This is a genomic window from Streptomyces sp. NPDC029122, from assembly GCF_055569445.1.
In genome coordinates, this window is the sequence record NZ_JBVHWK010000006.1 from 202,967 (window position 1) to 259,558 (window position 56,592).

At 71.8% G+C, this 56,592-nt stretch carries 52 protein-coding genes and 1 riboswitch (1 of these 53 running past the window's edge); of the genes, 36 read left to right on the top strand and 16 right to left on the bottom strand.

What is annotated here, in order from left to right; genetic code table 11:
* Positions 1-114 precede the first annotated feature (114 nt).
* From ACZ4WZ_RS10500 to gcvT, 6 genes are all read right to left on the bottom strand, one after another.
* Positions 115-627, bottom strand: coding sequence for an AMIN-like domain-containing (lipo)protein (locus ACZ4WZ_RS10500; protein ID WP_467887813.1), 513 nt, complete (start codon positions 625-627; stop codon positions 115-117).
* A gap of 85 nt (positions 628-712) precedes the next feature.
* Positions 713-1,123 carry an SsgA family sporulation/cell division regulator gene (locus ACZ4WZ_RS10505; protein ID WP_467887816.1) on the bottom strand — a complete coding sequence of 137 codons (411 nt, stop codon included), beginning with the start codon at positions 1,121-1,123 and terminating at the stop codon, positions 713-715.
* 162 nt (positions 1,124-1,285) lie between these two features.
* Complete coding sequence (locus ACZ4WZ_RS10510; protein WP_388939873.1) at positions 1,286-2,668, bottom strand: L-serine ammonia-lyase; 1,383 nt, start codon at positions 2,666-2,668, stop codon at positions 1,286-1,288.
* Between the two features lie 400 nt (positions 2,669-3,068).
* Complete coding sequence (glyA, locus tag ACZ4WZ_RS10515) at positions 3,069-4,325, bottom strand: serine hydroxymethyltransferase (RefSeq protein ID WP_467887819.1); 1,257 nt, start codon at positions 4,323-4,325, stop codon at positions 3,069-3,071.
* A 17-nt stretch (positions 4,326-4,342) separates the two neighbouring features.
* Complete coding sequence (gene gcvH, locus ACZ4WZ_RS10520) at positions 4,343-4,726, bottom strand: glycine cleavage system protein GcvH (RefSeq protein ID WP_467887822.1); 384 nt, start codon at positions 4,724-4,726, stop codon at positions 4,343-4,345.
* A 79-nt stretch (positions 4,727-4,805) separates the two neighbouring features.
* Positions 4,806-5,921 carry a glycine cleavage system aminomethyltransferase GcvT gene (gene gcvT, locus ACZ4WZ_RS10525; protein ID WP_467887825.1) on the bottom strand — a complete coding sequence of 372 codons (1,116 nt, stop codon included), beginning with the start codon at positions 5,919-5,921 and terminating at the stop codon, positions 4,806-4,808.
* 178 nt (positions 5,922-6,099) lie between these two features.
* A riboswitch (glycine riboswitch) is annotated at positions 6,100-6,203 on the bottom strand.
* 260 nt (positions 6,204-6,463) lie between these two features.
* Here gcvT and ACZ4WZ_RS10530 point away from each other — a divergent pair.
* From ACZ4WZ_RS10530 to ACZ4WZ_RS10590, 13 genes are all read left to right on the top strand, one after another.
* Entirely contained in the window at positions 6,464-7,099 is a 636-nt protein-coding gene (locus ACZ4WZ_RS10530) for an AAA family ATPase (protein WP_467887828.1), read from the top strand.
* 98 nt (positions 7,100-7,197) lie between these two features.
* Positions 7,198-7,932 (top strand): enhanced serine sensitivity protein SseB, encoded by a 735-nt coding sequence (locus tag ACZ4WZ_RS10535; protein ID WP_467887831.1) that lies wholly within the window; start codon positions 7,198-7,200, stop codon positions 7,930-7,932.
* A gap of 62 nt (positions 7,933-7,994) precedes the next feature.
* Complete coding sequence (locus tag ACZ4WZ_RS10540) at positions 7,995-8,735, top strand: enhanced serine sensitivity protein SseB C-terminal domain-containing protein (RefSeq protein ID WP_388939883.1); 741 nt, start codon at positions 7,995-7,997, stop codon at positions 8,733-8,735.
* A 620-nt stretch (positions 8,736-9,355) separates the two neighbouring features.
* Positions 9,356-10,348, top strand: a complete 993-nt coding sequence (locus ACZ4WZ_RS10545; RefSeq protein ID WP_388939884.1) for an ABC transporter permease — start codon at positions 9,356-9,358, stop codon at positions 10,346-10,348.
* A 94-nt stretch (positions 10,349-10,442) separates the two neighbouring features.
* On the top strand, positions 10,443-12,158 hold the full coding sequence (locus tag ACZ4WZ_RS10550; RefSeq protein WP_467888049.1) for an ABC transporter substrate-binding protein: 1,716 nt from the start codon (positions 10,443-10,445) through the stop codon (positions 12,156-12,158).
* 205 nt (positions 12,159-12,363) lie between these two features.
* Positions 12,364-13,365 carry an ABC transporter permease gene (locus ACZ4WZ_RS10555; protein WP_467887835.1) on the top strand — a complete coding sequence of 334 codons (1,002 nt, stop codon included), beginning with the start codon at positions 12,364-12,366 and terminating at the stop codon, positions 13,363-13,365.
* A 29-nt stretch (positions 13,366-13,394) separates the two neighbouring features.
* Positions 13,395-14,456: an ABC transporter ATP-binding protein gene (locus ACZ4WZ_RS10560; RefSeq protein WP_467888051.1), complete on the top strand. Its 1,062-nt coding sequence runs from the start codon at positions 13,395-13,397 to the stop codon at positions 14,454-14,456.
* Positions 14,457-14,461: 5 nt separating this feature from the next.
* On the top strand, positions 14,462-15,526 hold the full coding sequence (locus ACZ4WZ_RS10565; protein ID WP_467887838.1) for an ABC transporter ATP-binding protein: 1,065 nt from the start codon (positions 14,462-14,464) through the stop codon (positions 15,524-15,526).
* Positions 15,527-16,091: 565 nt separating this feature from the next.
* Positions 16,092-16,499 carry a hypothetical protein gene (locus ACZ4WZ_RS10570; RefSeq protein ID WP_467887841.1) on the top strand — a complete coding sequence of 136 codons (408 nt, stop codon included), beginning with the start codon at positions 16,092-16,094 and terminating at the stop codon, positions 16,497-16,499.
* Between the two features lie 226 nt (positions 16,500-16,725).
* Positions 16,726-17,382 (top strand): trimeric intracellular cation channel family protein, encoded by a 657-nt coding sequence (locus tag ACZ4WZ_RS10575; RefSeq protein ID WP_467887844.1) that lies wholly within the window; start codon positions 16,726-16,728, stop codon positions 17,380-17,382.
* 57 nt (positions 17,383-17,439) lie between these two features.
* Positions 17,440-18,291 (top strand): thioesterase family protein, encoded by an 852-nt coding sequence (locus ACZ4WZ_RS10580; protein WP_467887846.1) that lies wholly within the window; start codon positions 17,440-17,442, stop codon positions 18,289-18,291.
* A 121-nt stretch (positions 18,292-18,412) separates the two neighbouring features.
* Entirely contained in the window at positions 18,413-19,576 is a 1,164-nt protein-coding gene (locus ACZ4WZ_RS10585; protein ID WP_467887849.1) for a cysteine desulfurase family protein, read from the top strand.
* A 77-nt stretch (positions 19,577-19,653) separates the two neighbouring features.
* Positions 19,654-20,085 carry a helix-turn-helix domain-containing protein gene (locus ACZ4WZ_RS10590; protein ID WP_467887852.1) on the top strand — a complete coding sequence of 144 codons (432 nt, stop codon included), beginning with the start codon at positions 19,654-19,656 and terminating at the stop codon, positions 20,083-20,085.
* 58 nt (positions 20,086-20,143) lie between these two features.
* Here ACZ4WZ_RS10590 and ACZ4WZ_RS10595 read toward each other — a convergent pair whose 3' ends face one another.
* Together ACZ4WZ_RS10595 and ACZ4WZ_RS10600 are read right to left on the bottom strand one after the other, a co-directional pair.
* The gene (locus ACZ4WZ_RS10595; protein WP_467887855.1) at positions 20,144-20,746 is read right to left on the bottom strand and encodes a ClpP family protease; all 603 of its coding nucleotides are present in this window, start codon (positions 20,744-20,746) and stop codon (positions 20,144-20,146) included.
* 1 nt (position 20,747) lies between these two features.
* A complete protein-coding gene (locus ACZ4WZ_RS10600) occupies positions 20,748-21,383 on the bottom strand; it encodes a ClpP family protease (protein ID WP_467887858.1) in 636 nt (211 codons plus the stop codon).
* A 182-nt stretch (positions 21,384-21,565) separates the two neighbouring features.
* On the opposite strand from ACZ4WZ_RS10600, the gene ACZ4WZ_RS10605 reads away from it, so the two are divergent.
* On the top strand, positions 21,566-22,135 hold the full coding sequence (locus ACZ4WZ_RS10605; RefSeq protein WP_467887861.1) for a maleylpyruvate isomerase N-terminal domain-containing protein: 570 nt from the start codon (positions 21,566-21,568) through the stop codon (positions 22,133-22,135).
* A 22-nt stretch (positions 22,136-22,157) separates the two neighbouring features.
* On the opposite strand, the gene ACZ4WZ_RS10610 is transcribed toward ACZ4WZ_RS10605, so the two are convergent.
* Both ACZ4WZ_RS10610 and ACZ4WZ_RS10615 read right to left on the bottom strand, forming a co-directional pair.
* Complete coding sequence (locus ACZ4WZ_RS10610) at positions 22,158-22,640, bottom strand: hypothetical protein (RefSeq protein WP_467887864.1); 483 nt, start codon at positions 22,638-22,640, stop codon at positions 22,158-22,160.
* Positions 22,637-23,287 (bottom strand): N-acetylmuramoyl-L-alanine amidase, encoded by a 651-nt coding sequence (locus ACZ4WZ_RS10615; protein WP_467887867.1) that lies wholly within the window; start codon positions 23,285-23,287, stop codon positions 22,637-22,639. The genes ACZ4WZ_RS10610 and ACZ4WZ_RS10615 overlap by 4 nt, the downstream gene beginning before the upstream one ends.
* A gap of 68 nt (positions 23,288-23,355) precedes the next feature.
* Here ACZ4WZ_RS10615 and mnmA point away from each other — a divergent pair, with 68 nt between their 5' ends.
* From mnmA to ACZ4WZ_RS10640, 5 genes are all read left to right on the top strand, one after another.
* Entirely contained in the window at positions 23,356-24,486 is a 1,131-nt protein-coding gene (gene mnmA / locus ACZ4WZ_RS10620) for a tRNA 2-thiouridine(34) synthase MnmA (protein ID WP_467887868.1), read from the top strand.
* 312 nt (positions 24,487-24,798) lie between these two features.
* Positions 24,799-26,004 carry an AAA family ATPase gene (locus tag ACZ4WZ_RS10625; protein WP_467887871.1) on the top strand — a complete coding sequence of 402 codons (1,206 nt, stop codon included), beginning with the start codon at positions 24,799-24,801 and terminating at the stop codon, positions 26,002-26,004.
* A gap of 65 nt (positions 26,005-26,069) precedes the next feature.
* On the top strand, positions 26,070-26,840 hold the full coding sequence (locus ACZ4WZ_RS10630; RefSeq protein ID WP_467887874.1) for an RloB family protein: 771 nt from the start codon (positions 26,070-26,072) through the stop codon (positions 26,838-26,840).
* 84 nt (positions 26,841-26,924) lie between these two features.
* Positions 26,925-29,525: a type I restriction-modification system subunit M gene (locus ACZ4WZ_RS10635; protein WP_467887877.1), complete on the top strand. Its 2,601-nt coding sequence runs from the start codon at positions 26,925-26,927 to the stop codon at positions 29,523-29,525.
* Entirely contained in the window at positions 29,515-30,750 is a 1,236-nt protein-coding gene (locus tag ACZ4WZ_RS10640; RefSeq protein WP_467887880.1) for a restriction endonuclease subunit S, read from the top strand. Before ACZ4WZ_RS10635 ends, ACZ4WZ_RS10640 begins: the two co-directional genes overlap by 11 nt.
* 13 nt (positions 30,751-30,763) lie before the next feature.
* Here the strand turns inward: ACZ4WZ_RS10640 and ACZ4WZ_RS10645 are convergent, their stop codons facing one another.
* Entirely contained in the window at positions 30,764-30,949 is a 186-nt protein-coding gene (locus ACZ4WZ_RS10645) for a DUF397 domain-containing protein (RefSeq protein WP_467887882.1), read from the bottom strand.
* Positions 30,950-30,961: 12 nt separating this feature from the next.
* Positions 30,962-31,816 carry a helix-turn-helix domain-containing protein gene (locus ACZ4WZ_RS10650; RefSeq protein WP_467887885.1) on the bottom strand — a complete coding sequence of 285 codons (855 nt, stop codon included), beginning with the start codon at positions 31,814-31,816 and terminating at the stop codon, positions 30,962-30,964.
* Positions 31,817-32,100: 284 nt separating this feature from the next.
* Between ACZ4WZ_RS10650 and ACZ4WZ_RS10655 the strand changes: the two genes are divergently transcribed.
* From ACZ4WZ_RS10655 to ACZ4WZ_RS10665, 3 genes are all read left to right on the top strand, one after another.
* A complete protein-coding gene (locus ACZ4WZ_RS10655; protein ID WP_467887888.1) occupies positions 32,101-32,601 on the top strand; it encodes an ATP-binding protein in 501 nt (166 codons plus the stop codon).
* A 111-nt stretch (positions 32,602-32,712) separates the two neighbouring features.
* A complete protein-coding gene (locus ACZ4WZ_RS10660) occupies positions 32,713-36,312 on the top strand; it encodes a type I restriction endonuclease subunit R (protein WP_467887890.1) in 3,600 nt (1,199 codons plus the stop codon).
* Between the two features lie 44 nt (positions 36,313-36,356).
* On the top strand, positions 36,357-37,091 hold the full coding sequence (locus tag ACZ4WZ_RS10665; RefSeq protein WP_467887894.1) for a M48 family metallopeptidase: 735 nt from the start codon (positions 36,357-36,359) through the stop codon (positions 37,089-37,091).
* A gap of 13 nt (positions 37,092-37,104) precedes the next feature.
* Here ACZ4WZ_RS10665 and ACZ4WZ_RS10670 read toward each other — a convergent pair whose 3' ends face one another.
* The gene (locus ACZ4WZ_RS10670) at positions 37,105-38,043 is read right to left on the bottom strand and encodes an NADP-dependent oxidoreductase (RefSeq protein WP_467887896.1); all 939 of its coding nucleotides are present in this window, start codon (positions 38,041-38,043) and stop codon (positions 37,105-37,107) included.
* Between the two features lie 111 nt (positions 38,044-38,154).
* On the opposite strand from ACZ4WZ_RS10670, the gene ACZ4WZ_RS10675 reads away from it, so the two are divergent.
* The 13 genes from ACZ4WZ_RS10675 to ACZ4WZ_RS10735 all read left to right on the top strand — a co-directional run bounded on the left by ACZ4WZ_RS10675 (position 38,155) and on the right by ACZ4WZ_RS10735 (position 52,679).
* Positions 38,155-39,201: a GlxA family transcriptional regulator gene (locus ACZ4WZ_RS10675; protein ID WP_467887899.1), complete on the top strand. Its 1,047-nt coding sequence runs from the start codon at positions 38,155-38,157 to the stop codon at positions 39,199-39,201.
* Between the two features lie 54 nt (positions 39,202-39,255).
* On the top strand, positions 39,256-39,600 hold the full coding sequence (locus ACZ4WZ_RS10680) for a DUF1330 domain-containing protein (RefSeq protein ID WP_467887902.1): 345 nt from the start codon (positions 39,256-39,258) through the stop codon (positions 39,598-39,600).
* A gap of 65 nt (positions 39,601-39,665) precedes the next feature.
* A complete protein-coding gene (locus tag ACZ4WZ_RS10685; protein WP_467887905.1) occupies positions 39,666-40,355 on the top strand; it encodes an SDR family oxidoreductase in 690 nt (229 codons plus the stop codon).
* Positions 40,352-41,335 carry a methionine synthase gene (locus ACZ4WZ_RS10690; protein ID WP_467887908.1) on the top strand — a complete coding sequence of 328 codons (984 nt, stop codon included), beginning with the start codon at positions 40,352-40,354 and terminating at the stop codon, positions 41,333-41,335. The genes ACZ4WZ_RS10685 and ACZ4WZ_RS10690 overlap by 4 nt, the downstream gene beginning before the upstream one ends.
* 31 nt (positions 41,336-41,366) lie before the next feature.
* Positions 41,367-43,577 carry an NAD-dependent DNA ligase LigA gene (gene ligA / locus ACZ4WZ_RS10695; protein ID WP_467887911.1) on the top strand — a complete coding sequence of 737 codons (2,211 nt, stop codon included), beginning with the start codon at positions 41,367-41,369 and terminating at the stop codon, positions 43,575-43,577.
* A gap of 381 nt (positions 43,578-43,958) precedes the next feature.
* Positions 43,959-46,163, top strand: a complete 2,205-nt coding sequence (locus tag ACZ4WZ_RS10700) for a putative bifunctional diguanylate cyclase/phosphodiesterase (protein ID WP_467887914.1) — start codon at positions 43,959-43,961, stop codon at positions 46,161-46,163.
* Between the two features lie 164 nt (positions 46,164-46,327).
* On the top strand, positions 46,328-46,624 hold the full coding sequence (gene gatC / locus ACZ4WZ_RS10705; RefSeq protein ID WP_467887917.1) for an Asp-tRNA(Asn)/Glu-tRNA(Gln) amidotransferase subunit GatC: 297 nt from the start codon (positions 46,328-46,330) through the stop codon (positions 46,622-46,624).
* A 5-nt stretch (positions 46,625-46,629) separates the two neighbouring features.
* A complete protein-coding gene (gene gatA, locus ACZ4WZ_RS10710) occupies positions 46,630-48,129 on the top strand; it encodes an Asp-tRNA(Asn)/Glu-tRNA(Gln) amidotransferase subunit GatA (RefSeq protein ID WP_467887920.1) in 1,500 nt (499 codons plus the stop codon).
* Positions 48,126-48,371: a hypothetical protein gene (locus tag ACZ4WZ_RS10715; protein WP_030295076.1), complete on the top strand. Its 246-nt coding sequence runs from the start codon at positions 48,126-48,128 to the stop codon at positions 48,369-48,371. The genes gatA and ACZ4WZ_RS10715 overlap by 4 nt, the downstream gene beginning before the upstream one ends.
* A gap of 16 nt (positions 48,372-48,387) precedes the next feature.
* Positions 48,388-49,899, top strand: a complete 1,512-nt coding sequence (gatB, locus tag ACZ4WZ_RS10720) for an Asp-tRNA(Asn)/Glu-tRNA(Gln) amidotransferase subunit GatB (RefSeq protein ID WP_467887923.1) — start codon at positions 48,388-48,390, stop codon at positions 49,897-49,899.
* Between the two features lie 173 nt (positions 49,900-50,072).
* On the top strand, positions 50,073-51,065 hold the full coding sequence (locus ACZ4WZ_RS10725) for a GlxA family transcriptional regulator (RefSeq protein WP_467887926.1): 993 nt from the start codon (positions 50,073-50,075) through the stop codon (positions 51,063-51,065).
* A gap of 112 nt (positions 51,066-51,177) precedes the next feature.
* On the top strand, positions 51,178-51,810 hold the full coding sequence (locus ACZ4WZ_RS10730; RefSeq protein WP_467887928.1) for a cysteine hydrolase family protein: 633 nt from the start codon (positions 51,178-51,180) through the stop codon (positions 51,808-51,810).
* A gap of 68 nt (positions 51,811-51,878) precedes the next feature.
* A complete protein-coding gene (locus tag ACZ4WZ_RS10735) occupies positions 51,879-52,679 on the top strand; it encodes an alpha/beta fold hydrolase (RefSeq protein WP_467887930.1) in 801 nt (266 codons plus the stop codon).
* On the opposite strand, the gene ACZ4WZ_RS10740 is transcribed toward ACZ4WZ_RS10735, so the two are convergent.
* Entirely contained in the window at positions 52,657-53,265 is a 609-nt protein-coding gene (locus tag ACZ4WZ_RS10740; RefSeq protein ID WP_467887932.1) for a GNAT family N-acetyltransferase, read from the bottom strand. The two genes, ACZ4WZ_RS10735 and ACZ4WZ_RS10740, sit on opposite strands and share 23 nt — an antisense overlap.
* Positions 53,262-55,331 carry a penicillin acylase family protein gene (locus ACZ4WZ_RS10745; protein ID WP_467887935.1) on the bottom strand — a complete coding sequence of 690 codons (2,070 nt, stop codon included), beginning with the start codon at positions 55,329-55,331 and terminating at the stop codon, positions 53,262-53,264. The genes ACZ4WZ_RS10740 and ACZ4WZ_RS10745 overlap by 4 nt, the downstream gene beginning before the upstream one ends.
* Before the next feature lie 72 nt (positions 55,332-55,403).
* Here ACZ4WZ_RS10745 and ACZ4WZ_RS10750 point away from each other — a divergent pair, with 72 nt between their 5' ends.
* Complete coding sequence (locus ACZ4WZ_RS10750) at positions 55,404-56,138, top strand: siderophore-interacting protein (RefSeq protein WP_467887937.1); 735 nt, start codon at positions 55,404-55,406, stop codon at positions 56,136-56,138.
* Positions 56,139-56,209: 71 nt separating this feature from the next.
* On the opposite strand, the gene ACZ4WZ_RS10755 is transcribed toward ACZ4WZ_RS10750, so the two are convergent.
* On the bottom strand, positions 56,210-56,592 hold the 3' portion of the coding sequence (locus tag ACZ4WZ_RS10755) for a DinB family protein (protein WP_467887940.1). The gene runs 127 nt beyond the window's last position; the window shows 383 of its 510 coding nt (coding positions 128-510); the start codon falls outside the window, past its right edge — the gene reads right to left on this strand; it ends in the stop codon at positions 56,210-56,212.

Consider the following 56,592-nt stretch of genomic DNA (forward strand, 5'->3'; position numbering starts at 1 on the left):
TCCTCCCCCCCCCCCCCCCACCCCCTGCCCCTGCCCACCCTCCCCCCCCCCCCCCCCCCCCCCGCCCCCCCGCCCCCCCCCCCCCCCCCCCCCCCCCGTCCGTACCCGCTCGGGTCAGCAGGTGTTCGGGTGCGCGACGTCCAGCACGAACCGCTCGGGCGAGTGCAGGACGGAGGTGCTGTAGAACGGCTGGGTGTCGAAGGCGGCGCCGAAGGTCACGTACCCCTCGAAGTCGCCGGTCAGGGCGATGCCCTTGAGCTTGCTGAGGTAGATCTTCTGGAGCTTGGGCCCCTGGTAGACGTTCTGCCCCGCGTCGTCGTGGGCGGCGGCGGGGTGCAGCCGGATCTCCAGGAAGTACTTCCCGGCCAGCGGCACGGGCTTGCCGGACCCGTCGTAGACCAGCTGGGACACGGGAGTGACGGTGACCGGGGGGACGTACCCCTCGAGGTCGATCACGATCCGGTCGAACGTGCAGTGCCCGCCCCAGCGCGCGTTGACGACGAGCGGAGTCTGGGTGCGGGTGGACGTGGTGGCGGCGGAGGCCGGCGACGTGGAGAGCGCGAGCCCGGCGGTGAGCAGGGCGCCCGTGGCCAGGGCCACGATCCGGCGGCGGTGCGGGTGACGCATGATGTCTCCCCGGTTCCGTGAGACGGGGACTGCCTGTCATCCCCTAGGACACCGCCGGGCCGCGCGCGGTTCCACGCGCCGCCCCTCAGTACGCCAGCAGTGCGCTCAGCTGCGCGTCCAGGTCGTAGTGGCGCCGCTCCTGCCCGCGCGGCACCAGCTCCGTCATCCGCCGGCACAACGCGTGCACGTCCCTGGCGCGGGCGGAGAGCACGCAGCCGCGCTCGCCGTTGCTGAAGCCGAGCAGGACGCGCGGCTCGGAGCCGCTCCAGCCGGGCCACACCTGTATGTCGCCCTCGCCGGTGGGCGCGTGCTGCCCGTCGAGCAGCAGCTCGCGCGAGAACACCCAGCGGGCGAGGTGGGCCCCCGCGCCCCGGAGGTCGACGGCCACCTCGTACGGGCGGTCCGTGCGGTAGACGAAGCGGCCGGTCAGGGGCACGGTCAGGGGGGCGGCTTCCAGCCGCAGCGGCAGGAGTCGGTGGTCGGTGGTGATGGCCATCGGCGGCTGCCTCTCGTCGTACGGGGGTCGTCCGGCGCCCCTCCCCGCACGCTATCGCCGCCCGTGGCCGCGCTCCGGGGCCGAAGGTCCCGAGGGGCCGGGCCGCAGGGCCCCTTTTCGGCCACGACCCGGTCCGGACCCCGCCCGGAGACCGCTACGGGGTCAGCACTCGATCACGTTGACCGCGAGCCCGCCGCGCGCCGTCTCCTTGTACTTGACCTTCATGTCGGCGCCCGTCTCCTTCATGGTCTTGATGACCTTGTCGAGGGAGACCTTGTGGCTGCCGTCCCCGCGCATCGCCATCTTCGCCGCGGTGACGGCCTTGACGGCGGCCATGCCGTTGCGCTCGATGCAGGGGATCTGGACGAGGCCGCCGACCGGGTCGCAGGTCAGGCCGAGGTTGTGCTCCATGCCGATCTCGGCGGCGTTCTCGACCTGCTCGGGGGTGCCGCCCAGGACCTCGGCGAGGGCGCCCGCCGCCATCGAGCAGGCGGAACCGACCTCGCCCTGGCAGCCGACCTCGGCGCCGGAGATCGAGGCGTTCTCCTTGAAGAGCATGCCGATCGCGCCCGCGGCGAGCAGGAAGCGGACCACGCCGTCCTCGTCCGCGCCGGGCACGAAGTTCACGTAGTAGTGCAGGACCGCCGGCAGCACGCCCGCCGCGCCGTTCGTGGGAGCGGTCACCACGCGCCCGCCCGCCGCGTTCTCCTCGTTGACGGCCATCGCGTAGATCGTCGTCCACTCGCTGCGGTGCATCATCGGGTCGCCCTCGGTGCGCAGCTGGCGCGCCGTGGAGGCGGCCCGGCGCTTGACGCGCAGCCCGCCCGGCAGGATGCCCTCGCGGGACATGCCGCGCGAGACGCAGGACTGCATGACGCGCCAGATCTCCAGGAGGCCCTCGCGGATCTCCTCCTCCGTGCGCCAGGCCTTCTCGTTCTCCAACATCAGGGAGGAGATCGACAGACCGGTCTCGTTGGCCAGGCGCAGCATCTCGTCGCCCGAGCGGAACGGGTACCTCAGGACGGTGTCGTCGAGCTTGATCCGGTCCTCGCCGACCGCGTCCTCGTCCACGACGAAGCCGCCGCCGACCGAGTAGTAGGTCTTCTCCAGGAGCGGGGCGCCGGAGGCGTCGTACGCGAAGAGGGTCATGCCGTTCGCGTGGTAGGGCAGCGAGCGGCGGCGGTGCAGGATCAGCTGGTTCGGCTCGTCGAAGTCGATCTCGTGGGCACCGCCTATCTCGGCACCCAGCAGACGCAGCTTGCCGCTCTTGCGGATGCGCTCCACCTCGTCGTCGGCGCTCTCGACGTCCACCGTGCGGGGGGAGTGGCCCTCCAGGCCGAGCAGGACCGCCTTGGGCGTGCCGTGCCCGTGGCCGGTCGCGCCGAGGGAGCCGAAGAGCTCCGCCCGGACGGAGGCGGTCTGGGCGAGGGCGCCGTCCTTCTTCAGCCGCGTCACGAACATGCGCGCCGCGCGCATGGGACCGACCGTGTGTGAGCTGGACGGACCGATGCCGATCGAGAAGAGATCGAATACGGAGATGGCCACTGGCGGACTCCCGGAACATCCCCGCTGTGGCGGGGAAACAACGACCCGTCCAGCTGCCCGCGAGGGTAGCGAGGCAGCCGACGGATGGGCGGACTTTGCGGATGTTTGGGCAAAGGGCGCCGGTGGGCGCCCTTGCCCTGCTAAAGCAGCGTACGTCCTTCATGCGGGGGTGAGCTCCCGCCCCGGGGCGTTGCCGCGAGTGATTTCGACCTCGGGCGCCGAGGACGGCGGGCCGGGGCTTCCAGCTGGTTCCGCGCCACGGCGGAGGCGCCTCGGCGGGGTGGGAACCCACAGGGGGACGAGAGGTCCGCCGGGGGGTCTGTGTCATGAAAAGGGGCCCGGCCCTGTGCGAGAACAAGACCGGGCCCCCCTCCCGAGCCCGTGACCAGGCGCTGGGCGACTAGAGCGACGGGTACAGCGGGAACTTCGCGGCCAGGGCCGAGACGCGCGCCTTGAGGGCGGTGGCGTCGTAGTCCGGCTTCAGCGCCTGCGCGATGATCTCGGCGACCTCGGTGAAGGCCTCGGCGTCGAAGCCGCGGGTCGCGAGGGCCGGCGTACCGATCCGCAGGCCCGAGGTGACCATCGGGGGCCGCGGGTCGTTCGGGATGGCGTTCCGGTTGACCGTGATGCCGACCTCGTGGAGGCGGTCCTCGGCCTGCTGGCCGTCCAGCTCGGAGTTGCGCAGGTCGACGAGGACCAGGTGCACGTCGGTGCCGCCCGTGAGGACGTCCACGCCCACGGCCTTGACGTCGTCCTGCACCAGGCGGGCGGCGAGGATCCTCGCGCCCTCCAGGGTGCGCTCCTGGCGCTCCTTGAACTCCGGCGAGGCCGCGACCTTGAAGGAGACGGCCTTGGCCGCGATCACGTGCTCCAGCGGGCCGCCCTGCTGACCCGGGAAGACCGCGGAGTTGATCTTCTTGGCCAGCTCCTGCGTCGACAGGATGACACCGCCGCGCGGACCGCCGAGGGTCTTGTGCGTGGTGGTGGTGACGACGTGGGCGTGCGGAACCGGGTTCGGGTGCAGGCCCGCGGCGACCAGACCCGCGAAGTGGGCCATGTCGACCATCAGGTACGCGCCGACCTCGTCCGCGATCCGGCGGAACGCGGCGAAGTCCAGCTGGCGCGGGTAGGCGGACCAGCCGGCGACGATCAGCTGCGGCTTGGACTCCTTGGCGAGGCGCTCGACCTCGGCCATGTCCACCTGGCCGGTCTCGTCGACGTGGTAGGGGACCACGTTGTAGAGCTTGCCGGAGAAGTTGATCTTCATGCCGTGGGTCAGGTGACCGCCGTGGGCCAGGTTCAGGCCCATGATCGTGTCGCCCGGCTTCAGCAGCGCGAACATCGCGGCGGCGTTGGCCTGCGCGCCCGAGTGCGGCTGGACGTTCGCGGCCTCGGCGCCGAACAGCGCCTTGATGCGGTCGATCGCGATCTGCTCGACCACGTCGACGTGCTCGCAGCCGCCGTAGTAGCGGCGGCCCGGGTAGCCCTCGGCGTACTTGTTGGTCAGGACCGAGCCCTGGGCCTCCATGACGGCGACGGGAGCGAAGTTCTCCGACGCGATCATTTCCAGGGTCGACTGCTGGCGCGCGAGCTCGGCGTCGACGGCGGCGGCGACGTCGGGGTCGAGCTCGTGGAGGGGGGTGTTCAGAACGGACATCAGGATCCCCTGGGGTGTCAGTTGTCGGAGTGGGTGAGCGCGGCGTACTCCTCGGCGGTGAGGGCGTCCTTCGGCTCCTCCGAGAGGCGCACCTTGAACAGCCAGCCACCCTCGAAGGGCGCGGAGTTCACCAGGGCCGGGTCGTCCACGACGTCCTGGTTGAACTCGACGATCTCACCGGAGACGGGGGAGTACAGGTCGCTGACCGACTTGGTCGACTCCAGCTCGCCACAGGTCTCGCCCTCGGTGACGGTGTCGCCGACCGCGGGCAGCTGGGCGAAGACGACGTCACCGAGAGAGTTGGCGGCGAACTCCGTGATGCCGACCGTCGCGACGCCGTCTACGGCGGCCGACAGCCACTCGTGCTCCTTGGTGTAACGCAGCTGCTGGGGGTTGCTCATGACCTGATTCTCCTGGATGCGGGGAGGTGGATACGAACGGTGGTCTTGCGTGCTGAGACGGTGGAGCCCGGTACGAGGGCTACTTCTGCCGCTTGTAGAAGGGCAGGGCCACGACCTCGTAGGGCTCATGCGTACCGCGAATGTCGACGCCGACGCCGGAGGTGCCGGGCGCGGCGTGCGCCGCGTCGACGTACGCCATCGCGATCGGCTTGCCCAGCGTGGGGGACGGGGCACCGGAGGTCACCTCGCCGATGACCTCGCCGCCCGCGACCACGGGAAAGCCGGCGCGCGGGACGCGGCGGCCCTCGGCGACCAGACCGACCAGCTTGCGCGGCGGCTTGGTGGCGGCGACCTCGGCGGCGGCCTCCAGGGCGGCGCGGCCGACGAAGTCACCCTCCTTCTCGAACTTCACGACCCGGCCCAGCCCGGCGTCGAAGGGGGTGAGGGCGGTGGTCAGCTCGTGCCCGTACAGCGGCATGCCCGCCTCCAGGCGCAGCGTGTCGCGGCAGGACAGGCCCGCCGGCACCAGACCGGCGTCCTTGCCCGCCTCGGTCAGGGCCTGCCACAGCTCCACGGCGTGCTCGGGGGAGACGAACAGCTCGAAGCCGTCCTCGCCCGTGTAGCCGGTACGGGCGATCAGCGCGGGCACGCCCGCGACGGTGCCCGGCAGGCCGGCGTAGTACTTCAGGCCGTCCAGGTCGGCGTCCGTGAGCGACTTCAGGATGCCGGGGGACTCGGGGCCCTGGACGGCGATCAGCGCGTACGCGTCACGGTCGTCGCGGACCTCGGTGTCGAAGCCGGCGGCGCGCTCGGTGAGCGCGTCCAGCACGACCTGGGCGTTGGAGGCGTTGGCGACGACCATGTACTCGGTCTCGCCGAGGCGGTAGACGATCAGGTCGTCCAGGATCCCGCCGTCCTCCCGGCAGATGTGCGTGTAGCGGGCGCGGCCGACGCCGACGGTGGAGATGTTCCCGACGAGCGCGTAGTCCAGGGCCTTCACGGCCTCCGGGCCGGTCAGGGTGATCTCGCCCATGTGGGACAGGTCGAACAGGCCGGCCTTGGTGCGCACGGCGTTGTGCTCGTCGCGCTCACTGGCGTAGCGCAGCGGCATGTCCCAGCCCGCGAAGTCGGTCATGGTCGCACCGAGCGAGCGGTGCAGCGCGTCGAGCGCGGTCAGGCGGGGGGCAGTGCTCATGGGTGTGGCTCCCGGGTCCCAGGGCATGACATGACGAGGAGGTTCCTCCCCATCTGTCATCGGAACCTGAGAGGTTCGCCGAGAGTTCCCGGAGGGGGAACGCCGACTTGCACCTTGGGTGGAGCACGCGCCGGGCCGTCGGGGACGGACGCGGCGGGGGCTCGCTTTTCAGATCTGCCTCATCCACGCGGTACGGGGCCTGAGAGATTCAAGGGAGGTACTTGCTCCTTCGGCGCCCGGGCACGGCCTCGCGGCCTGCCGGGACTCTCCCGCGCGGATTCAAGCGGCCGGTATGCAGTTTGGTGTCCAGATGGCGCACATCATTGCACGGGACGGGCGGGAGGGGGCAGTGGGGCCCGGAAGAACGTGCGGTCCGCGCGGTCCGGTGGAGGCCGCCTGCGCGCCGGCCGGGCCGTCCGCGCTGTGGAACGTCCGCCCGCAACCGCGGCCGGCGGATTACCGTCTCTTTACATTCAGTGGGCATGGGGCCCTCGCGGGCCCGATTCGGGGGGAGACGATTCACTGTGCGGAGGTTCGGAGTGGTGACGACCACGGGCACGGTCGGGGCGGTCCCGGCGCCGCGGAGCGCGGCCCGCCCCGCGGCGGCCGGCGGTCCGGTGCGTGACCTGCGTGGACGGTCCGCGGGGCCGCACCGGCTCGGCTACGCCGCCGGGGACATCGTCGTGGTGTCCGGGCTGCCGGGCGGCGGCAAGAGCACCCTGATCAAGCGGGCCGCCGAGACCGGCATCGACTCCCAGGACACCCGCGAGCGCTGGGAGCGCCGCATGCCGTCCGCCCTGCCGTACGCGGTGTACCGGCCGCTGGTGCGCGCCGCCCACTACCGGGGGCTGTGGCGCGAGCTGCGCTCCGGCGCCTCTGTGGTGGTCCACGACTGCGGCACCCAGTCCTGGGTGCGGGCCCTGCTGGCCGCCGTCGCCCGGCAGCGGGGCCGGGCCCTGCACCTGCTGCTGCTCGACACCACCCCCGAGGAGGCCCTGGCCGGGCAGGCGGCGCGGGGCCGCCGGGTGTCGGCGTACGCCTTCGCCCGTCACCGGAGCGCGGTCGCCCGCCTCCTGGCCGCGGCCGAAGCGGGCCGCCCCCCGCGCGGCTGCGCCACGGTCACCCTCCTGGACCGCCGGGCGGCCTCCGCCCTGAACCGCGTCGCCTTCGACGCCTGAGGCGGCGGCGTCCCCAGGCGCCGCCCGCCCCGGCCCGCCGCCGGAGGCCGGGGTAGCCTCGGGGCGACATCGGCGCGGAACAGGGAGAGCGGGCGCACATGACGGGCAACGGCTGGCCGGCGAACGAGTTGGAGCAGGTGCTCGGAGCGGTGCTCGGCCGGGCGGACGCCGGCCCGCAGATCCTGGAGGCGCTCGGCCGCAGCCGGGTCTGGGTGCCGCTGCCCCAGGGCGGCGGTCCCGACAGCACCTCCCTCGACCTCCCCACGATGCTGATCGGCGGCGAGGCGTACGTCCCCGTCTACAGCTCGGAGGCCCAGTTCCGCTTCGCCGCCGGCCCCGCCATGGACTTCGCGGTCGCCCCCGCGGTCGAGTTCGCCCGCGGCCTGCCCCCGCAGCTCGGCATCGCCCTGAACCCCGAGGGCGCCGTCGGGGTCCCGCTGCCCCCGGCCGCCGTCGCGGAGCTGTGCCGCACCGGCCGTACCGAGCTCGACGGCCCGGCCACCGGCGGCCGCGTCCGGCTGTTCGAACCCGACTGGCAGGACGACCCGGTGGACTTCCTCGCCGCCGCCGGCGAGGAGTTCCGGGCCACCGGAGCGGTCGCGGCCGCCCACCGCTGCCTCGCCAGCGTCGAGGGCGGCGACCCCCAGCTCTACATCGGTGTCCGGCTGACGGGATGGGATCCCGAGGCGCGGAACGCCCCGCTGGAGGCACTCGGCCGCGCCCTGGCCCGCGTACCGGCGCCCTGGCCGGTGCAGCTGATCCTGCTGGACGCCGCCGAGGACCCGGTCACGGACTGGATTCGTGAGCGCGTACGCCCCTTCTACCTGCCGTAGCGCCGCTTAAGCTGGTCGGGACGTGTGGACGACGGGCGGAAGAAGACGAAGAGGGGTACCGGGTGAGTGCGTCAGGCACGGCCGCGGCCGGGCAGGTCGAGCACATGCTGCGCCAGGTGACTCCCGGGCGCTATGAGAGCTACGAGTCATTCCTGCGCGCCCTCGCCGAGGGCAGGCTGTGGATGCTGCTGTGGCAGGGGCAGCCGGGCTCGCCGGACGCCCAGTACGGCGGCATGGAGGTCGAGGGGCTGGGCTACGCCCCCTGCGTGACCTCCCCGCAGGAGCTGGCCGCGAGCGGCTGGAACCGCGGCTACGAGGTCGTCACCGGCCGGGACATCGCCCGCGCCCTGTACCCGGACCGCTGGGGGCTGTGGGTCAACCCGCACGCCCAGGGCGGCGGCCTCGGCGTGCCGTGGGCCGACCTGCGCCGGGTCGCCACCGGCCTGGACCGGATGCCGGCGGGGCCGCTGCGGCTGTCCGAGCCGGCCCTGGAACTCCCGCAGTTCTACGGGCTGCTGACCCAGCACGCGCACCGGACGCCGGCCGTGAGGTCGCTGCGCCGCGCCTGGGTGCAGCCCTCGCTCGGGTCGGCGTACCTCGCGGTGGGACTGGACCTGTACGACGCATCGGCGCCCGCGCTGGAATCCGTACGGGAGATGATGCGCCAGTCGGTCGGCGCCGTGCCCGAGGGGGTTCCGGTGTGCACGGTCGCGCTGGCGGACGAGCACGATCCGGTGGCGATGTGGCTGCGTGCGCAGACCAGGCCCTTCTACGACCGCGAGGGGCAGGCGGCCGCCTACTGAGCCGCTCCGGGGGCTCCAGGGGCTCCGGGGGCGCGTTCCCCGAGCTGCCTACAGGGATTTCCCGGGTGCGCCCGGACCCTGAGACGGACCCCTCCGACGGACACCGGGCCGCCGGGAACCATGGTTCCCGGCGGCCTTCGTCTTGTCCGGATATCACCGCAGACGGGCGTCCAATTGGCTCGGTACTCCCACGAGTTGGCCTTGATGTCCGTTTGCGTACCGAACGGACGGTCTTGCTCCGCTGAGCCGTGAGCGGAGTCCGGATAACGGGAACCACGGCCTCAGATCACGGTTGCGCATCCATTCATCTGCGGGTCTGGCGGCTGGTCGAGCGCCCGATGAAGACTCCCCACCCAAGAGCCGGTCAGTCCTCGCGGACGCGGTTCGGCACGTGGTTCCGCCGTTCGTCCCGACACGGCGCTCCCGTACTTCCCGCACCTCAGCCGCACCGCACCGCCCGCACCGCACCCTGCTCCACCCACAGCACGGCCGCACTGCCAGCACCTCGCACCTCGTACGCGTTCACGTGCCCCGAGCACTCGAGCGCCACTCCGCACCAACGCCGCCACAGCGGCGGGCATGGGCCGACCACCCGTCGGCCGAGAGGGGTCCCCACCACGATGACGGCACCACTGCACGACACGAGCGCGGAAACACCCGCACCCGTGTCCGTAGCCGACGTCCCTGCCAAGGCCATCGAAGGCCGCTCGCCCGGCCGCATCGCCTGGATGCGGCTCAAGCGCGACAAGGTCGCGCTGACCGGCGGCGTGATCGTGATCCTCCTGATCCTGGTGGCGGTCTTCGCGCCGCTGATCGTGAACCTGCTGGGCCACGACCCCAACGAGTTCCACGAGGACATGATCGACCCGGACCTGGGCACGCCGCTCGGCTCCTTCGGCGGCATCAGCTCCGACTTCCTGCTGGGCGTCGAACCGACCAACGGGCGCGACGTGTTCAGCCGGATCGTCTACGGCGCCCGCATCTCGCTGGTCGTCGCCTTCCTGGCGGCCTTCGTCTCGGTCGTCCTCGGCAGCCTCCTGGGCGCCCTCGCCGGCTTCCTCGGCGGCTGGGTGGACGGGATCATCAGCCGCCTGATGGACCTGCTGCTGGCCTTCCCGCAGCTGCTGTTCACCATCGCCCTGGTCTCCGTCGTCCCCAACTCCCTGTGGGGGTTCGAGGGTTCGGGCGTCCGCATGGGCGTGCTCATCCTCGTCATCGGCTTCTTCGGCTGGCCGTACATCGGCCGCATCGTCCGGGGCCAGACGATCTCCCTGCGTGAACGCGAGTACGTCGAGGCCGCGCGCAGCCTCGGAGCCGGCCGCGGCTACATCCTGATCAAGGAACTGCTGCCGAACCTGGTCGCGCCGATCCTCGTCTACGCCACGCTGATCATCCCGACCAACATCCTGACCGAGGCGGCCCTCAGCTTCCTGGGCGCCGGCGTGAAGCCGCCCACCGCTTCCTGGGGAAAGATGCTCTCCGACGCCGTCCCCATCTACCAGGACGACCCCATGTACATGGTGGTCCCCGGCATGACGATCTTCATCACCGTCCTGGCGTTCAACCTCTTCGGGGACGGGCTGCGTGACGCACTCGACCCCAAGGGCAGCTGAACCGCTTCTTCGATTCACCACCTATGGAGGTTGGACAACCGTGATCCGCAGAAAGCAGGCTCTCGCGATCACCGCCGTGATCGCCGCCCTCTCGATGACCGCCGCGTGCGGTGGCAACGGGGACAAGAAGGCCGACAGCAAGGCCGACGGCGACAGCGGCAAGGGTTACAGCGGTGCCGCCACCGCCGTGATCAACCCCTCGGAGGACAAGGGCGGCGAGCTCAAGCTCTGGTCCCCGCAGGACGTCGACTACCTCGACCCGGCGCGCGCCTACTACGGCTTCGTGTGGAACATGCAGCGGCTCTACGTCCGCAGCCTGCTCGCCTACGACGCCAAGCCGGGCAAGGACGGCACCAAGGTGGTCCCGGACCTCGCCGAGGCCCTGCCGGTCATCAGCAACGACGGCAAGACGTACACCCTCAAGCTCAAGGAGGGGGTGAAGTTCGAGGACGGTACGCCGATCACCTCGAAGGACATCAAGTACGGCATCGAGCGCGTCTTCGCCCAGGACGTCCTGTCCGGCGGCCCGACCTACCTGATCGACCTCCTCGACCAGGGCCAGAAGTACCCCGGCCCGTACAAGGACACGGACCCCAACAAGATGGGTCTGAAGACGGTCGAGACGCCGGACGACAGGACGATCGTCTTCAACCTGGCGAGCGCCAACTCGGACTTCAGCTACCTGCTGGCCATGCCGTCCTCCTCGCCGGTCCCGATGGGCAAGGACACGGGCGCCACCTACACCAACAAGCCGATGTCGACCGGTCCTTACAAGGTCGAGAGCTTCACCGCCGGCAAGGGTGCGACCTTCGTCCGCAACGAGAACTGGGACCCGAAGACGGACCCGATCCGCAAGGGTCTGCCGGACAAGGTCTCCTTCACGGTCACCACCAACCCGGACGACATGGACCAGCGCCTGCTCTCGGGCGACATCGACATGGCCGTCGACGGCACCGGTGTCCAGCAGGCCGCGAAGAACAAGATCCTCAAGGACGCGAACCTCAAGAAGAACGCGGACAACCCCTTCACGGGCTACATCCGCTACTTCGCCTTCCCGCAGACGGTCGCGCCGTTCGACAACATCGAGTGCCGCAAGGCCGTCATCTACGCGGCCGACCCGAAGTCCCTCCAGACCGCCCGTGGCGGCCCGACCAGCGGTGACCTCGGCGCGAACATGCTGCCGGCCGGCGTCCCCGGCTCGGACAAGAGCTACGACCCCTTCGGTCTGACGAAGGGCAAGCCGCAGGAGGCCAAGGCCAAGGAGGCCCTCAAGGCCTGCGGCAAGCCCGACGGCTTCGAGACCACCATCGCGGTGCGCAACAACCGCGCCCCCGAGGTGAAGACGGCCGAGTCCCTCCAGGCCTCCCTCGCCAAGGTCGGCATCAAGGCGACGATCGACCAGTTCGACGGCAAGCTCTCCTCCTCCACGATCGGTTCGCCCGAGAACGTGAAGAAGAAGGGCTACGGCATCATCGTCATGGGCTGGGGCGCCGACTACAACTCCGGCGCGGGCTTCCTGCAGCCGCTGGTCGACGGATCGTTCATCCTGCCGAACGGCAACAACAACTACACCGAGGTCAACGACCCCGAGATCAACGGCCTGTTCGACAAGGCCGCTGCCGCCCCCTCGCCGGAGGCCGCCGCCCCGTTCTACGGGGAGATCAACAAGAAGGTCATGGACAAGGCGCTCTACCTGCCGATCAACTTCGACAAGGCGCTCGTCTACCACAACCCGCGCCTGACGAACGTCTTCTTCAACGAGTCCTTCGGCAAGATCGACCTCGCCACCGTGGGCATCGCGCAGAAGTAGCAGGAGCACAGAAGTAGCAGGCTGCCCGGCGATGAGCCGGGCAGCCGGGCAGCCCGGCCGACCGCCGGGCAGGCAACCGCAACTCAGCACGTAAGTAAGTGCCTTCACCGCACATGCGCTAGTCCGAAGGGCAGGTGAAGGCCGCAGGCGCTGGCCGCCGCCCCCACGAGGGGCGGCGGCCAACAGCCCCGGGCGGCCGACTGCAGTGCTCGTCTACCTCATACGGCGGCTGTTCAACGTCGCCGCCACGCTGCTGGTGGTCTCCTTGGTCACCTTCGGCATCTTCTTCGCGGTCCCGAAGCTGACCGGCAGCGATCCCGCGCTCATGTACGCCGGCCGGGAGACCAACGAGACCGCCCTGGCGGGCATCCGCGTCAAGATGGGCTTCGACAAGCCCATCTCCGAGCAGTACCTGCTCTTCGTCAAGGGCATCTTCGCCGGCCGCGACTACGACGGCGGCACCGAGATCACCCACTGTGCGGCTCCCTGCTTCGGCTACTCCTTCAAGACCGAGGCGCCCGTCTGGGAGACCATGATGGACCGCATCCCGGTCACCCTCTCGCTCGCCCTCGGGGCGGCCGTGATCTGGGTGATCGCCGGTGTGGCCACGGGCGTGATCTCCGCCCTCAAGCGCCGCACCGCCATCGACCGCACCGTCATGGTCGGCGCGCTCGCCGGTGTCTCCCTGCCGATCTTCTTCACCGGCATGGTGGCCCCCGCGATCTTCGTCTACAGCCTCGGCTGGCTGGACGTCTCCAACTACAAACCCCTCACCGAGGATCCGCTGGCCTGGCTCAACAGCCTGATCCTGCCCTGGGTCACCCTCGCCTTCCTCTTCGCCGCCACCTACGCGCGCATCACCCGCGCGACCATGCTGGAGGTGCTCGGCGAGGACTACATCCGCACCGCCCGGGCCAAGGGCCTCAAGGAGTCCGTGGTCATCCGCAAGCACGCCCTGCGCTCCACGCTCACCCCGGTCGTCACGATGTTCGGCCTCGACCTCGGAGGGCTCCTCGGCGGCGCCGTGCTCACCGAGACCACCTTCAACTTCCAGGGCCTCGGGACGGCGGCCGTCGCCGCCATCAGCGCCGGCGACCTCCCCGTGATCATGGGGGTCACCCTGCTCGCCGCACTGTTCGTGGTGATGGCCAACCTGATCGTGGACCTGCTGTACGCCGTCATCGACCCGCGCGTGAGGCTGACGTGACCAAGAACGATTCCGACCAGCCGGCCTTCGTGCCCGAGCAGGGCGGCGCGCGCGACGCGACCCCCTTCCTCTCCGTGCGCGACCTCAAGGTCCACTTCCCGACCGACGACGGCCTGGTGAAGTCCGTCGACGGCCTCTCCTTCGACCTGGAGCGCGGCCAGACCCTCGGCATCGTCGGCGAATCCGGCTCCGGCAAGTCGGTGACCTCGCTGGCCATCATGGGCCTGCACCGCACCGGCAACGCGCGCAGCCGCCCGCACATCTCGGGCGAGGTGGTGCTCGACGGCGAGGACCTGGTCAGCGCCGACGCCGACCACGTACGCCGGCTGCGCGGCCGCAAGATGGCGATGGTCTTCCAGGACCCGCTGTCCGCGATGCACCCGTACTACTCGGTCGGCAAGCAGATCGTCGAGGCGTACCGGACCCACCACGACGTGGACAAGAAGAAGGCCCGCGCCCGCGCCGTCGAGATGCTCGACCGCGTCGGCATCCCGGAGCCCCACCAGCGCGTGGACGCGTACCCCCACGAGTTCTCCGGCGGCATGCGCCAGCGCGCGATGATCGCGATGGCGCTCGTCAACAACCCCGAACTGCTCATCGCGGACGAGCCGACCACCGCCCTGGACGTCACCGTCCAGGCGCAGATCCTCGACCTGATCCGCGACCTCCAGAAGGAGTTCGGCTCCGCGGTCATCATGATCACGCACGACCTCGGCGTGGTCGCCGAGATGGCCGACGAGATCCTGGTGATGTACGGCGGCCGGTGTGTGGAGCGCGGCACCGCCGAGAAGGTGTTCTACGAACCCCGCCACCCCTACACCTGGGGACTGCTCGGCTCCATGCCGCGCATCGACCGCGACCAGACCGAGCGGCTGATCCCGGTCAAGGGCTCGCCGCCCAGCCTCATCAACATCCCGAGCGGCTGCGCGTTCAACCCCCGGTGCCCCTACGCCGACGTGCCCAAGGGGGGCATCACCCGCACCCAGCGGCCCGAGCTGACCCAGGACGACAGCCGGCACTGGTCCGCCTGCCACATGTCGCAGGAGGAGCGGACCCGGATCTGGACCGAAGAGATTGCGCCGAAGCTGTGACGGACATGAAGAAGGACACCGCCGCCCAGGACCCGGCCGAGGGCTCCGCCCGGGGCTCCGGGACCGTCACCGAGGCGGAACCGCTGCTGAAGGTGACGGGCCTGGTCAAGCACTTCCCCATCAACAAGGGGCTGCTGCGCCGCGAGACCACCGCCGTCAAGGCCGTGGACGGCATCGACTTCGACGTCCGGCGCGGTGAGACCCTCGGCGTGGTCGGCGAATCCGGCTGCGGCAAGTCGACGATGGGCCGCCTCATCACCCGCCTGCTGGAACCGAGCAGCGGCCGCATCGAGTTCGAGGGCAAGGACATCACGCACCTGAGCGTGGCGGGCATGCGCCCGCTGCGCCGCGACGTGCAGATGATCTTCCAGGACCCGTACGGCTCGCTGAACCCCCGGCACACGGTCGGCGCGATCGTCTCGGCCCCCTTCAAGCTCCAGGGAGTCACCCCCGAGGGCGGCATCAAGGCGGAGGTCCAGCGGCTGCTCGCCCTCGTCGGCCTGAACCCGGAGCACTACAACCGCTATCCGCACGAGTTCTCGGGCGGCCAGCGCCAGCGCATCGGCATCGCGCGCGCCCTGGCCCTCAAGCCGAAGCTGGTCGTCGCCGACGAACCGGTCTCCGCGCTCGACGTTTCGATCCAGGCGCAGGTGGTGAACCTGCTGGACGACCTCCAGGAGGAGCTCGGCCTGACGTACGTGATCATCGCGCACGACCTGTCGGTCATCCGGCACGTCTCGGACCGCATCGCGGTGATGTACCTCGGCAAGATCGTGGAGCTGGCCGACCGCAAGTCGCTGTACGAGTCGCCGATGCACCCGTACACGAACGCGCTGCTCTCCGCCGTACCGGTCCCGGACCCGAGGCGGCGCGGCGCGAAGAGCGGCCGCATCCTGCTCAAGGGCGACGTGCCCTCGCCGATCTCCCCGCCGGCCGGATGCCGCTTCCACACGCGGTGCTGGAAGGCGACGGAGCTGTGCGCGAAGCAGGACCCGCCGCTGGTCGCCCTCAAGCCGGGCCACCAGGCGGCCTGCCACCACCCGGAGAACGCCCCCGCCGCGTCTTCCTGACACCCCCCTCCGCGCGCGGCGCCGCGGCCGGGCCGCCACCCCGCCGCGCGTCGCGCCGCCGGGCCGTCTCCCCGGCCTTGCGCCGCCGGGCCGCTCGGGTGGTTCGGCGGCGGAGTGACCCTCCGGCGCCGTGGTGCCGGAGTCGGTCCGGCGGCCACGGGCGGCGTCGGGGCCCCTGCTGGGGCCGGTCGTGCGTCAGCGGTGGTGGCCGCTGCGCGGAGCGGTCCCCTACCCGCCCTTCCACCGTTCCCCGGAGCTCCGCCCCGGACCCCCACGGGCGCTGCGCCGCCGCGCGGTCCAGCCCCGCCGGCGTCCGGAGGCGCCGGGGCACCTCAGCGGTAGCCGGGCGGGAACGGGCGAAGGGAGGCCGGGACTGCCCCGCGCAGCGACCCCCGGCCCGGGCCCCGGCCCGGCCTCGAGCCCTAGGGGGTGTCTCTTGGGCGGGCTGAGCTGTTGATCGGATGTGTCTGTCCGATTGGTCTGCAGCCCCCAAATGGGCCGGCCTCCGCGGTGCGGCGGGCCTCGCGTAGGGTCGCCGCATCCTTACCGATCAGGGGAGTTGGCGATGGGGCACACATTGCGACGGAGCGCCCGCGCGGCACTGACGGCGGTGGCGGGAGCCGCGCTGCTGGTGGGCTGCACGGAGGAACCACGCAAGCAGGTCGTGCCCGGCCCGACGTCCACGGCCACGGCCGCTCCCCAGGACGCCGTGGCCCTGGCCGAGCGCTACACGGCGGCCGGCGGGGACCCGGACGTGTACGGGATCCAGGTCGAGGACGGACCGGAAGGCGTGCCCCGGGTGGTCATCCGGACCCGCAACGCGGATCAGGCGGACGCGATCTTCCGTCGGCAGAACACCTCGGTCATCACCCACCTGAAGACGAAGGAGGGGGCGTCCTTCAAGAAGGGCTACTTCATCGACGTCTTCGGCCCCGACGGCGGACTCATCCACCGCATGGACGCTCGCCCCTAGCCCGGCCCCCGGCCCGCTGGCCCTCGGCTGGGCCGGGTCCGGGCCCCGGCCCTGTCCCGGGCCGTGGCCCCGCCCCTTCAGCCCCGGCCCCCGGCCGTCGGCCCTCCGCCCCGTGCCCCGGGGTCGTCGGGTCCGGGCAGCGGCTCCGGCCCCCGCGTCGCTGCCCGTACTCCGGCTTCGCGCGGCCCCGGCGGGCGGTGGCTTCGCGGCGGGCGACAATGGCGGGGTGCTCCACGATCTCTTCCCGCCCGGTATCCAGCACGCCCTGGACCTCGCGGGCATCTTCGTCTTCGCCACCGCCGGCGCCCTCCTCGCGGTCCGCAAGAACTTCGACGTCTTCGGCATCGCCGTCCTCGCCCTCGTCACCGCCCTCGGCGGCGGTCTCCTGCGCGACCTCTGCATCGGCGCCGTCCCGCCCGCCGCCTTCAGCGAGCTCAGCTTCTTCGTCACGCCCCTGATCGCCGCCGCGCTCGTCTTCTTCCTCCACCCCGAGGTCCAGCGCATCAACCGGGCCATCAACGTCTTCGACGCCGCCGGCCTCGGCCTGTTCTGCGTGTCGGGCACCACCAAGGCGTACGAGTACGGCCTGGGACTGACGTCCTCCGCCGCGCTCGGCGTGGCCACCGCCGTCGGCGGCGGTGTGCTGCGCGACGTACTGGCCAACGAGGTGCCCTCACTGCTGCGCGACCGCGAGATGTACGCCGTGCCCGCCGTCGTGGGCGCCGCCATGGTGGCCGTCTTCATCAGCTTCGAAGTGCTGAACCCCTTCACGACCGCGCTCGCGACCGTCACCACGTTCGTGCTGCGCCTGCTCGCGATGCAGTACCACTGGCGGGCCCCGCTGGCCTGGAACCGACGCTCTTCGGTGGCCGAAGAGCCGTAGTCCCGTCCCTCAAACAAAAGCTACCGCTTAGTAGCTTGCCGGTGTACCGTCGTCGGCATGTCTTACGCAGCGGCCCAGGCCTCCATCGGCGACAGCGAATTCGACCGCGACACCACCATCACCGCCCGCGCGGGCGAGCCCGGGGTGTACGACGCGGAGCTGTCCGCCGACTGGACGATCATCACCGCCGTCAACGGCGGCTATCTGCTGGCCCTGGTCGGCCGGGCCCTCGCGGCGGCCCTGCCGCACCCGGACCCCTTCACCGTCTCCGCGCACTACCTGACCTCCTCCGTGCCCGGCCCCGCCGTGATCCGCACCGAGGTGGTCCGCGTCGGCCGCACCCTCTCCACGGGCCAGGCCTCGCTGTTCCAGTACGACGAGAACGGCGCCGAGATCGAGCGCATCCGCGTCCTCGCCTCGTACGGCGACCTCGCCGCCCTCCCCGACACCGTGCACACGGTGGCGCGTCCGCCGGTGATGCCCGCGTACGAGGACTGCCTCGGCCCCGAGGCCGGTCCGGCCCCCATCCCCGGGAGCAGCGCCATCGTGGACCGGCTCCGCCTGCGGCTGGACCCGGCGACCGCGGGCTGGGCGGTCGGGGCGCCGTCCGGCAAGGGCGAGATGCGGGCCTGGTTCGAGCTGGCCGACGGCCGCGACGCCGACCCGCTGTCGCTGCTGCTCGCGGTGGACGCACTGCCGCCGACCGCTTTCGACCTCGGCCTGCTCGGGTGGGCCCCCACCGTGGAGCTCACCACGCACATCCGTCACCGCCCGGCGCCGGGGCCGCTGCGGGTGGGCATCGTCACCCGCAACCTGGCCGGCGGCTTCCTGGAGGAGGACGCCGAGGTCTGGGACTCGGCGGACCGCCTGGTCGCCCAGTCCCGCCAGCTGGCGCGCGCCCCGCGCTGACGCGAGGGGTCCGGGGGCGGGGCCCGGAGCCGCGTCGGCGCCGCCGGGGTCACGGCGGGCGCGGCCCCGCGCACCCCGGGCGGGAGCCGGCGGGGCAGGGGGCTCGTAGAATCAAAAAATCATGGCCTACCTCGACCACGCCGCGACCACGCCGATGCTCCCGGAAGCCGCTGCGGCGATGACCGCGCAGTTCGCCGCCACCGGAAACGCGTCCTCCCTGCACGCCGCCGGCCGCCGGGCCCGCCGTACCGTCGAGGAGGCCCGCGAGTCCCTCGCCGAGGCCCTCGGCGCGCGCCCGAGCGAGGTGGTCTTCACCGCGGGCGGCACCGAGGCCGACAACCTCGCCGTCAAGGGCCTCTACTGGGCCCGCCGCGACGCCGACCCGGCCCGCACCCGCGTCCTCGCCAGCCCCGTCGAGCACCACGCCGTCCTGGACGCCGTGCACTGGCTCGCCGAGCACGAAGGGGCCGAGGTCGAGTACCTCCCCGTCGACCGCTACGGCCGCGTGCACCCCGAGGACTTCCGGGCGGCGGTCGAGCGCGACCCCGACGGTGTCGCCCTCGCCACGGTGATGTGGGCCAACAACGAGATCGGCACCGTCATGCCGGTCCGTGAACTCGCCGCCATCGCGCGGGAGTACGGCGTACCCCTGCACTCCGACGCCGTCCAGGCCTTCGGGCAGCTCGACGTCCGCTTCGGCGACAGCGGCCTCGCCGCCATGACCGTCAGCGGCCACAAGGTGGGCGGCCCCTACGGGATCGGCGCCCTGCTCCTGGGCCGCGACCAGAGCCCCGTCCCGGTCCTGCACGGCGGCGGCCAGGAGCGGCACGTCCGCTCCGGCACCCTCGACGTGCCGGCCATCGCCGCCTTCGCGGTGGCGGCCGTACTCGCCGCCGAGCGGCGCGAGCGGTTCGCCGCCGAGGTCGGAGCCCTGCGCGACGAGCTGATCGGAGCCGTGCTGGCCGCCGTCCCCGACGCGGTCCTCGGCGGCGACCCCGAGGACCGGCTCCCGGCCAACGCCCACTTCAGCTTCCCCGGCTGCGAGGGCGACTCCCTGCTACTGCTCCTGGACGCGCAGGGCATCGAGTGCTCCACCGGCTCCGCCTGCACCGCGGGCGTCGCCCAGCCCAGCCACGTCCTGCTGGCGGCGGGCACCGACCCGCGGCTGGCCCGCGGCACCCTGCGGTTCTCCCTCGGCCACACCTCCACGAAGGAGGACGTCGCCGCGGTGGCCGCCGCCATCGGCCCCGCCGTGGAACGCGCCCGCACCGCCGGCCTCAGCTAGGCCGGGCGCCCGCGGGCTTCACCCAGGGCAGAACGCCGCTCCCTTCCCCCGGCGCCCGGGATCCCTAGGCTGAAGGGGTGAGCACCCATGCGCCCGACGAGTCCCGCGTCATCCCCCTGCGCCCGCGCAGCTCGCCGCCCGGTTCCGGCGGGGCGGTCCGCGCCCCGCAGCGACCGGCGCCGGCCTCCCCGGCACCCGCGCCGGGGGAACCGCTGTGGCGCGACCTCGTCGGTGACGTGCTGCGGCGCGAGCGGCTCGCCCAGGAGCGGACGCTGAAGGACGTCGCGGAGGCGGCCCGGATCTCGATGCCGTACCTGTCGGAGCTGGAGCGCGGACGCAAGGAGGCCTCCTCCGAGGTGCTCGCGGCCGCCGCCCGCGCCCTCGGGCTGGGCCTGGCCGACCTGCTCTCCCTCGCCACGGACGAGCTGGCCCGGCACGACCGGAGCCGGGCCGGCAGGCGCCGTACCTCGCCGACGGCGCGGTACGACTCCCTCTGCCTCGCCGCCTGACCGGACGGCGGCCGGTCAGGCGGGCGCGCCACCGCGGACGGCACGCGCGGTGCGCGGGTCAGGCGAACGCGAACCGCCGGCTCAGCACCTCGTCGGCGAGCCCGTAGGCCACGGCCTCCTCGGCGGTCAGCACCTTCTCCCGGTCCATGTCCGCGCGCAGCGCCGCCACGTCGTGGTGCGTGTGCCGGGACAGGACCTCCTCCACCTGGGAGCGGATGCGGACCATCTCCTTGGCCGCGAGGCTGAGGTCGGAGACCGTCCCCTGTCGGCCGTTGCTGGCCGGCTGGCCGAGCAGCACCCGCGCGTGCCGGAGCACGAACCGCCGCCCGGGATCGCCGCCGGCCAGCAGCACCGCCGCCGTGGACGCCGCCTGACCGACGCAGAACGTGGAGATCGGAGCCTGCACGAACGTCATCGTGTCGTAGATCGCCATCAGCGAAGTGAACGATCCGCCGGGCGAGTTGAGATAGATCGAGATCTCCCGCTCCGGATCGGCCGACTCCAGGTGCAGGAGCTGCGCGATGACCACATTGGCGACCCCGTCGTCGATCTCGGTGCCGATGAAGACGATCCGCTCGTTCAGCAGCCGGCTGAAGACGTCGTAGGACCGCTCGCCCTGCGCGGTGCGCTCGATGACGTAGGGAACCGTGTACGACCCCATGTCACAGCCCCGCCCGTCGGCGCGACGCGGCCGGGCGGATGTCGGCGAGCGACTCCACCACCCGGTCCACGATCCCGTACTCCCTGGCCTGTTCGGCGGTGAACCAGCGGTCCCGGTCGCCGTCCCGCGCGATCGTCTCCTCGCTCTGGCCGGTGTGCGCGGCGGTGATCCGCTCGACGGCCTCCTTGGTGAACCGGAGGTTCTCCGCCTGGATCTCGATGTCCGCGGCGGTGCCGCCGATGCCCGCAGAGGGCTGGTGCATCATGATCCGCGCGTTCGGCAGCGCGAACCGCTTGCCGGGCGCCCCCACGGTCAGCAGGAACTGGCCCATGCTCGCGGCGAACCCCATCGCCAGCGTCGAGACGTCGTTCGGGATCAGCCGCATGGTGTCGTAGATGGCGAGGCCCGCGGTGACCGACCCGCCGGGGCTGTTGACGTACAGGCTGATGTCGGTGCGCGGGTCCTCCGCCGACAGGAGCAGCAGCTGCGCGCACACCCGGTTGGCCGACACGTCGTCGACCTGGGTGCCGAGGAGCACGATCCGCTGGGCGAGCAGCTGCGCCGCGAGGTGGTCGTCGAAGGGGCTGGGCGGTGTGCCGCCCTCCTCGGCGCGGGGCGGGAGCGTGATCAGTGGCATCGTCTGTTCTCCTTGTCCGGACGCGGAAACCGTCGGCTCCACTCTTGACCCCGGAAGCTCCCCGGACGCGGTTCCTCTGCCCGCCGCAGATTCGCCAGGAGCAGAGGCGCCGGTCGGCCATCCCCCGTGCGGCGGGCGGAACTCGGCCGCCGGCAGGGTCTTAACCTCTTCGGATGCGCCCCATGGACCACAGAGACGTCGACCAGGCCGTCGCCGAGATGCTGCGCGTACTCGGCCCGCACGACACGGAGGACTGGACGGGGCCGGCGGGCCCGCTGGAGTGGAGCTGCTGGACGACGGCGGCCCACGTCGCGCACGACCTGCTGGCCTACGCCGGGCAGGTGGCCGCCCGCCCCGCCGGGGCCTACCTGCCCTTCGACCTGACCGTCCGGACGGACGCCTCACCGCGCGAGGTCCTCCAGGTGGTCGCCGCCGGCGGGGCACTGCTCAGCGGTGCACTCGCCCTGGCCGGCCCGGACGCACGGGCCTGGCACTGGGGGCCGACCGACCGGACCGGGTTCGCGGCGATGGGTGTGGCCGAGGTCCTGCTGCACGCCCACGACATCGCGCGGGGGCTACGGGTGCGGTGGCTGCCTCCGGCGCCGATGTGCGCCTCGGTGATCCGCCGGCTCTTTCCCGATGCCCCGCCGGGCGATCCGGCACAGGTGCTCCTGTGGTGCACGGGCCGGGGCGAGCTGGCCGGCCGGCCGCGCCGCACCTCGTGGACCTGGCAGGCAGCCCTGTCCCCCTGACCGGCCGCTCGTGGGAGCCGCGTCAGTCCCAGGAGTTGAAGAGCAGCCCGCCCAGGGTGTCGATCCCGTACGCGCGGACCTGGCGCCACTCGGCCGGGGAGAGCACCGAGGTGTCCACGTCGCCGAGGCCCGCGGTCAGTGTCCCGGCGCTCAGGACGGTGAACCCCGCGTCGGCGAAGACCCCGGCCCAGGGCGGCGGGGAGAGGAAGCCGTCCCGGTACCAGTCCCGGCACTGCCCCGCGAAGGCGATCCAGGGGTGGTGCGCGTGGCACAGGACGACGGCCGGTCCCGCCCCGCCGGTCACGCACCCGGTGTGGAAGGTGCGCGGGTACGCCCGCGCCTCCACCTCGCCCACCGTGCCCCCGGCGGCCCGGGCCGCGGCGTACAGGGCCGAGCGGAAGGCCGACAGGCCGGTCTCCGGAAGCGGGCCGTCCTGCGGCCGGAAGAAGCCCGTCGCGCCCGGCGGCAGCGAGAACGCCCGCCTCCCCTCCCCGGAGCGCCTCACGCCGGCGGCTGCGCGCGCACGAGCGCGATGTAGCGGTCCCAGTCCCAGTGCGGGCCGGGGTCGGTGTGGTCGGCGCCCGGGACCTCGTTGTGACCCAGGATGTGCTTGCGGTCCGCCGGTATGCCGTACCTCCGGCAGATGCCGGCGGCCAGCCGGGCAGAGGCCGCGTACATGGCGTCCGTGAAGTCCTGGGGCCGGTCGACGAAGCCCACGTGCTCTATCCCGACGCTGCGCTCGTTCATCCGGCGGTTGGCCGCGTGGAAGGCCACGTCCAGCTCGCGCACCATCTGCTCCACATGGCCGTCCTGGCGCACGATGTAGTGCGCCGACGCCTTGTGCCACGGGTTCCTGAAGGCGTCCACCGAGGACGCGAAGCCGCCCTGTGTGACATGGACGACGATCCGGTCCACCCGGTAGTCGTCGGGCCGGTCCGCCAGCCGCCAGTTCGCCGGTGAGGCCGCCGTCCAGCTCGCCCCCGCGTGGTCGAGCTCGCCCTCCTTGCGCGGCTTGGACACCCCCGGCAGCAGCCACCGGGCCCGAGCGATCTCGTCCCGGGCCGCCACCCCCGCCGCCGCGAGGACCCCCAGCCCGCCCAGGAGCACCGCCCGCCGGGTCCGGCGCGGCCCCTTCTCCGCCTGTTCGCTCATGTGATCCACCCCCCACAGCCGATAACGCGCTGTGACCCCGTCCGGTTCCCCGTACCCTGGACGGTGCTATGACTGAGAACCTGCCGCGCACCGCCCGCCCCCTCCGCGTCCTGGCCGCCATGTCCGGCGGTGTGGACTCCGCCGTCGCCGCCGCCCGCGCGGTCGAAGCCGGGCACGACGTCACCGGGGTCCATCTGGCGCTCTCCGCGAACCCCCAGTCCTTCCGGACCGGCGCCCGCGGCTGCTGCACCATCGAGGACTCCCGCGACGCCCGCCGCGCCGCCGACGTCATCGGCATCCCCTTCTACTGCTGGGACCTCGCCGACCGCTTCCGCGAGGACGTCGTCGAGGACTTCATCGCCGAGTACGAGGCCGGCCGCACCCCGAACCCGTGCCTGCGCTGCAACGAGAAGATCAAGTTCGCGGCGCTGCTCGACAAGGCCCTCGCCCTCGGCTTCGACGCGGTCTGCACCGGCCACTACGCCACCATCGTCGAGAACGCCGACGGCTCCCGCGAGCTGCACCGCGCCTCCGACATGGCCAAGGACCAGTCGTACGTCCTCGGCGTCCTCGACGAGAAGCAGCTGGCCCACGCCCTCTTCCCGCTCGGCGACACGATCACCACCAAGGACGAGATCCGCGCCGAGGCCGAGCGGCGCGGCCTGGCCGTCGCGAAGAAGCCCGACAGCCACGACATCTGCTTCATCGCCGACGGCGACACCCAGGGCTTCCTCGCCCAGCGCCTCGGCAGGGCCGAGGGCGACATCGTCGACGAGACCGGCGCGAAGGTCGGCACCCACGAGGGAGCCTTCGGCTTCACCATCGGCCAGCGCAAGGGCCTGCGCATCGGCCACCCGGCCCCCGACGGCAAGCCCCGCTACGTCCTCGACATCTCGCCGGTGAACAACACCGTCACCGTCGGCCCCGTCGAGGCCCTCGACGTCACCGCCCTCACCGCGATCCGCCCCCGCTGGTGCGGCTCGACCCCCGCCGCCCCGGGCACCTACACCGCGCAGCTGCGCGCCCACGGCGGCGAGACCGAGGTCTTCGCCGAGGTCGTGGACGGCGAGCTGCGCGTCTCCTTCACCGAGCCGGTCCGCGGCGTGGCCCCCGGCCAGGCGATCGTCCTCTACGACGGCACCCGCGTGGTCGGCTCCGCGACCATCGCCACGACGACGCGTACGGCCGCCGCCGTCTGAGCGGGCCGCCCGCTTCCCCTGTCCCTCCGTCTCCCTTCCTCGGTCAAGGCGGCCCGACGACGTCAAGGCGGCCTGACGGCACACTGGCGTATTGCCGCAGCAGGTCTTAGGCTGCCTAGTACGGATTACCCGTACGAAAGCGCCTAAGGCGGCGAAGTGCTAGCCCGCCTCACTGGGAGGTCGGTCATGTTGCTCAGCTTCCGGGTGGCCAATCACCGGTCCATCCGAGACGAGCAAGAGCTCTCGCTTGTCGCGACGGAGTTCAACGAGAGAACCGGTCGGGGAACGGGCACCCGCTCGGAAGGCAAGCCCGTGTCGGTGCTTCCCGCGGTCGGAATCTTCGGGGCCAACGCGTCGGGCAAGTCCAACATCCTCAGCGCCATGCGCTTCATGCGGGCCGCGGTCCTCGAATCGCTGGCTGACTGGGACCAGGGCCCAGGAGTCCCGCGGGAGCCCTTCGAACTCGCCGACGAAGCATCCCAGGACACCAGCCTCTTCGAGGTCGAGCTCCTGCTCGGCCGCGACGAGAAGATCCGGTACACCTACGGCTTCGAGCTCTCGGACGACCGGGTCGAGAGCGAGTGGCTCCACGCCTACCCGGCCGGCCGCCGCCAGGTGTGGTTCGACCGCGAGGCCGACAGGCCGGAGGCGGAGGGGGGCGAGTTCCGTTTCCCAGGCACCGGACTGACCGGCCGCAAGGACCTCAAGGACCTCCTCGTCGCCACCACCCGGCCGAACGCCCTCTTCCTGACCGTCGGTGCGGCCCTGAACCACCCCCAGCTCTCCGCCGTCCACCGCTGGTTCCGCGACAACCTCTGGCTGGTGACCACCGGCAAGGACGTGGTGGAGCGCACAGCGTGGACCCGTGAGCGGCTGACCGGCAGCCGCGCGGCGCAGATGCGTGACCGCCTCGTCACGATGCTCGCATCGGCCGACCTCGGTGTCACAGGTGTCGAGGTCGACCCGGAAACCGGGGACGTACAGCTGCTGCACCGCGGCGCGGGCGGATCGGCCCGGCCGCTGGACTTCTGGAAGCAGGAGTCTCTGGGGACCCACGCCTGGTTCGCCTTCCTCGGGCCGCTGCTGACCATGCTGACCAGGAAGGGCGGTGGGGTGCTGCTCGCCGACGAGCTGGACTCCAGCCTGCACCCGCTGCTCGCGGCGGAGGTCGTCCGCCTCTTCCAGGACGAGGCCGCCAACCCGGGACTCGCGCAGCTGGTCTTCACCACACATGACGCCACCCTCCTCGGCCCGTCCGTCGTGGAGCGCCCCCTCGACCGGGACCAGGTCTGGATCGCGGTGAAGGAAGGGAGTGGCGAGTCGTCCCTCTACCCGCTTCTCGCCGCCCGCAAGGCACGCAACGACGAGAACCTGGAGCGCCGGTACCTGCACGGCCACTACGGCGGGGTACCGCGCCTGGCCACGGGTGAGGTCGCCCGCCAGCTCTCCGTGCTGGAAAGGCGCCTGGCACAGCAGACAGAACCGGAACCGGAGTCGAAGGCGACGACGACAGCGTGAGCAGACCACCTGCGGAGAGCCGGCGCGTCAACCGGCGGAAGAACCGGCACGATGCGCCTCGGCCGATGCGGCGCGACCTCGGCTCCTATCCGGATGAGTCAGCCCGGATCATCTATGTCGCGGCCGAGGGGGAGCGGACCGAGGACGACTACATCAAGCTCCTCAACGACACTTACCGCGACGGTCCTGGGGAGAAGTTCTTCCTGCGTTTCTCGCCTGTCAGGAAGGGGCTGCGCCCCGACCAGGTCGTCGACCACGTGATCGCTCAGGCATCGAGCCCGCAGGACGAAAAATGGGCCCTCTTCGACCGGGACACCGAGGACAACCGCGACGACGCCATCCGCGAGGCCATGCGCGAGGCTGCAAAAGAGGGTGTGCAGGTGGCACTGTCGCACCCTTCCATCGAGCTGTGGCTGCTGCTGCACTTCCAGCAGTTCACCAGCCAGGAGGAGGGCCGCAGCGGTGTGATCAAGGACCGGCTGCGCAAACATCCGAAGGCCGAGGGTTTCGCCGATTACGACACGAAGTCGGGCGGCCGGGGCAAGGGCCTGGCCGGCCAGCGCGGACAGTCCCTCATCGGAAAAGAGAAGACGGCGGTCGACAACGCGCGCAGGCTCGTCGACATGTGCCCGCACGGCACCTGCTCCGCGAAGAACCTCAAGCTCGACAAGATCCCCGGTCCGCGCACCGAGACGTACGAGCAGTGGAACCGCCGCTCGGGCCACGCCGACGGATGTGACCCGCTCAAGCGCGACCCGTCCACCGACCTGTGGCGACTGCTCGCCTCGCTGGGCATCGGCACTGGGGAGGCGGGGCCGACCAGCCGCCGTCGTTGAGCGGACGGTTTCCGTCCGACACCCCTCCCCGACTACGCTGCCGGAGTTCTCCCGAAACTCCCACGGCTTACGAAGGACCAATGCGTGGCCCGTATCACACTGCCCCAGCTGGAACGGCATCTCTTCTCGGCCGCGGACATCCTGCGCGGCCGGATGGATGCCTCGGAGTACCGCGACTACATCTTCGGGATGCTGTTCCTGAAGCGCTCCTCCGACGAGTTCCAGCCGGAGTGGGAGCGCGTCTACAAGCAGGCCCTGGAGCAGACCAAAGACCGGGCGAAGGCTCTGGAGCGGGCCAACGACCCGGACAAGTACCCGCGGATCTTCTACGTGCCGCCCCGGGCCCGCTGGTGGAAGGGCCCGCACGAGAACCCGGAGCAGCCCGAGCACCCGCTGCCCGGCCTCTCCATGCTGGTCGACAAGGTCGGGGAGAGCCTGGACCAGGCGCTGGTGGCCCTGCAAGGCAGCCACAGCCGGCTGGCGGGCGTGGCTTCGCACATCTCCTTCAACGAGATCGTGGGCACCAAGCCCCGCTTCACCAACACCGAGCTGCGTTCGCTCATCCGCCATTTCAGCCTGTACCGCCTGCGCAACGAGGACTTCGAGTTCCCCGACATGCTGGGCGCGGCGTACGAGTACCTGCTCGCCCGGTTCGCCGACTCGGCGGGCCAGCGCGGTGGCGAGTTCTACACCCCGCGCGAGGTCGTGCGGATGATGGTCCGCCTCGTGGACCCGCAGCCCGGGGACAGCGTCTACGACCCCTGCGCGGGATCGGGCGGCATGCTGATCGCGGCGCATGAGCACGTGGAGGAGCACGGCGGATCGCCGGACGACCTGTCGATCAACGGCCAGGACAAGAACGGCCCCTCGTGGTCCATGGCCAGCATGAACATGGTGCTCCACGGCATCCGTGAGTTCGATCTCCAACACGGCGACACCCTGACCGAGCCCCTGCACCTGACCCCGGCCGGGCGCCTGCGTACCTTCACCAAGGTGCTGTCGAACCCGCCGTTCTCGCTGAACTACGACGCTGACCTCGTCGCCAAGGCCGACGAGAAGCACGGCTGGCGGATGAAGTGGGGCGAGACCCCGGAGAACGGCAAGAAGGCCGATCTCATGTTCGTCCAGCACATGATCTCCGTGCTGGAGGCGCGGGGCATGGCCGCGACGGTCATGCCGCACGGTGTTCTGTTCCGCAGCGGCAAGGAACGCGACATCCGCGTCAAGCTGCTGGAGGACGACTGCATCGAGGCCGTGATCGGCCTCGGCCCCAACCTCTTCTACGGGACGGGCATCCCGGCCTGCATCCTGGTCCTGCGGCCCCCGCACCGCAAGCGCGGAACGCGGGAGGGGCATGTCCTCTTCATCAACGCGGACCGCGAGTTCCGGGCCGCGCGCAACCAGAACGAACTCGGCCCCGAGCACGTCGAGAAGATCGCGACGGTCTTCAAGGGCTGGCGCGAGGAGCCGGGCTACTCGCGCGCGGTGAGCGTCGAGGACCTGCTCGCCGCCGACGCCAATCTGAACATCCGCCGATGGGTGGACAACTCCCCGCCCGCAGAGCCCCAGGATGTCCGCGCGCACCTGTACGGCGGGGTGCCGAAGTCCGAGATCGAGGCGAAGGCGAAGCTGTTCGCGGCGTACGGCGTCGACTCGGCGGCGCTCTTCGCTCCGCGTGCCGACGACGAGGAGTACGTCGACTTCCTCCCGGAGGGCCCGGAGGCGACGGCAGCCCGCGTCCCGGCACTCACAGCACGGAAGGAAGCGGACTTCCGCGAGACGTATGAGAAGTGGTGGTCGGAGCAGGCCACCCACTTCTCGGCCCTCGTCGAGAACCAGCGCCTGATGAAGCTGCGTGATCGACTGGTCGACGACTTCACCACGGTCATGGGCAAGCCCGGAGTGCTGGACGAGTACACTTCGGCCGGCATCATGGCCGACTGGTGGGCGGTCACGCGCTACGACCTGAAGGCGCTCGCGGCGGGCGGATACGAGCGCGTGCTCGACGGCTGGGTCGACTCGGTCGAGACGATGATCGAACCAGTCGTACCGGAGGTGGAGGAGTCCAGCGCCGGTTCGGGCGCCGTACGCGGCCGGGGCCGGGCGAAGTCCTCCGTCTCGGCGGCTGACCGCCGCCGCGCGATGGAAGAGCCGGTGGTCCGGGTGCTGATCCCGGAGTTCCTGGCCGAGGTGTCCCGCGCGGACTCTGCCCTGGCGGCGGCCGACGTCGCCTACAAGACGGCTCTGGAAGAACTGGCTGCCGCCCAGCCCCCCACCCCGGACCCCTACGGGGAGGCCGAGGAGGACGCGGACGAGTGCACCCCGGTCGCTCCGGAGGAGCTGGCCCGGCTGGAAGCACTTGTCACCCGCCGCCGCAAAGACCGCACGGCGGCGTCGAAGAAGCGCTCGGCGCTGGACGCGCGTTTCCTCCCCGACCTGAAGGCCGCCGCCGAGCTGGCGAAGGCCGAGGACGGCGGCGCGCAGCGCGTAGTGCTGTCCGTGCTGGACGAGTTCCTGTCGACCCGCCTGAACGCGGCAGTCGCCGCAGGCCGTCGCGAACTGGTCGCGTCAGTGCAGCGATGGGCGGAGAAGTACGCCGTCTCGCTGGAGGACCTGGAGGCGGAAAGCGCAGGCGCGGCGGGCGAGTTCGAGACCTGGTTGAAGGAGCTCGGCTATGCGCGCTGAGCCTGAAATGCATACCCCGACACTGTGGCCTGCTGGCTGGCGAACGGTGCGCCTCGCTGACGTCGGTAGATGGCTGTCCGGCGGCACGCCGAGCACCTCCAATGCCGCTTACTGGGACGGCGATATCCCGTGGATCAGCGGGGCTAGCATGAAGGCGTTTCGCATTGGTGAGTCAGACCGCCGCATCACGGGGCTTGGCGCCGAGAACGGCTCGCGTCTCGTGGCCGAAGGAACCGTGCTCTTCGTTGTGAGGGGGATGAGCCTGAAGTCGGAATTTCGAATCGGTGTCACCCAGTGGACGGTCGCGTTTGGGCAGGACTGCAAGGCGGTGATTCCTGCCGAGGGCATTGACCCGTACTTCCTGGCCTACGCGATCCAGACCAGGACGCCAGAGATCCTGGCGATGGTGGAGGAGACTAGCCACGGTACTGGCCGCCTGGACACATCCCGACTCCAGGAACTGGAGATCGGTGTTCCTCCGCTGCCGGAGCAGCGCGGAATCGTGGCAGCGCACAAGACGATCGAGCGGCGCATCGCCGCTTTGGAGCGCGTGCGGGCAAAGTATGAGGTGGCTGCGGCGGCCATATCGGCCACCGCGCTATCCGGCGGCATGGACAGATGGCCGACCCGTCGCCTGGAGTCAGTCGCCACAGTCGCGGCCGGCGTGACGTTGGGTTCCGAACCAGTTGGCGACGGCGTTGTGGAGTTGCCGTATCTGAGGGTGGCTAACGTCCTGGACGGCCGGATCGATACGGCTGAGGTCAAGACTGTCCGCATCCTCCGCTCCCAGCATGACCGATACGCGCTCCGTGCAGGGGACCTTTTGCTTACTGAGGGCGGAGACCTCGACAAGCTGGGGCGCGGGGCGGTGTGGGACGGCAGGCTGGCTCCGTGCCTGCATCAGAACCACGTGTTCCGCGTGCGTTGCGGCGATGAGCTCTCGCCGGACTTCCTCGCGCTCTACACGTCGTCTCCGGCCGGTCGAGCGTACTTCCAGAGCGTGGGCAAGCAGACGACGAATCTCGCGTCCATCAACTCAACCCAGGTGAAGGGCATGCCGGTTCCGGTGCCACCCCGCGCCGAGCAGGAGCGGTTGCTGGGCCCGGTGCGTGCGATCCGCGTACGCATGGAGGCTGTGGGCAGCCAGATCAAGAAGCTCCGGGTGGTGCAGCAGGGCCTGGTTGAGGACCTGCTGAGTGGCCGAGTGCGGGTGCCGAAGGACTGACGCCGGGAACGACTCAGCACCCGGCCCGCACCGCGCTGGCAATCAGCGCTGCGAGTGCAGTCCTGTTGGTCGTGATAACGCGGGTGGGGAAAACACTGTCCCGGATCGCCACACCGTCGCCCTCGCACACGGCGACCTCGACGCAGTTGTTGCCTCCAGCGTCGGAGTACGACGACTTGAACCAGACGAGCTCGGACAAGAGCGCTACCTCTTACAGTTCTCTGGCGATCGCGCGGATGAAGTCCCTTGACGCCTTGGGAGTCAACGCCTTTTTCTCCACCAAGTCCAGCCGGGTACGGAAGTGAGCCAACTGCGTGGGTGCGTCGATGAAGACTGCCCCGGTCGGGGAATCCATGTGGACCGTGTCCAGATGCTGGTTGATGGCCTCCGCGTAGAGGACTGATGAGTCCCCCATCAGCGGGAACCCCTCTGCCGAGAACGGGATGACGAGGAAGGTCACGTTGTCCCGCTCGCTCGACTCGACGAGATGGTTGAGCTGAGCCTGAGCCACCGCTCTGCCGCCGAGCTGCATCCGTAGGGCGGCCTCATGGATCACGCCGACGTACGGGGTGGTGCCGTTTCCAGTGACCACACCCTGGCGGGCCAGGCGATGAGCAACACGCAGTTCGACCTCCAGGCGCGGGAGAGGCGGGGTGAAGAGTTCGAAGATCGCGCGGGAGTGATCCTCGGTCTGAAACAGCCCTGGGAGATGCGTCGTCTGTACCGTTCGTAGTCGGATGGCGTCCTGCTCCAGTTCAGAGACGTCCAGAAAGCCGGTAGGGATCTTCCCTCGGTATTCCTCCCACCACCCGCCCTTGCGCCCACCTGTCATGGAGGCCAGAGCCTCGATCAAGCCGGCGTCGTCGCACTCGTAGATGCTTGCGAGCCGACGAAGACGCTCCTCGCTGATACCGAAGCGCCCGGCCTCGATGTTGGAGATCACGGTTCGGTCAGTTCCGAGGAGGCTCGCAGCCGTGGGTGCGGTCATGTCTGCGGCCTCTCGAAGCCGTCGAAGTTCGGCGCCGAACCGACGTTGGCGGATGGTGGGCGCATGCCTGGGGGCCATTCAACTCTCCTTGCTCGCGCACAGTTTGCCGATGGGGGTGGTGCCAGTCCACAGGAACGCAAATGTTCACTCGTTCAAGCGAGACGGGTAGCACCGTTATGTGGAACGTCGCTACGGTGTGAGGCAAGAGACAGCAAATCCACCGCCCGAGTCGCCGGAAGCGCACCGGATGCCCCAGCCCGCCAAGGGGTCGGCACCGGCAAGCCACCAGCGCGGCGTGGGCGTTGCTAACGCGACATGTGGCCGACGTAGATGCCCGTCACGCCGCACATGGAGGTGCCCGCGTGGAACCGGAAGTAGATGGAAGCCCAGCCCACAGCCCGACCCCGCCGCCGATTCAGTACGTCGAACCCTGGGAGTACGAGCTTCACTTCCCCCGCGATCCCCGGGCGCCCTGGATCGCCCGTGCCACCCTCCGTGCCGTACTGGAGGCGCACGGGCTGGACGAACTCAGCGACTGTGCCGAGCTGTTGACCTCCGAGCTCGCCACCAACTCCGTCCGGCACACCAAGGGGCCCGCCTCCGTGAGGCTCCGTTGGGCGCACCCGGTGCTGAGGGTCAGCGTGTCCGACAGCAGCCCGGTGTTCCCGATGGCATTCCCCGCGCCTGACGGGGACGCCGAAAGCGGACGGGGGATGGTGATACTCGACCTCATCGCGGACCAGTGGGGCGGCTGCTGTCTGGACGAGACACTGTTCGGCGTCGGCGGTAAGACCATCTGGTTCGAACTCCGGGCGGCTGACGACGGGTCCCCGCCTCCGGCCGTCACCGCCCTCGCGGCCTGAACTCCGCTTTCCCCGGGGCCTGTCCAACCCCGTAGGTAAAGTGGCCCCTACCCCTGTTCGACATGCGTCAGGGGTGGGGCAACGTAGGACCACGGGGCGGGGAGACCAGCGATGGGGCAGCCGGAGTACGACAAGGTCGAAGGACCGCTCATCGGCCAGCTGGTCGCCATGGGGTGGCGCCATCTGGAGGGCGCGCCTGCGGGGGAGCCGGCGACCGACCCGGCCCGGTCCGGCCGGGACTCGTTCGCCGAGGTCGTGTACGCCGACCGGTTCCGCGCCGCCGTGGCCCGTATCAACCCCGGTCCGGATGGCAAGTCCTGGCTCACCGACGCCCAGTTGGACCATCTCCTCGCTCTCCTCCTCGGCACGGCACCGGGGCAGGGCCCGGCCGAGCGCGGAGTGGCCGGGAACCTCCACGTCACCCGGACACTGCGCGAGGGCGTCAACGCGCGCATGCTCCCCGGGTGGAACAAGGGCGACCCGGAGCACGTTCGGCTGGTCGACTGGAAGGCGGAGTTCCCCGAGCTGGGAGATGCCGGAACCGGCAATGACCTGCTCGCGGTCTCCCAGTTCAAGGTGCAGCGGCGCGGGGCCCCCGACGTGACCCCCGACCTCGTCCTGTTCGTCAACGGTCTGCCCTGGGTGGTCATAGAGTGCAAGGCTCCGTTGGCGAGCCCTGCTGACAAGCGGTTCGCCATCGACTGGGCCGTCGAGGACGTGATCGGTTACGCCGGTGCAGAGGAGGACGAGGCCGTCGCCGAGTTCGTCCGCTTCGCACAGGTGTTGGTGGCCACCGACCGGGACCACGCGGAGCTCGGCACCGTGAGCGCGGAGCCGGAGCACTTCGCGCCGTGGCGGACCATCTATCCGGTTCGGCATGTGAAAGTCCGTGCCGAGGCGGGAGTTCCCGAGAGCCGCGAACTCCACGCCCAGGAGACCCTGGTCGCCGGCGTGCTCCGCCCGGCGCACCTGCTGACCCTCGTCAGGGACTTCACCACCGAGGCCGGGCGCGGCCCCCGCACGGTCAAGGTGATCGGCCGCTACCAGCAGTTCCGCGCCGTACACAAGATCGCGAATCGGCTGCGGGACCGGCGCAAGGCCATCGCCGAGGGCAGGGACGTCGACCAGCGCGGCGGTGTCACCTGGCACACCCAGGGCTCGGGCAAATCCCTCACCATGGCCTTCCTCGTCCGTTACCTGCGCAGCAGCAGCGACCTGGCCCGTCACAAGGTCGTCGTCGTGACCGACCGGAGGGATCTGGAAGAGCAGATCGGCCAGAGCCTGGCTGCCGCCGACGAGAAGATCTACCGTGCGCGGTCGGTGAAGTACGCCCGCAGCTATCTGGGGCTCGACGTACCGGACGTCGTCATGGTCATGCTGCAGAAGGCCCGCCGGGACGACACCGCCTACGACGGCAGGGACGAGGTGCTGGCCGAGTCCCCCGACGGAGAGGACCGGCTCCACAACCGAGTGGCGAACGCCAGCTCCGACATCGTCGTCCTGATCGACGAGGCGCACCGGGGCCAGAGCGCCTGGCAGCACGCCCGCCTGCGCGCCATGCTCCCCCACGCCGTCATGGTCGGCTTCACCGGTACGCCGATCCTCAGCGGGGCCCGCAAGACCACCGAGGACGTCTTCGGCCGGTTCGCGGACACCTACACCCTGCGGGACGCCGAGATCGACGGCGCCGTCGTACCGGTCCGCTACGAAGCCCACCAAGTGGACCTGGAGATCATCGAGAAGGCGGGGCTGGACGCCGGTTTCGACGAGCAGGTCCCCAGTGATCCGGAGAAGCGGCGCCGTGTGCTGCGGACCTTCGGCCGTAAGAAGGAGGTCCTCGAATCACCTTCGGTGATCGCCGCGAAGGCCGACCACATGGTGCGGCACTGGGCCTCGGGCGCCATGCCGGACGGGTTCGGGGCCCAGGTCGTCGCCGTGTCCCGGCGCGCCGCCGTCGCGTACCGCGAGGCCATCTCGAACGCGCTGGGCCGCTTGGTGGCGGACCTGGACGGGCTGGGCAGCGATGCCCACGACCCGGCGCCCGCCCCCGAGGGGGAGGTCGACCTCACCGGCCTTCTCCGCTACCGGGACGTTCTCGCCTCCATCGATGCCGCCGTGGTCATCTCGAAGTCGCCGAAGCGCGGAGCGGGCAAGGACCCCAAGCACTGGGACCCGTGGACCCGGCCGCACAGCCAGAAGGCGAACATCGACCGGTTCCGGCGCGGGGTGCCGGTACCCGACCCGTTCGACGTGGGCGACGATCCGTCCTGGACGGCCCAGACCCACGGGGAGCCGCACAGCGGTACGCACCCGGGGTCGAGTGGCTCGGCCCATGACCCGTGGCACCGTGGGGGCGGGGAGGGCCCAAGCGACGGACAGCGGCGGCCACGCGGCGAGGACACCGAACGTCCCCTGGCATTCCTGGTGGTCACGTCCATGCTGCTCACCGGTTTCGACGCCCCGGTGGAACAGGTCCTCTACCTCGACCGCCCGCTCTTCGGCGCCGGACTGCTCCAGGCGATCGCCCGTACCAACCGTCCCTACGCGAAGAAGGAGTGGGGCCAGGTCGTCGACTACGTGGGAGTGGGCCCCGAGCTGGCAAAGTCGATGGCCGAGTACGAGGAGGCGGATCTGCGCGAGGTGCTCGGGTACGAGGACGTGTCGTTCAACCACCTGGATCCCGAGGCCGACACCCACGCCGACGCCGAGCAGCCGGCCACGGGCAGGATCTGGCTCCAGACCGACGCGGCGGCCGACGCCCTCCTCGCCGACCTGCACAAGCGGCTCGCCGACTTCCTGGGCACCCAGGGCATCGACGACCTCAGCGACGAGCGGCAGCGCGAGGACCTGCTCGCCGCACTGGAGGACCCGTACCTGCGGGGCGAGTTCGACGAGCTGGCCCGGGACTTCTTCAACGCGCTCAACGCCGTACTGCCCCGGCCGCTCGCGCTCCGGTACGAGGCGTTCGCCGGCCTGCTCGGCGAGACGCAGTACCTCGCCCGCGCGCGCTACCTCGATGGCCGGGACCAGTTCAGCCCCCGCCGCTACGGAGCCAAGGTGCGTGCGCTGATCGCCGCGCACCTCAAGGCGACCCGGATCGTGGAACGCGTCCCGCAGGTGGGGCTCAGCGCGCCCGACTTCATGGAGCGGGTCAACGCCAACGCCGATCCGCGGGCGCGGATCTCGTACCTCACCAGCCGGATCCACACCCACATCACGGCGCGGCTGGAGACCGACCGGAGCCGGTACCAGCAGTTCAGCCATCGCCTGGAGGCCGTCATCCAGGCGATGGGGACGGAGTTCGAGGAGGCCGTCGCAGCTCTCTCCGTGCTTGCCGACGACATCATCGCCTCGGAGCAGGACGGGGCGCAGGAGTCCGGCGCGGGACTGGACCGGTGGACCGAGGGGCCCGTGTACGCCCTGCTGGCCCGGGAGGTGGACGCCGCGGGCGGCCCGGTGGTCCCGGACGGAGTCGACCTGTACCAGGCGGCGCGCGATGTGACCTGGAAGATCGCCGGGCTGGTGCGCTCCCCGAACTTCACCACCCTGACCGACGCCCAGGATCGCGTACGCAAGGAGCTGCGGATCTTTCTGGAGGACGAGCTGCACGTCGACTGGACGGCGACTGGGCCGGTCGCGAGCCTGCTGGTCGAACTCGCGCTGCACCGGCATGACGACTTCCTGCGCTACCCGACCCGCCACGACCGCTGAGCCGGTGCCGTCGCACTGTCCGAGCCGGGTGGTAGGAATGCCGGGTGAGCACCTCAGTCCAGCAGGCGATCGCCTCCCTGCCCCTCCCCGACGGGTGGAGCTGGCGCGTCGAGTCCCGGCCCCGGCGCCGGACCCTGGGCATCGAGGTCACCCCGGACGGGGAGGTGCTCTTCGCCGTCCCGGCGGACGCGGATCCGCGCGCGGTGGCCGCAGCCGTCCGGTCCCGGCTGCCGCGGCTGGCCGATGAGGTCCGGCGCCGCCACGCCCGCCCTGCCGAGCCGGTCAAGGAACTCGTTGGTGGCAGCAGCTTCGCCTACCTCGGGCGCCGGTACCGGCTCAGGCCGGTACCGGCGGGCCCGACGGCACAGGTGCGGCTGCGTGCGGGGTGGCTGGAGCTACCCCGGTACGACACACCTTCGGCGGGGGCGGCAGCCCTCGCCGACTGGTACGCCGATCGGGGGCAGAAGTGGCTCGCCCCGCGTACCCCCGCGGTCGCCCTGCGCCTCGGAGTACGACCGGCGGGGGTCACGGTGAGCGATCTCGGCCGGCGATGGGGATCGTGCACCCCGGACGGCTTCCTCACCGTTCACTGGGCGGTTCTGCAGATGCCCGCTGATCTGGTGGACTTCGTGCTCATCCACGAACTCTGCCATGTGAAGCAGCCGGGGCACGGTCCGGCCTTCCGGCGCGCGATGCGTCTCGCCCTCCCTGACTTCGAGCGGCGCGAGGCATGGTTCGAGCGGGAAGAACCGTTCCTGTGGCGTGGGGCCGTCAGGTAGGCTCGGATCCTGCTCAGACCACCGTCAGGACGATCTTGCCGGTGGTCCGGCCGCGCTCGCCGATCTCGTGGGCCTTCGCGGCCTCCGCCAGCGGCAGCACCGTCTCGACCAGCGGCTCGAGCAGGCCCCGGTCCGCCAGGGCCGCGATCTCCTCGAGCCCCTTCAGGTCGGGCTCCACCAGGACCCAGGACGCGCGCACCCCGTCCGCCGCGGCCGGTACGGAGTCCGGACCCGGGAGCGAGATCAGGTGGCCGCCGGGCTTGAGCACCTTCAGCGAGCGCTCGGCGACCTCGCCGCCCAGGGCGTCCAGGACCACGTCCACGCCGGAGACCGCCTCGGCGAAGTCGCCGGTCCGGTAGTCGACCAGCTCGTCGGCGCCCAGCTCGCGCAGCAGGCCGTGCTTGGCCGCGCTCGCGGTGCCGATCACGTACGCCCCGCGCGCCTTGGCGATCTGGACCGCCAGGTGGCCGACCCCGCCCGCCGCCGCGTGCACCAGCACGCGCTGCCCGGCCGTGACCCCGGCGGTGTCGACCAGCGCCTGCCAGGCGGTCAGTGCCGCCAGCGGCAGCGCGGCCGCCTGCACGTGGCCGAGGGAGGCGGGCTTGCGGGCGAAGTGCCGGGCCGGGGCGGCGACGTACTCGGCGTAGCCGCCCGCCTGGCGGGGGAAGCTCGGCATGCCGTACACCTCGTCGCCCGGCCGGTACAGCGTCACGCCCGGGCCCACGGCCTCGATGGTGCCGGAGACGTCCCAGCCGACGATCGGCACCTCGCCCCAGGCGATCAGGGCGCCACTGGCCCGGGTCTTCCAGTCGACCGGGTTCACACCGGCCGCGTGGACCCGGACCAGGATCTCGCCCAGGCCGGGCTCCGGGCGGTCGATCTCCCGCTCGACCAGGGCCTCGGGGCCGCCCCATCCGTTCACGACGATCGCGCGCATCTCTGTCTTCCTCATTCCATGGGATTCCGTCCGATACCGGGCTCTCCCCGGCGACACGTCCCACACTCGGGCATCGCGGCACCGCTCGGTATTGGCCGGATGGCCAGGGTGTGACAGGATCTGGCCATGAACAGCGCCCGGAAGACGACAGCGGAGGCCACGGCCGGCCGGCGCCCCCACCGGGTCGCGGTGCTCGCGCTGCCCGGAGTACCCCCCTTCGAGCTGGGCATGCCCTCCCGCGTCTTCGGCAGCGCCATGGACGGGGCCGGACAGCCCCTGTACGAGGTCACCGTCTGCACCGCCGACGGCGGCCCCGTCCTCAGCGACGCGGGGTTCACGGTCCAGCCCGCCGCCGGCCCCGAGGCCCTGGCCGCCGCCGACACCGTGATCCTCCCGCCCACCCACGCCATGCCCGAGCTGGCCCACGGCGGGCCCCTGCCCCCCGAGGTCACCGCCGCCATCGCCGGGATCCGCCCCGGCACCCGGCTCGTCTCCATCTGCACCGGCTCGTACGTCCTGGCCGCCGCCGGGCTCCTCGACGGCCGCCCCGCCACCACCCACTGGAACCTGGCACCCGAGTTCCGCCGGGCCTACCCCCGCGTCCAGGTCGACGAGGAAGTCCTCTTCGTCGACGACGGCGACGTGCTGACCTCCGCCGGCGTCGCCGCCGGCGTCGACCTGTGCCTGCACCTGATCCGCCGCGACCACGGGACGACCGTCGCCAACCGGGCCGCCCGCATATGCGTCGTACCGCCCTGGCGCGACGGCGGACAGGCCCAGTACATCGACCGCCCCGTTCCCGCCCCCACGGCCGCCACCACCACCGCCACCCGCGCCTGGGCCCTGGAGCGCCTCGACGAGCCGATCAGCCTCGCCGAACTCGCCGCCCACGCCCGGATGAGCCTGCGCACCTTCACCCGCCGGTTCCGCGACGAGGTCGGCATGACCCCCGTCCAATGGCTCACCGGACAGCGCCTGGAGGTCGCCCGCCAGCTGCTGGAGTCCAGCGACCTCCCCGTCGACCTGGTCGCGCACCGCTCCGGCTTCGGCTCCGCCAACTCCCTGCGCCAGCACATGCGCACCGCCTTCGGCGTCTCCCCGATGGCCTACCGGCGCACCTTCGGCCCGCACACCATGACCCCGGAGGTAATCGCCGCGGCCGACGCCCGCTGACAGCATCGGGGCAACGGCCGGGACCGCCCGGCCGAACGGACAGGGGAGACCGACATGACCGCGTACGCCATCGCCCACCTGCGCCGCCCGACCGTCAACGAGGACGTCCTGCGCTACATCGAGGAGATCCAGACGACCATGGACCCCTTCGGCGGCCGCTTCCTCGTCCACGGCAAGGAGGTCGAGGTCCTCGAAGGCCCCTATCCCGGCACGGTCGTCGTCATCGGCTTCCCCGACATCGAGCGGGCCCGCGCCTGGTACGCCTCCGACGCCTACCAGGCCATCCTCGCGCTGCGCACCGACCACATCCCCGGCACCGCCGTCCTGGTCGAAGGGGTCCCCGCCGACTACGACGCCACGGAACGGGCCCGCGTCCTGCGCGAGGCCGCCGGACTCTGACCCGCCCGGCGGGAGCGGCGGACCGCGGCGGCGGCGGGGCCCGGGCGGATGCGAGCATGGGCCGTATGGCTACTCACCTGATCACCGGTGCCGGTTCCGGCATCGGCGCCGCCGTCGCCGCCCGCCTGCACGCCCGCGGCGACGACCTCGTCCTGCTCGCCCGCGACGCCGCCCGCGCCCGGCAGCTCGTCGAGCGCTACCCGGGCGCGCGGACCCTCGTGGGCGACCTCGCGGACCCCGACCGGCTGTCGTGGGCGTTCTCCAAGCAGCCGGTGCCCGAACGGATCGACTCCCTGCTCCACATCGCCGGGATCGTCGACCTCGGACCCGTCGGCGACCTGCGCCCCAAGACCTGGCACCAGCAGCTCAACGTCAACCTGATCGCCCCCGCCGAGGTCACCAGACTGCTGCTGCCCACCCTGCGGGCCTCCAAGGCCACCGTCGTCTTCGTGAACTCCGGCGCCGGACTGCACGCACACGCCGAGTGGGGGGCCTACGCCGCCTCCAAGCACGGCCTCAAGGCCCTCGCCGACGCGCTGCGCGAGGAGGAGAAGGGCAACGGCGTACGCGTCACCTCCGTCTACCCCGGCCGCACCGCCAGCCCCATGCAGGCCAAGGTCCACTCCCAGGAGGGCAAGGAGTACGACCCCGAGCGCTGGATCAACCCCGAGTCCGTGGCGACGACCATCCTGATGGCCGTCGACCTGCCGCGCGACGCCGAGGTCAACGACCTCTCCGTCAGGCCCGGCCGATGACCGCGGGCGCCACCGGCGTCGGCTCCCTCCCGGGCGGCGACGCCCGCGAGGCCGCCAAGACCGTCACCGGCTCCTTCGAGGACTTCCCCTACCTCCCCGAACTGCCCGCCCGCGGACCCGGCGCGGACATGATCGGCCGCTCCCTGGGGCTGCTCGTCGACCTGTACGCCCACGTCGAGCCCAGCGGCTGGCGGATCAGCGACCGTCCCGGCCGCGACACCCGGCGCGCCCGCTCCTGGCTGGGCGAGGACCTCGACGCCCTCGAGGAGTTCACCCAGGGCTACACCGGCCGGCTGAAGGTCCAGGCCGTCGGCCCGTGGACGCTGGCCACCGCGCTCGAACTGCACGGCGGCGAAGCCGTGCTCCAGGACGCCGGAGCCTGCCGCGACCTCGCCGGATCCCTCGCCGAGGGCCTGCGCGACCACCTGGCCGACGTGCGCAGGCGCATCCCAGGCGCCGAGATCGTGCTCCAGTACGACGAGCCGTCGCTCACCGCCGTCCTGCTCGGCCGGGTGCGCTCCGCCAGCGGCTACCGCACCTACCGGGCCGTCGACCGGCAGGTGGTCGAGAGCACCCTGCGCGACCTCTTCGCCGTGCACGACGGTGAGGTCGTCGTGCACTCCTGCGCGCCCGACGTCCCCTTCGCGCTGCTGCGCCGGGCCGGCGCCACGGGAGTGTCGTTCGATTTCTCACTGCTCACCGAGCGCGAGGACGACGCCCTCGGCGAGGCCGTCGAAGGCGGCCTGAAACTCTTCGCCGGAGTGGTACCGGGCACCGATGCCCCGTTGTCGGACCCGGGCGGTAGCGTCATGGGTGTCAGGAAGCTTTGGCGCAGGCTGGGGCTGGCCCCGGGGACTCTCGCCGAGTCCGTCGTGGTCACCCCGTCGTGCGGTCTGGCGGGCGCCTCGCCCGCGTACGCCCGCGCGGTACAGGCCCATTGCGTCAGGGCGGCGAGGTCGCTCGCCGACAACCCTGAGTGACGGTCGAGGACGGGCCACGGGAGGACACGGCATGGCAGCCGAACAGCAGGACACGGCAGTACCGACGGCGGCGCGGGAGCAGCACCAGCTGCTCGCCGAGCAGATCGAGGAGCACCGCTTCCGGTACTACGTGAACGACGCGCCGGTCGTCAGCGACGCCGAGTTCGACCAGCTGCTGCGCTCGCTGGAGGCCCTGGAGGAGCAGTACCCCGAGCTGCGCACGCCCGACTCGCCCACCCAGAAGGTGGCCGGGGCGTACGCGACCGACTTCGCCTCCGTCGTGCACCGCGAGCGGATGCTCTCCCTCGACAACGCCTTCGACGACGAGGAGCTGTCCGCCTGGGCCGACCGGGTCGCCCGGGACGTGAACACCCCGGACTACCACTACCTGTGCGAGCTCAAGGTGGACGGCCTCGCCGTCAACCTCACCTACGAGAACGGCCGCCTCACCCGCGCCGCCACCCGCGGCGACGGCCGCACCGGTGAGGACATCACGCCCAACGTCCGCACCATCGCCGAGATCCCGGACCGCCTGCGCGGCGACCGGATCCCGGCCCTGGTCGAGATCCGCGGCGAGGTCTACTTCCCGATGGAGAAGTTCGAGGAGCTCAACGCCCGGCTCGTCGAGGCCGACGGCAAGCCCTTCGCCAACCCGCGCAACGCGGCGGCCGGTTCGCTGCGCCAGAAGGACCCGAAGGTCACCGCGACCCGCCCGCTGCACATGGTGGTGCACGGCATCGGAGCCCGCGAGGGCTTCGAGATCGAGCGCCAGTCGCAGGCGTACGAGCTGCTGCGCGAATGGGGCCTGCCCACCGCCCGCCACAACAAGGTCGTCTCCTCCCTGGCCGAGGTCCGCGCGTTCATCGACCACTTCGGCGAGAACCGGCACTCGGTGGAGCACGAGATCGACGGCGTCGTGGTCAAGCTGGACGAGATCGCCCTCCAGGGCCGGCTGGGCTCCACGGCCCGCGCCCCGCGCTGGGCCATCGCCTGGAAGTACGCCCCCGAAGAGGTCAACACCAAGCTCATCGACATCAAGGTCGGCGTCGGGCGCACCGGCCGCGTCACCCCGTACGCCCAGGTGGAGCCGGTGACCGTGGCCGGCTCCGAGGTCGAGTTCGCGACCCTGCACAACCAGGAGGTCGTCAAGGCGAAGGGCGTGCTCATCGGGGACACCGTCGTCCTGCGCAAGGCGGGCGACGTCATCCCCGAGATCCTCGGCCCGGTGGTGGACCTGCGGGACGGCACCGAGCGCGAGTTCGTCATGCCGGCCGAGTGCCCCGTCTGCGGGACGGAGCTGCGCCCGATGAAGGAGGGCGACATCGACGTCCGGTGCCCCAACGCGCAGACCTGCCCCGCGCAGCTGCGCGAGCGGCTCTTCTACCTGGCCGGCCGCCAGAGCCTGGACATCGAGAACTTCGGCATGGTCGCGGCGGCCGCGCTCACCGGCCCCCTGGAGCCCGCCGAGCCGCCGCTGCGGGACGAGGGCGACCTCTTCGACCTCACCATCGAGCAGCTGCTGCCCATCAAGGCGTACGTCCTCGACCAGGACAGCGGCCTGCCCAAGCGGGACCCGAAGACGGGCGAGGAGAAGATCGTCAGGGTCTTCGCCAACCAGAAGGGCGAACCGAAGAAGAACGCCCTGGCCATGCTGGAGAACATCGCCGCCGCCAAACAGCGCCCGCTGGCCCGCATCATCAACGGCCTTTCGATCCGGCACGTCGGACCCGTCGCCGCGGAGGCGCTCGCCCGCGAGTTCCGCTCGATCGAGCGCATCGAGCAGGCCAGTCTCGAGGAACTGACCGCCACCGAGGGCGTCGGCGCGATCATCGCCGCCTCCCTCAAGGAGTGGTTCGCCGTCGACTGGCACCAGGAGATCCTGCGCAAGTGGCGGGCGGCGGGCGTCCGCATGGAGGAGGAAGGATCCGCCGAGGAGGAGGGGCCGCGCCCGCTGGAGGGCCTGACCGTGGTCGTCACCGGCACCCTGCTGAACCACACCCGCGACGGGGCCAAGGAGGCCCTGCAGAGCCGGGGGGCCAAGGTCACCGGCTCGGTGTCGAAGAAGACCTCCTTCGTCGTCGTCGGCGACAACCCCGGCTCGAAGTACGACAAGGCCGTACAGCTGAAGCTCCCGATCCTCGACGACGCCGGCTTCGAAGTGCTGCTCGAACAGGGGCCCGACGCCGCGCGCGAGGCGGCGCTCCCGGTGGAGGGCGGCGGCGAGGGCGAGGGCGAGCGGTAACCCGCGGGGGAGTCGTCCCCGGGGGCGGCGGAACCCAACGGATGCGTGGTGTGCGGCCGTACGGGCGGGCGCACGCCCGGCGCGGTCCCCGGTGGTGAACGGCCGGCAGGAGGCGGACCGGGCCGCGGTGAGCCGTCGGATCATCGGACGGGTGACGGGGGCCCCGTCCAAACTCACCCGTTCGGCGGATACCGTACTGATGAGGATGGCTGGGCCGTATTCGGGCAACCACCGCCGACCGCTGCCCCTGGGAGCCTCTCGCGTCCTACTGTTGTGGGGTGCGCCCGTCGTGCGCGGCTGCCTGATGCGCTTTCAGCCGCGATGGCACGACACCGGGGCCATCACGTGACATCGGCATCGCCGGCTGTGAGAGGGACGGGCATGAAACCCACCGAAAGCGCCGACCCGTCACCTGAATTCGGCGGGGACACCCCGCCCGTGCGGGCGGGCCGGCTCGGTGTCCTGGGTGCCAGGACACCGGAGACCCGCGGCCTCGACAACGGATCGGGCGGACCGGGACAGGAGGGGCGGCGCACCACGCTGGCCCTCGCCCTCGTCGGCCTCGCCGCCGTGGTGCTCGCCGCCGGCATCGTATACGCGCTGACCGACCGTCAGGCACTGTTCCCCGGGGGACCGGTGGGATGGGGGCTCGCCCTGCTCACCGGCATCATCGTCGGCCACCTCGTCGCCCTGGGCCGCGACCGCTGGTGGGGCGGCACCGGGTCCGGTGCGGCGCTCACCCTCGGGGTGCTCATCCTGTACGGCTGGATCCCCGCCGGACTCGTCTCCCTGGCGGTGGTCTCGCTCGTCGGGGCCGCGCGCCGGCAGCGCTGGCGGCAGGGCCTGCTGCACGGTTCCGTCGACATCCTCGGCATCGGCGCGGGGGCCCTCGTACTGGCCGCCTTCGGTGACGCGCCGAGCGTCGAGAAGCCCTGGACGCCCCTGGACTGGGACCTCGCGGCCGCCCCCGAGGTCGCCCTCGTCGCCCTCTCCTACCTGCTGGTGACCCGGATCCTGCTATGGTTCGCGCTCACCCCGCGCGGCGGCGGGCTGCCCACCGTGGCCCGCACGGCCGTCCTGCGCCAGGCCCTGGTCGCCGCCGCCCTGCTGGGCATCACCCCGCTGATCTGCGTGGTCGCCAGCACCCAGCCGGTGCTGCTGCCGCTCTTCGCCGTACCGCTCATCGCCCTCGACTCCACCCTGTGGATCGCCCGGGCCCGCGCCGAGGAGCAGCTGCGCGACCCGCTGACCGGCCTGCCGAACCGGCAGTGGCTGCTGGAGCGGGCCTGGTCCGCGCTGGACGAGGCCGAACGCTCGGGCACCCGGTCGGCCCTCGTGCTGATCGACCTCGACCGCTTCCGCGCCGTCAACGACACCCTGGGCCACCTCGCGGGTGACCGGCTGCTGCTCCAGATCGCCGAGCGGCTGCGCCAGGCGCTCCCGGCCGAAGCGGAGGCGGCCCGGCTCGGCGGCGACGAGTTCGCCGTACTGCTGCCCGCCACGGACTCCACCACCAGCGCCCAGCGGGTCGCCCGCGGCCTCGTCGCCGAGCTCAGCTCCCCGCTGGACCTCGACGGACTCACCCTGGTCCTGGAGGCCAGCGCCGGGCTCGCCGTCTTCCCCGACCACGCGCTCGACGCGGAAGGACTGCTGCGGCGGGCCGACGTGGCCATGTACCAGGCCAAGCGCGACCGCACCGGCGTCGAGGTCTACGAGTCCAAGCGCGACAGCAACACCCCCGACCGGCTCGGCCTCCTCGGCGACCTCCGCCGGGCCCTCGACGCCGGCGAGGTGGAACTGCACTACCAGCCGAAGGTCCGCTTCGACGGACAGGTGGCGGGGCTGGAGGCACTGGTCCGCTGGGTGCACCCCGAGCGGGGGCGGGTCTCCCCGGACGAGTTCATCGCGATCGCCGAGACCTCCGGGCTGATGCCGCACCTCACCGAGTACGTCCTGGAAACGGCCCTCGCCCAGGTCGCGCGGTGGCGGGCGCAGGGCCTGAAGGTCCCGGTCGCTGTCAACGTCTCGCCGCGCGACGTCCACACGCCCGGCTTCGCGGGAGCCGTCGCCGCCCGGCTGGCCCGGCACGGGGTCCCGGCGAGCGGGCTCCAGCTGGAGATAACGGAACACGTCCTGCTGGAGGACCCGCAGCGGGCGGCCGACACCATGGCCGGGCTCACCGGCCACGGCGTCAAGATGTCCCTCGACGACTTCGGCACCGGCTACTCCTCGCTGGTGCACCTGCGCCGGCTGCCGGTGAGCGAGCTGAAGATCGACCGCTCGTTCGTGGCCCGGCTCGCCGTGGACGCCCAGGACGCGGAGATCGTCCGCTGCACGGTCGACCTCGCGCACTCCCTGGGCCTGCTGGTCGTCGCCGAGGGCGTGGAGGACGACGAGACCTGGGAGCGCCTGCGGGACCTCGGCTGTGACGCGGTGCAGGGCTGGCTGGTCGCCGCGGCCATGCCCCCGCAGGAGGCCACCGCCTGGCTCCTGGCCCGCGGTGAGCGCGGCTGGCGCCGGCCGGCCGACATCACGGCGGAACTGGCCGCCGCGGCCGCGGCCTCCTCGGAGACCCCGGCCCCGTAGGCCGTGTCGTCGAGGTCCCGCCCGGTCCCGGCGCGGGGCGGCCCGTGGGATGGTGCCGCCCGGCCCCGGCGGGGGCCGCGGCAAACCGTTTAACGGGTCGGGGGCCCGGCCCCATAGGATTGGGACCGAAACCTACACACTCACCACCCCCAGAGGATCGCTGCATGCCTGGCATCACGCGCGAGGAGGTCGCCCACCTCGCTCGGCTGGCACGTCTGGAGCTGTCCGGCGAAGAGCTCGACCACTTCGCCGGACAGCTCGACGACATCATCGGCGCGGTCGCCCGCGTATCCGAGGTCGCCGACCAAGACGTCCCGCCGACCTCCCACCCGCTGCCGCTGACGAACGTCATGCGCGCGGACGAGGTCCGTCCCTCGCTCACCCCCGAGCAGGCGCTTTCCGGTGCTCCCGCCCAGGAGCAGCAGCGTTTCAAGGTGCCGCAGATCCTGGGGGAGGACTAATCACCATGGCTGACACCCACATCATCAAGCTCACGGCCGCCCAGACCGCCGAGAAGATCGCCTCCGGCGAGCTCACGGCCGTCGAGGTCACCGAGGCCCACCTCGCGCGCATCGAGGCGACGGACGAGAAGGTCCACGCCTTCCTGTACGTCGACCGCGAGGGCGCCCTCGAGCAGGCCCGCGCCGTGGACGCCAAGCGGGCGGCCGGCGAGAAGCTCGGCCCGCTGGCCGGCGTCCCGCTCGCCCTCAAGGACATCTTCACCACTGTCGGGGTCCCGACCACCGTCGGTTCGAAGATCCTCGAAGGCTGGATCCCGCCCTACGACGCCACCCTGACGCGCAAGCTGAAGGAAGCCGGCGTCGTCATCATCGGCAAGACCAACATGGACGAGTTCGCCATGGGGTCCTCCACCGAGAACAGCGCGTACGGCCCCACCGGCAACCCCTGGGACCTCACCCGGATCCCCGGCGGCTCCGGCGGCGGCTCCGCGGCCGCGCTCGCCGCCTTCCAGGCCCCGCTGGCCATCGGCACGGACACCGGCGGCTCCATCCGCCAGCCCGCCGCCGTGACCGGCACCGTCGGCGTGAAGCCCACGTACGGCGGCGTCTCCCGCTACGGCATGGTGGCCTTCTCCTCCTCCCTGGACCAGGGCGGTCCGTGCGCCCGTACGGTCCTGGACGCGGCCCTCCTCCACGAGGTCATCGCCGGCCACGACCCGCTCGACTCCACCTCCATCGACGCCCCGGTCCCGCCGGTCGTCGAGGCCGCCCGCAACGGCTCCGTCGCCGGCATGCGCGTCGGTGTGGTCAAGCAGTTCGCCGGCGAGGGCTACCAGGCGGGCGTCGTCCAGCGCTTCAACGAGTCGGTGGAGCTCCTCAAGGAACTCGGCGCCGAGATCGTCGAGCTGGACTGCCCGTCCTTCGACCTCGCCATGGCCGCGTACTACCTGATCGCGCCGTCCGAGGCCTCCTCCAACCTGGCCCGCTTCGACGCCATGCGCTACGGCCTGCGCGTCGGCGACGACGGCACCAGGTCCGCCGAGGACGTCACCGCCCTGACCCGTGAGGCCGGCTTCGGCGACGAGGTCAAGCGCCGCATCATCCTCGGCACGTACGCGCTCAGCTCCGGCTACTACGACGCGTACTACGGCTCCGCCCAGAAGGTCCGCACGCTCATCACCAAGGACTTCGAGAAGTCCTTCGAGCAGGTCGACGTGATCGTCTCCCCGACGACCCCGACCACCGCCTTCGCGATCGGCGAGCGCACCGACGACCCGCTGGCGATGTACCTCGCCGACCTGTGCACCATCCCGACCAACCTGGCCGGCAACTCCGCCATGTCGCTGCCCTGCGGCCTGGCACCGGAGGACGGTCTCCCGGTCGGACTGCAGATCATCGCCCCGGCGATGAAGGACGACCGCCTGTACAAGGTCGGTGCCGCCGTCGAGGCAGCCTTCGTCGAGCGCTGGGGTCACCCGCTGCTTGAGGAGGCTCCGTCGCTGTGAGTTCCAGTGCACTGTCCAAGGCCAAGGGCTTCAAGAAGTCCAAGTCCGGCACCTACCTGTCGATCGGCACCACCGCTTTCGGTGCCATCAGCGTGATCAAGCAGGCCCGCAAGGCCCGCACCGAGAACGACACGCTGAAGCTGGTCGACGCCGTTGTGTCCGCCGCCGCCATCGTCACCGGCCTCGCGATCCTGTACCGCGAGCTGAAGCGCCTCGGCGACGACGACGTCCTGCTGGGCTGAGAGGGAAAGTTTCACCGTGACCACCTTCACCGAACTGCTGTCGTACGAGGACGCCCTCGCGTCGTACGACCCCGTCATGGGCCTCGAGGTCCATGTCGAGCTCGGCACCAGGACCAAGATGTTCTGCGGCTGCTCCACCGAGCTGGGCGCCGAGCCCAACTCGCAGACCTGCCCGACCTGTCTGGGTCTGCCGGGCTCGCTCCCGGTCGTCAACGCGATCGGCGTCGAGTCCGCCGTCAAGATCGGCCTCGCGCTGAACTGCGAGATCGCCGAGTGGTGCCGCTTCGCCCGGAAGAACTACTTCTATCCGGACATGCCGAAGAACTTCCAGACCTCCCAGTACGACGAGCCCATCGCCTTCAACGGCTACCTGGACGTCCAGCTGGAGGACGGCGAGGTCTTCCGCGTGGAGATCGAGCGCGCCCACATGGAGGAGGACACCGGCAAGTCGCTGCACGTCGGCGGCGCCACCGGCCGTATCCACGGCGCGTCCCACTCCCTGCTGGACTACAACCGCGCCGGCATCCCGCTCATCGAGATCGTCACCAAGCCCATCGAGGGCGCGGGAGCGCGCGCCCCCGAGGTCGCCAAGGCGTACGTGGCCGAGCTGCGCGAGGTCATCAAGGCGCTCGGCGTCTCCGAGGCCCGCATGGACAAGGGCCAGATGCGCTGCGACGTCAACCTGTCGCTGCGCCCCAGCCCGGAGGCCCCCTTCGGCACCCGCTCGGAGACGAAGAACGTCAACTCGCTGCGCTCCGTCGAGCGTGCGGCCCGCTTCGAGATCCAGCGCCACGCGGCGGTGCTCTCGTCGGGCGGATCGATCGTGCAGGAGACCCGGCACTTCCACGAGGAGGACGGCTCCACCACGGCCGGCCGCATCAAGGACAACGCCGAGGACTACCGCTACTTCCCCGAGCCGGACCTGGTCCCCGTCGCCCCGGCCCGCGCCTGGGTGGAGGAGCTGCGCGCCGGACTGCCGGAGATGCCGCGCGTGCGCCGCAACCGGCTCCGCGAGGAGTGGGGCGTCAGCGAGCACGACATGCAGTCCATCCTCAACGCGGGCGCCGTGGACTCCATCGTCGCCACCATCGAGGAGGGCGCCGACTCCACCGCCGCCCGCAAGTGGTGGATGGGCGAACTGGCCCGCAACGCCAACGAGCAGGGCGTCTCGGTCGACGAGCTGCCGATCACCCCGGCCCAGGTGGCGCGCATCGCGGCCCTGGTCGCGGCCGGCGACCTGAACGACAAGCTGGCCCGGCAGGTCATCGAGGGCGTCCTCGCGGGCGAGGGCACCCCGGACGAGGTCGTCGACAAGCGCGGCCTGAAGGTCGTCTCGGACGAGGGCGCGCTGGGCGCGGCCGTGGACGAGGCCATCGCGGGCAACGCGGCCATCGCCGACAAGATCCGCGGCGGCAAGATCGCCGCCGTCGGCGCCCTGGTCGGCGCGGTCATGAAGACCACCCGCGGCCAGGCCGACGCGGCCCGCGTCAAGGAGCTCATCCTGGAGCGCCTCGGCGTCGAGGGCTGAGACCCCGGCTCCCGACGGAGGCCCCGCACCGGATCCCGGTGCGGGGCCTCCGCCGTTCCCGTACGCGTTCCCGTACCCGCGTCCGGGTGCGGGCCCGGGCCGGCCGCGGTCGTGTCCGGATGTGACGGGGAATCGTCATTGCCGCCATGCGGGGGCCACGTGAGGATGGGGTCATGCCCACTTCGCACCGGGTCGTCATCGCGGTCTTCCCCGATGTCGACCTCCTCGACGTCACCGGTCCGGCCGAGGTCTTCGCCCTGGCCAACCGGGAGACCGGCGGGCGCGCCGGTTACGAGGTCGTCCTCGCGGGGCCCGACGCCGGACCGGTACGGACCTCGGCCGGGGTGCGGCTGCTCGCGGACCGCACCTTCGGCGAGGTCGGCGAGCGGGTGGACACCCTGCTGGTCCCGGGCGCGGTCGACGTGACCGACGCCGGACTCGTCGCGCGGATCGACGAAGCCGTCGTGGCGTGGGTGCGGGAGACCGCCCCGCACGCCCGGCGGGTGGCTTCGGTGTGCGTGGGCGCGCACGTGCTGGCGGCGGCCGGACTGCTGGACGGGCGGACGGCGACCACCCACTGGTCGACCGCCGCCCAGCTGGCGGCCGAACACCCGGAGGTCGTGGTCGATCCCGATCCGATCTTCGTACGCGCCGACCACGGCCGGCTGTGGACCGGGGCGGGGATCAGCGCCTGTCTGGACCTGGCGCTGGCCCTCGTCGCCGAGGACCTGGGCGAGCAGACCGCTCTGGCGGTGGCGCGGCAGCTGGTGATGTACCTGAAGCGGCAGGGCGGCCAGAGCCAGTTCTCGGTGCCGCTCAGCCGGCCGGCCGCGGGACGGCGGGACATCGACGACCTGCGCGTGTGGATCGCCGACCACCTCGACGCGGACCTGTCGGCACCGGCCCTCGCGGCCCGGATGTGCCTGAGCGAGCGGCACTTCGCCCGCGTCTTCACCCAGGAGACCGGCACCAGTCCCGCGGCCTACGTCGAAGCCGCCCGCGTCGAGGCGGCCCGGCGCGTCCTGGAGACCACCGACAGCCCGCTCGACCAGGTCGCGGCGGCCGCCGGTCTCGGCTCGGCGGAGACCCTGCACCGGGCCTTCCGCCGGCAGCTCGCCACGACTCCGGCGGCCTACCGCCGCCGGTTCCGCACGCAGGCCTGCTGACCGGCACCCATCGGTCCGAGGACTCCGAGGTATTCGAGGGCTTTGAGGAACAGGCCCGGCTTCGCGTTGCCTTCTTCCGTCCCATTCATCCCTTATGAAAGGTTTTCTGAGTATGAGTACGAGCACGAGCACGACCACCGCTTCCACGACCCTGCGCACCCTGATCGGGCTGGACGGGCGGCCGCCCCGGCTGGGCGACTCCGTCCTGGTGATGATCGACTTCCAGAACACCTACCGCACGGGCGTGATGGCCCTGGACGGCGCCGAGGAGGCGCTCGCGGCGGGAGCCCGGCTGCTGGAGCGCGCCCGCGCCGCCGGTGCTCCCATCGTCCACATCGTCAACGACGGCGGCGAGGGCACCCCGTACGACGTCCGCGCCCACATCGGCGCCATCAGTGACGAGGTCGCCCCGGCGGAGGGTGAGCCGGTGGTGGTCAAGCGGTTCCCTAACGCCTTCCACGCCACCGGACTGGAGGAGATCCTGAGCGGTCTCGGCTTCGGCGCGGGCAGCGGCAAGGACCTGGTGCTGGCCGGGTTCATGACGCACATGTGCGTCACCTTCACCGCGGAGGGGGCCTTCAACCTGGGCTACCGGCCCACGGTGGTCGCCGGGGCCACCGCCACCCGCGCCCTGGCCGCGCCGGACGGCACCGTCGTGCCCGCCGAGGCCCTCCAGGCGGCCGCGCTGACCACGGTCACCGACCTCTTCGGCCTGGTGGTGCCCGGGGCGGACGACCTTCTGTAGCGATCGCTAGTTAAATCGGATAGGTTTCTTTCTGTAGCGACCGCTACCGAATGAAACGGGGGACCCTCATGTCCGCAGTCACCACCCGGGCCCACTACGCCCGCACCGTCCGCACCGAGAGCGGGGGCCCGGGCCTGCTGCTGGCCCACGGGGCGGGCGGATCGGTCGAGGGCAACTTCGGGCCGCTGCTGGACGCGCTCGCCGCCCGGCACAGCGTCGTCGGCGTCGACTACCCGGGCGCCGGGGACACGCCGAAGGCCGAGGGGTCGCTGCGGCTCGACGAGCTGGCCGACCAGCTGGTGGCCGCCGCCGACGCCGAAGGGCTGGAGCGGTTCGCGGTGCTCGGCTACTCCCTCGGCGGGAACGTGGCCGTCAGGGTCGCCACCCGGTACCCCGAGCGGGTCACCGCGCTCGTGCTCACCGCGAGCTTCGCGCGGGCCGGCCACGGCGTCGGGATGGTCGGGGAGATGTGGGCCGAGCTGGGTCGGCGTGGGGAGAACGAGCTGCTCGCGCGGCTCCTCGTACCGCTCGTGCTCAGTGAGGAGCAGCTGGAGGCGCTGAGCCCCGAGCAGCTGGAGGACCTCGTGCGGGGGACCGCGGCCACGGTGACATCCGGTAGCGGGGACCAGGCCGCGCTCATCAAGGGCGCGGACCTGCGCGCGGAACTGGCGGGGGTCGGCGTACCGGTCCTGGTCGTCGAGACGACCGGGGACCGGCTCGTACCGCCCGCCCTCCAGCGGGAGCTGGCGGACGCCCTGCCGGGCGCGCGGCGCGCGGAACTGCCCACCGGGCACCTGCCGTTCGCCGAGCGCCCGGCGCAATGGGCGTCGCTGGTTACGGAGTTCCTCAGCGAGCGTCCGGCGCGCTGAGGAAGGCCAGGCGGGCCGGCTTCGCCGGGAGGTGGACCTCGGGCAGGTCGATCTCCGGCAGCTCGACCTCGGGGCCGAGCACGAAGCCGGTCCGCTCCAGCAGGCCGATGGCCTTGGCGTTGCGGGCGTCCGGTTCGGCGACCACGCGGCGGGTGGCGGGGTCGGAGAACACGTACGTGATGAAAGCCGTCATCAGGGCCCCGGTGAAGCCGTGCCGGACCGCGCCGTGGCTGGGGGCGATCAGCAGGTGCACGCCGACGTCCCCGGGCCGGACCTCGTAGCACTCGCCGACCCGGTCCTCGGCGCACTCGTACGTCTGGAAGAGCGCGACCGGTTCGCCGTCACGGGCGACCATGAACGCGTGGTGGGTGGTGCGGCGGTCGACGTCCTCGTAGATCTCCTGGACCAGTTCGCGGCTGGCGCCGCCCATGCCCCAGAAGCGAGCCCGCTCCTCGGTGACCCAGCCGTGGATCAGCGCGGAGTCGGCGGCGGGGTCGACGGGGGTGATGGTGACCGTCCCGAAGCCCTCGACGTGCTGGGTGTGGACGGGCTGACGGGTGGAGGCGGGGGCGGAGCGGGTGTTCATGCGGATTCCTTGGTGAGGCGGGCCCAGTCGGTGACGACGGGTACGAGTTCGCAGCGCGCCCAGAGGGGCAGTTGGTCGCGGTGGTGGGGGGCGCCGGTGACGCCGTCCGCGCCCAGCGGGACCGCCCAGAGGCTGTCCTCGCGGCGTGCCAGGTCCCAGACGTAGCGGGCGGCCGAGGCGCGGGCGGCGCGGTCGGTGAGACCGGGCACGGAGGACGTGGCGTTGACGCAGTCGTGGTCGCCGCCCAGGCCCGGCCACTCGGCGTCCGGGTCCGGCAGCGCCGACCAGGGGGCGAGGACGTGGAGCCGGCCCCAGGGGGCCTCGGGGACGGCCGCGGCCGTCTCCTCCAGGGCCGCGCGCACGTGCGCGGCGCGGTCGAGCCCGGGGAGGAGGGGGGTGGTCAGCAGCCCTTCCAGGGCGTAGCCGACGCGGGGCAGGAGGTGCAGCCAGGGGTGGAAGACCTCCGGTCCGGCGGGGGCCGGGGCCAGGCCCGCGAAGACGGGGTCGGCGGTGAAGCGGCGTACGGTCGCGCTGCGGAAGACCGCGAAGACCGCGGCGTCGGTGCTGTCGGCCGCCATGTGCCGGTCCCAGGCGAGGAGCCGTTCGCGGAGCCGGCGGGCCTCGGGGGAGAGGCCGTCCAGGGCGGGCAGCAGCGCGAGTAGTGGCGCGGCGGAGGCCAGGTACGTGTCACCGTGCACGTCGGCCATGGCCTTCGGGGACCAGTCCGCCGAGCCGCTGAGCAGCTCCCGGATGCGGTCGGCGCGGTGCGGCGGCGCGAACTCCACGCCGAGGGGGGACGCGATCCCGCGCGCGTTCGCCATCACGGCGAAGCCCTGTACCGGTTCGGCGGGGGTGGGCGCCCAGCCCCGCCAGGTGTGCCGGGCGTCCCAGGCGGGCACCGGGCGGAGCCGGTTGGCGCCGTCGCGCAACGGCACGGCTCCCGCGACGCGGTGCAGCAGGCCGCCTTCGGAGTCGGCGGCGTGGACGACGTTGACCGGCTCGGCCCAGCCGTCGAGGGCGCGGTCGACGTCGGCGACGGTGCGGGCGCGCAGGAGGGCGGGCAGCGCGGCGAAGCCCAGGTCGCGGCGGACGCGGGGCGGGTAGCGCAGGGAGAGGGCGTCGGCGCCCTCGGGGACGAGGCCGGTGGCGTCCTCGCGGATGACGACCGGCCCGCGCGCGGTCTCCAGGACCTCCACCTCGACGTCGGCGGCGCTGGCCACGGAGATGGTCTCGGTGTGGCGGGCGACCGGCTCCCAGGTGCCGTCGGGGCCCAGCGCCTCCAGGCCGTCGCCGGCGGGCCGCAGCCGTTCGGCGTAGAGGTCCTGGTAGTCGGCCATGGCGTTGGTGATGGCCCAGGCGACGCTGCCGGCGTGGCCGAAGTGGGCGAGGCCGGGGACGCCGGGGACGGCCAGGCCGAGCACGTCGTACTCGGGGCAGGAGAGACGTACCTGCTGGTAGACGCCCGGATCCTCGATGAACCGGTGCGGGTCGCCCGCGATGATCGCCGAGCCGGTGGCGGTCCGGTCGCCGGGAACCAGCCAGCCGTTGCTGCCGGCGGTGCCGGGCCCGTCGGTCGCGAAGAGGGTGGCGGCGTCGTCGCCGAGGACGCGGGCGACGCGCTCGCGCCAGAGCTTGGTGGCGAACCCCGCGAAGAGGACGTGGGTGGCGATCCAGACGGACAGCGGGACCCAGGGCTCCCAGGGGGCCGGGGTGTGGCCGGTGCGGGCGAAGCGGTCGTCGCGGGCGGCGCCCTCGGCGAGACCGGAGTTGACGCCGTCGACGTAGGCGCGGAGCCAGGCGGCGGTCCCGGGGTCGAGTGCCTCGTGGCAGCGCCGGGCGGTGTCGTCGAGGCGGGCCTGGCGGGCGAAGCGGTCCCAGGCGACGCAGTCGGCGCCGAGGAACGCGGCGCTGGAGCCCTGCGCGCGGTGGCGCTCGACCTCGAGCTGCCAGGCCCGGTCGAGGGCGGTGACGCGGCCCTGTGCGTAGGAGAGGCGGATCGGGTCGGAGGCCCGCAGGTGCGGGATGCCCCAGCTGTCGCGGTAGACCTCGTGGGCCTCTGTAGTCACACTGCTCACACTCTTCCCCGAGTTTCTTAGGTTAGGCTGCCCTAACTATACGGTGTGGGGAAGGGGACGGGCATGGCGGTCGGCAAGGGCTGGGAGGGTGTGGTCCTCAAACTGCTGCGCGGCAAGGACTTCACCTTCACGGTCACGGGGGTGGAGGACGTCACGGAGCACTTCCGCAGGGTCCGCTTCGGCGACGGCGGGCTGCTGGCGGCCGTCGGCGACTCCCTGCACCCGACCATGTGGGTCCGGGTCTGGTTCCAGGGCGGCAGCCGTCCGCACCAACGGGCCTACACGCTGGTGGACCCCGATCCGGCCACCGGCACCTTCGCCTTCGAGTTCGCCCTGCACGACGGGCTGGCCAGCCGGTGGGCGCGCTCGGCCGCGCCGGGGGACACCCTGGAGGCGACCGTCCAGGGCACCGGCTTCACGGCGCCGGACCCCGAGCCGGAGCGGCTGCTGGTGATCGGCGACCCGGCCTCGCTCCCGGCCGTCAACTCCCTGCTGGACGCCTACCCGCACACTCCGGCCACCCTCTGGTTCGAGACCCAGCACGCCTCCGACGCGGAGCTGCCCGTACGCGCCGACGCGGGCCGGCACGACGTCCGGCGGGTGGCGCGGGGCGGTTCGGCGCTGGTCGAACGGGTGCGGGCCGAACTCCCGGAGCTGCTGGGTCCGGACCCGGCCTCCGCGTACGTCTGGCTGGCCTGCGACACGGCGACCACCCGGAACCTGACGGCGTACCTCAGGAAGGACCTGGGCCTGCCGAAGCAGCGCGTGAACGGCCTGGGGTACTGGCGCGCGGACTGAAGCCCGCGACCAGCGGGTGCCCGGGGGATCAGGGCGGGCCCGGCCCTGAACCGCCGGACGCCCCTACGCCCCTACGCCCCGACCGTGCCGTCGACGGCCTCGCGGAGGAAATCGGCGTGGCCGTTGTGGCGGGCGTACTCGTGGATCATGTGCAGCATCACCAGCCGCAGCGAGGCCTCCTGCTCCCACTTGGTGACGTACGCCGTCACCTCCAGGGACTCGGCGGCGGCCTCGACGGCACGCGAGTGCTCCACCTCCGCCTCCCAGGCGGCGAACGCCTCGGCGCCGGTGGCCCCTTCGGCGTCGTACGCCGCCTGGAAGTCGTGGTCGTCGGACCACAGGTGGGGGACGTCCGCGCCCCCGATCGTGCGCCGGAACCAGTGGCGTTCCACCTCGGCCATGTGCCGGACCAGGCCCAGCAGCGACAGGGTGGAGGGCGGCGACGCCCGGCGGC

Coding starts and splice junctions, on each gene's coding strand:
- ACZ4WZ_RS10500 (WP_467887813.1), bottom strand. CDS start 627: ATGCGTCACCCGCACCGCCGCCGGATCGTGGCCCTGGCCACGGGCGCC.
- ACZ4WZ_RS10505 (WP_467887816.1), bottom strand. CDS start 1,123: ATGGCCATCACCACCGACCACCGACTCCTGCCGCTGCGGCTGGAAGCC.
- glyA (WP_467887819.1), bottom strand. CDS start 4,325: ATGTCCGTTCTGAACACCCCCCTCCACGAGCTCGACCCCGACGTCGCC.
- gcvH (WP_467887822.1), bottom strand. CDS start 4,726: ATGAGCAACCCCCAGCAGCTGCGTTACACCAAGGAGCACGAGTGGCTG.
- gcvT (WP_467887825.1), bottom strand. CDS start 5,921: ATGAGCACTGCCCCCCGCCTGACCGCGCTCGACGCGCTGCACCGCTCG.
- ACZ4WZ_RS10535 (WP_467887831.1), top strand. CDS start 7,198: ATGACGGGCAACGGCTGGCCGGCGAACGAGTTGGAGCAGGTGCTCGGA.
- ACZ4WZ_RS10545 (WP_388939884.1), top strand. CDS start 9,356: ATGACGGCACCACTGCACGACACGAGCGCGGAAACACCCGCACCCGTG.
- ACZ4WZ_RS10550 (WP_467888049.1), top strand. CDS start 10,443: ATGACCGCCGCGTGCGGTGGCAACGGGGACAAGAAGGCCGACAGCAAG.
- ACZ4WZ_RS10565 (WP_467887838.1), top strand. CDS start 14,462: ATGAAGAAGGACACCGCCGCCCAGGACCCGGCCGAGGGCTCCGCCCGG.
- ACZ4WZ_RS10570 (WP_467887841.1), top strand. CDS start 16,092: ATGGGGCACACATTGCGACGGAGCGCCCGCGCGGCACTGACGGCGGTG.
- ACZ4WZ_RS10580 (WP_467887846.1), top strand. CDS start 17,440: ATGTCTTACGCAGCGGCCCAGGCCTCCATCGGCGACAGCGAATTCGAC.
- ACZ4WZ_RS10585 (WP_467887849.1), top strand. CDS start 18,413: ATGGCCTACCTCGACCACGCCGCGACCACGCCGATGCTCCCGGAAGCC.
- ACZ4WZ_RS10595 (WP_467887855.1), bottom strand. CDS start 20,746: ATGGGGTCGTACACGGTTCCCTACGTCATCGAGCGCACCGCGCAGGGC.
- ACZ4WZ_RS10600 (WP_467887858.1), bottom strand. CDS start 21,383: ATGCCACTGATCACGCTCCCGCCCCGCGCCGAGGAGGGCGGCACACCG.
- ACZ4WZ_RS10605 (WP_467887861.1), top strand. CDS start 21,566: ATGGACCACAGAGACGTCGACCAGGCCGTCGCCGAGATGCTGCGCGTA.
- ACZ4WZ_RS10615 (WP_467887867.1), bottom strand. CDS start 23,287: ATGAGCGAACAGGCGGAGAAGGGGCCGCGCCGGACCCGGCGGGCGGTG.
- mnmA (WP_467887868.1), top strand. CDS start 23,356: ATGACTGAGAACCTGCCGCGCACCGCCCGCCCCCTCCGCGTCCTGGCC.
- ACZ4WZ_RS10630 (WP_467887874.1), top strand. CDS start 26,070: ATGCGGCGCGACCTCGGCTCCTATCCGGATGAGTCAGCCCGGATCATC.
- ACZ4WZ_RS10640 (WP_467887880.1), top strand. CDS start 29,515: ATGCGCGCTGAGCCTGAAATGCATACCCCGACACTGTGGCCTGCTGGC.
- ACZ4WZ_RS10650 (WP_467887885.1), bottom strand. CDS start 31,816: ATGGCCCCCAGGCATGCGCCCACCATCCGCCAACGTCGGTTCGGCGCC.
- ACZ4WZ_RS10660 (WP_467887890.1), top strand. CDS start 32,713: ATGGGGCAGCCGGAGTACGACAAGGTCGAAGGACCGCTCATCGGCCAG.
- ACZ4WZ_RS10670 (WP_467887896.1), bottom strand. CDS start 38,043: ATGAGGAAGACAGAGATGCGCGCGATCGTCGTGAACGGATGGGGCGGC.
- ACZ4WZ_RS10675 (WP_467887899.1), top strand. CDS start 38,155: ATGAACAGCGCCCGGAAGACGACAGCGGAGGCCACGGCCGGCCGGCGC.
- ACZ4WZ_RS10680 (WP_467887902.1), top strand. CDS start 39,256: ATGACCGCGTACGCCATCGCCCACCTGCGCCGCCCGACCGTCAACGAG.
- ACZ4WZ_RS10685 (WP_467887905.1), top strand. CDS start 39,666: ATGGCTACTCACCTGATCACCGGTGCCGGTTCCGGCATCGGCGCCGCC.
- ACZ4WZ_RS10690 (WP_467887908.1), top strand. CDS start 40,352: ATGACCGCGGGCGCCACCGGCGTCGGCTCCCTCCCGGGCGGCGACGCC.
- ligA (WP_467887911.1), top strand. CDS start 41,367: ATGGCAGCCGAACAGCAGGACACGGCAGTACCGACGGCGGCGCGGGAG.
- ACZ4WZ_RS10700 (WP_467887914.1), top strand. CDS start 43,959: ATGAAACCCACCGAAAGCGCCGACCCGTCACCTGAATTCGGCGGGGAC.
- gatC (WP_467887917.1), top strand. CDS start 46,328: ATGCCTGGCATCACGCGCGAGGAGGTCGCCCACCTCGCTCGGCTGGCA.
- gatA (WP_467887920.1), top strand. CDS start 46,630: ATGGCTGACACCCACATCATCAAGCTCACGGCCGCCCAGACCGCCGAG.
- ACZ4WZ_RS10725 (WP_467887926.1), top strand. CDS start 50,073: ATGCCCACTTCGCACCGGGTCGTCATCGCGGTCTTCCCCGATGTCGAC.
- ACZ4WZ_RS10730 (WP_467887928.1), top strand. CDS start 51,178: ATGAGTACGAGCACGAGCACGACCACCGCTTCCACGACCCTGCGCACC.
- ACZ4WZ_RS10735 (WP_467887930.1), top strand. CDS start 51,879: ATGTCCGCAGTCACCACCCGGGCCCACTACGCCCGCACCGTCCGCACC.
- ACZ4WZ_RS10740 (WP_467887932.1), bottom strand. CDS start 53,265: ATGAACACCCGCTCCGCCCCCGCCTCCACCCGTCAGCCCGTCCACACC.
- ACZ4WZ_RS10750 (WP_467887937.1), top strand. CDS start 55,404: ATGGCGGTCGGCAAGGGCTGGGAGGGTGTGGTCCTCAAACTGCTGCGC.